Consider the following 57,671-nt stretch of genomic DNA (forward strand, 5'->3'; position numbering starts at 1 on the left):
GCAGAATCAATGCCGTGCACCTCTTCAAGCACAATCCGTGCCGGACAGCCGTGGCCGAAGCCCGGCCATGACGCGCGGCTGGCGTCCATGGCGCGGCCACAGCCCGTAAGGCGGAATAGCGAAGTGCATTCTGCCGGCCGGCGCCGACGACCTCGATCCTGAGGGCAAGGCGCGGCCACCCGGGTCCGCTTCGCGGCCCGAGTGCACACTCCGGCCGCAGGCCGCCTCTCGAACCATGCGACCCATAAAGTCGAGGGCCCGGGGCCGCATCCTTCGAGGCCCGGCTTCGCCGGGCGCCGCAGGCCGAGGCGAGAGGTTCGGTGCAGCCTGCCGGCGCCCTGCACCACCCCACCGCTCGCTTGACTTCCGCCGAGACCGGGGGCTTTTGTCGCCCGCTCGCCGTCGCCGCGAGCCAATTCCATTCCCGGATTCCACCCCCGGACACCACCCCCCGGTCAGTCCCCTGATGCGCAGTTATCTCGATTTCGAAAAGCCCGTCGCCGAGCTCGAGGCCAAGATCGAGGAGCTGCGCGCGCTGGAGCAGCCGGCCGGCGCGGTGGAGATCGGGGAGGAGATCGCGCGGCTGGAGGGCAAGGCCGCCGAGGCGCTCAAGGCGCTCTATGCGAACCTCACCCCGTGGAACAAGACCCAGGTGGCGCGCCATCCGCAGCGGCCGCACTGCCTCGACTACATCGGCGGGCTGATCGCCGACTTCACGCCGCTCGCGGGCGACCGCACCTTCGGCGAGGACGAGGCGATCGTCGGCGGCTTCGGCCGCTTCCGCGGCGAGAGCGTCTGCGTCATCGGCCAGGAGAAGGGCTCCTCCACCGAGAGCCGGCTCAAGCGCAATTTCGGCATGGCGATGCCGGAGGGCTACCGCAAGGCGGTGCGCCTGATGGAGATGGCCGACCACTTCGACATCCCGGTGATCACCCTGGTCGACACCGCCGGCGCCTATCCGGGCATCGGCGCCGAGGAGCGCGGCCAGGCCGAGGCGATCGCCCGCTCCACGGCCGCCTGCCTGGCCCTGAAGGTGCCGAACGTCGCCGTGATCCTCGGCGAGGGCGGCTCGGGCGGCGCCATCGCGATCGCCACGGCCAACAAGGTTCTGATGCTGGAGCACGCCATCTACAGCGTGATCTCGCCGGAGGGCGCCGCCTCGATCCTGTGGCGCGACGCCGGCAAGGCGCAGGAGGCGGCGACCGGCATGAAGATCACGGCCGACGACCTCCTCAAGTTCGGGGTGATCGACGCCGTCATCCGCGAGCCGATGGGCGGGGCGCACCGCGACTGGGCGGCCGCCATCAACGCCACCGGCGACGCCATCGCGACCGCCTTCGACGGCCTGCGCGAGCTCGGCCCCGAGGCGATCCGCCAGCACCGCCGCGACAAGTTCCTGGCGATCGGTCGCACGCTGGCCTGACGGGCCGCATTTTCGCGCGCGAGATCAGGGTGATCTGCCCCACGTTAACGGTCCGGCAACCATCCGGGCGGACAGTCGTCGCGAGACCTCCGTACACCCCCGATTCACCATGCCGTCGCGGCGGGGGGAGGGGCCGGTTCCACTGCCTTGCTAAAACCACATCTCGACGCTAACCGGTCGTTAGGGAATGGGACGAGGGGGAGTGCCGTTTGAACCGTCATTCGGCGTGGGTCCGGACGCTCCTGGCGTCGGCGGCGGTCGCGGCTGCGATCGCGCTGGCCGGGTGCCAGACCGACGGGATCTCGCAGATCCCGAGCAAGGCGATGCAGCCGCTGTCGCGCGAGATGGTGGCGACGCTCGAAAAGAAGAACATGCCGGTCGATTCCCCGATCCTGATCCGGATCTTCAAGGAGGAATCGGAGCTCGAGGTCTGGAAGCAGGACTCGTCCGGCCAGTACGCCCACCTGAAGACCTACCCGATCTGCCGCTGGTCGGGTGAGCTCGGCCCCAAGGTCAAGCAGGGCGACCGCCAGGCCCCCGAGGGCTTCTACGCGATCACGCCCGGCCAGATGAACCCGAACTCGAGCTTCCACCTCGCGTTCAATCTCGGCTTCCCCAACGCCTACGACCGCGCCCACGAGCGCACCGGCGCCTTCCTGATGGTGCACGGCGACTGCTCGTCCTCGGGCTGCTACGCGATGACCGACGAGCAGATCACCGAGATCTACGGGCTCGGCCGCGAGGCCTTCCTGGGCGGCCAGAAGTCCTTCCAGGTCCAGGCCTATCCGTTCCGGATGACGGCCCTCAACATGGCCCGCCACCGCACCAGCCCGCACATGGCGTTCTGGCGGATGCTCAAGGAGGGCAACGACCACTTCGAGGCGACCCGCCAGGAGCCGAAGATCGACGTCTGCGAGAAGCGCTATGTCTTCAACGCGACGCCGACGGCGGGCGGCTTCAGCCCGGCGGCGCGCTGCCCGGCCTACCAGGTGCCCGAGGACGTCGTCGCGGCGGTCCGGCAGAAGCAGGACGCCGACGAGCGCCAGTTCGCCCACTACGTCGCCCAGGGGGTGCAGACCGCGGCGGTGCGCACCGGCAGCGACGGCGGCATGCATCCGACCTTCCTGGCGAAGATCAACCCCAACGAGACCTTCGTGTCGAACGGCCGCAAGGTCGCCAGCCTGCCGCCGCAGAGCCCGGGCGGCAAGGCCACGCTGGTCTATCTGCCGAACACGCCGACCGCGGCGACCGCGGTGGCGTCGGCCGACACCGAGACGACCTCGGGCGTCGGCGCCCGGGTCGCCTCGGCCGACGGTGACGGCGCCATCGGGGCGCTCGGCAAGTGGTTCGGCATGGGCAAGAGCGAGAGCGCCCCGCCGCCGAGCCCCGCCGCCGCGCCGGCACCGGCCGCCAAGCCGGCCGCCGTGAACGCCGCGCCGGCCGCCAAGCCGGCGCCCGCCCAGACCCAGCTCGCCTCGTCGTCGTCGCGTCCGGCGGCGCTCGGGGCCATTCGCCCGACCACCCAGCCGGCGTCGACCGGTCGGGTCGAGGCGAGTGCCGCACCGGCCCCCGCCGCCTACGCGGGCGGTAGCTTGATGCCCGGCGCCAAGCCGGTGCTGTCGTCGTCGAGCTTCGGCAACTAGCGCCGGATTTCGGTCGACGCCACGTCGACGGCCTCACATCAGCCGGTCGAGCTCGGTGCGGCTCGCCGACTTGCGCAGCTTGATGAAGCGGACGACGCGCTGGGCCGCCTCGGCGGTCAGCTCGATGTAGTGCTGGAACGCGGCGCGGGGGTCGTCGGGCTCGCCGAGCGTCACGGCCAGCACGGCCTTGGCGTCGGACCAGCCCAGGCCGGCCGCCTTGCACAGGATCAAGAGGGCCTCGTCGGACCGCTGGCGGATCAGGTTGCGCACCGCGATCGCCGGCACGTCGGCGACGGCCGCGAGGGTCTCGACGACGGGGCCGCGCTCGCCGTTGCGGGCCTGCTCGCACAACCGCCGCTTGATGGCGTCGGAATCGAGCCGGACCGCCGGGCCGTGATGGGCGTGCAGGCGGGCGTGCACCAGCTGATCGCCGATCGCCGCGATGGCGTGATCGAGCCGGGTGCGCACGGCCGGGTGCGCCGAGGCCGCCAGCCGGCGGCGCACGATCTCGCCGGCGTCGCGCACCATCTCGCAGAACAGGTCGGCCGGCACGTCGCTGCGTCCGGCGAACAGCTCGGCGAGCTCCTCGTCGCCGCGCGCCCGCACCGCGATGGTCTGCAGCCCCGCGTCGGAGAAGCGGGCGCCCGGATTGGCCGTGATCTTGCGGGTGACCGCGATGTCGCCGCGCTCGACCACGATGTCGGTGACCACCTCGGAGAGATGCTCGCGGGCCGCGATGGCGGCGAGGTGACCCTGACCCTTGCTCCGCGCCACCTCGACCAGCAGCGCGTCGGTGACGCGCGGGGATTTCTCCAACACCGGCCGTGCGATGTCGATGTCGTCGTGGCGGGCGAGGCGGCCGATGGTGTCGCGCGGCGCGTTGGCGATCGGTGCGAGCTGCAGGCCGAGCCGAACCAGGGCATAACGTTCGACCGTGTCGACGAGGCGCTCCATCACGTCGTCGAACAGGCCGACCTGCGCGTCGCCGAGCTGCGTCGACGTCGCCAGGAACAGGTCGGTCACCCGGCGCAGCACCGCGCTGCGTCGGTCGGCGCTGCCGCTCGCGAGAACGCTGGACAGCTCTTCGATCAGGGGCACCGAGGCCGGCATGACGGTGGGCTCCGGGTCAGCGAACGGCGGTCGGCACCAAGGCGAGCCAGGCCTCGGGCGGGGGCGGCGACGCGCCCGGATCGACCGGGACGAAGGCGACGCCGAGGTGATGGCGATCGCGCCAGACGGCGACGCAGCGCACCCGGATGCGCCCGGGATCGACGACCAGCTCGAACACGCCCGGCACCGCGGCGGCATCCGCCACCAGAAGACAGGCGCCGCCGACCGAGACGTTGACGACGGCGCAGTCGATCGCGTCGTCCCGGTCCACGATCCGACCAGTGGCGAGGGTGAGAAAGCGCGGGTGGCGGCGCTGCCGGCGAACGGTTCCGGACGAGGAAGAGGACGCGAAAAAGGACATGCCGTCGACCCCAGTTCTCGAATGCGCAAGTGCCGGGATGGTGGACAACCGCGGTCGTCACGGTCCGTTTGTGATCGGCCCGCGAAGGTCTCGCCTGGACCGGCGGTTTCGACCCTCGGGACGATACGACACAACCCTGAATACATGATTACAAATCATCGGTATGGAATTTCGGACACCACCCGCAAACAGTGTAGTTCTTCGGGTCGGCTATTAGTGCCGCCCGGCGCCGAACACGACGGAGGCGCGGCTGCAGACCTCCGATTGCCGCCGAAGACGCTCGTCCCGGCGATCCACGCTCTCGGTCTCGGAGGCATCCAGGTCGTCGATGGCGCGACGTGCGCGGGGATGACGCGCCGAGCGGCACGGCGGCGCGGCCGCGCTCACATCATCTTCCGGATCTCGGCCGGGGTCGCCACCTTGCGCAGCCGGATGAACCGGACGACACGCTGGGCCGTCTCGGGGGTCAGGCCCGAGAAGGTGCCGAAGGCGGTGCGCGGGTCGCCGGCGGCGCCGGTGGCGGCGAGCAGCACGGCCTTGGTATCGGGCCAGGCGAGGCCCGCGACCTTGCACAGGATCAGCATGCCCTCCTCGGAGCCCTGCTTGATCAGGCTCTTGATCGCGGCCTCGGGAACCTCGGTGATGTCCGCGATCGCGTCGATCACGTCGCTGCGCTTGCCGGCGCGGGCTTTGTCGCACAGCGCCTTGAGCTTGTCGGGCGCCGGGCTCGCGACCGTGGTGCCGGGCGCCTCGGCCTTGCGGCGGGCATGCAGGAGATGATTGCCGCACGCCGCCATCGCCTGGTCGAGGCGCTGGCGCACGCCCGGCTCGTCGCAGCGCGCGAGCCTGCGACGCACCTCGTCGGTGGCGTTCTTCACCAGGTCGCGGAACACCTCGGCCGGCACGTCGCCGCGATTGGCGACCAGCACGGCGAGCGACTCGTCGAGATGGGCCCGGCCCGCGATGGTGCGGAAGCCGGTCTCGGAGAAATGCGCGCCGCGATTGGCCGTGACCTTCCGCGTGACGTCGAGATCGGCGCGATCGATCAGGGCATCGGTGACGACGACCGACAGGGCGCGGCGCACCGCGATGGCGGCGAGATGCGTCTGCGGCTTGGTCGTGGCGATATCGGCCAGCACGGGATCGGGCAGCCGGGTCGAGCGTTCCAGCACCGGTCCGGCGACCGCGATGTCGTCGGACCGGCAGAGCCAGGCAATGGTGTCGAGCGGGGCGTTGGGCAGCGGCGCGAGCTGCAGTCCGAGCCGGATCAGCGCGTGCCGCTCCACCGAGCCGACGATCAGCTTGAGCACGGCGTCGAAGAGAGCGACGTGCTCGTCCCGGAAGCCGCCGGCCTGGGTGAGAAACAGATCGGTGAGCCGGCGCAGGATCTCGCCGCGGGTCTCGGGCGTGCCCTGGTCCAGGAGGGCAGGAAGATCGGCCAGCAGGGTGTTCGGGACGGCCGTCATGACGTGCCGCCCGAGGCTGCCGGGCGTGGCATCCGACAGGTCATGGCACCGGGCGTGGCACGATCCGGCATGGGGAGACACCCGGGACGACGGCGAAGCGCCGGGCTACGGACGGAGACGGCCCCGGACGGGACCAGCGAGCGTCGCCCCCCCGGGGCGTTCCCGGGATGACGATCGCCAGACTCTAATGCGGAATGGTGAACGGGGTTTTAATTTACCACTAGAACGGGCGGGTTAGACCCCCGGCCGTGCGGCGAGGCTCCGACCTCGCCCCCCCGGGGCGAGGTGAAGCGCCGCCGCAGCGTCGCCTCAGGCGTAGCGGCCGTGGCAGTGCTTGTACTTCTTGCCCGAGCCGCACGGGCAGACCTCGTTGCGGCCGACCTTGCCCCAGGTGGCGGGGTTCTTGGGGTCGCGCGCCGCGGCCTCGATCGTGTCGCCGTCCTGGCGTCTGCCGAGCAGCAGGCCGACATCGGCCGGCGCGAACTCGTTCTCGCCGGTGGACGGATCGATCTTGGTCGCCTCCATGTAAGGGAGTTGCGACTCCTCGGGCTGCTGCTGGACGATCTCGACCCGCATCAGCTGCGACGTCACGGCCTCGCGGAGATTTTGGCTCATCGCCTCGAACAGGGCGAAGGCCTCGGCCTTGTACTCGTTGAGCGGGTCGCGCTGGGCGTAGCCGCGCAGCCCGATGACGTTGCGCAGGTGGTCGAGCATCACCAGGTGCTCGCGCCACAGATGGTCGAGCGACTGCAGCAGGATCGACTTCTCGACGTAGCGCAGCACGTCGGGGCCCCACTGGGCCGCCTTGGCGGCCATGTGCTCGTCCGCCTTGCGCTCGATGCGGGCGATCAGCTCCTCGTCGGCGATGCCCTCTTCCTTGGCCCAGTCGTGCACCGGCAGATCGAGGCCGAGCACGCGCTTGAGCTCCTCCTCCAGGCCGGGCGTGTCCCACTGCTCCGGATAGGCGTTCTCGGGGACGTGCTTGCCGACCAGGTCGTCGATGACGCTGTGGCGCATGTCGGTGACGACCTCGTTGGTCACCTCGTCGCGCATCCAGTCGATGCGCTGCTCGAAGATGACCTTGCGCTGGTCGTTCATCACGTTGTCGAACTTGAGGAGGTTCTTGCGCAGGTCGAAGTTGCGCGCCTCGACCTTCTGCTGCGCCTTCTCGAGCGCCTTGTTGATCCACGGATGGACGATCGCCTCGTCCTCGCGCAGGCCGAGCTTCTGCAGCATGCCGTCGAGCTTGTCCGACCCGAAGATACGCATCAGGTCGTCCTCGAGCGACAGGAAGAACTTGGAGTGGCCGGGGTCGCCCTGCCGACCGGAGCGGCCGCGCAGCTGGTTGTCGATGCGGCGCGACTCGTGGCGCTCGGTGCCGAGCACGTAGAGGCCGCCGGCGGCGAGCGCCTTCTCCTTCAGGCGCGCCACCTGGGCCTTGATCTCCTCGATGCGGGCGTGCCGCTCGGCCTCGTCGGTGACGTCGGCGAGCTCCTGGCGGATCCGCATGTCGGCATTGCCGCCGAGCTGGATGTCGGTGCCGCGGCCGGCCATGTTGGTGGCGATCGTCACGGCGCCGGGCACGCCGGCCTGCGACACGATATAGGCTTCCTGCTCGTGGTAGCGCGCGTTCAGGATGGCGAAGACCTTGGCCTTGGTGGCGCCCTCGTCGCCCGAATACAACGCCGCGAAGGCGTTCGGATCGGTGAAGTCGTGCGCCTCCCAGCCCTTGGCGCGCAGCATGTCGGCGAGCTGCTCGGACTTCTCGATCGAGGTGGTGCCGACCAGCACGGGCTGGCCGCGCGACTTGCAGTCCTCGATCAGGGTCAGGATCGCCCGGCTCTTCTCGGCGGCGGTCCGGTAGACCTCGTCGTCGTCGTCGATGCGCTGCATCGGCAGGTTGGTCGGCACCTCGACGACCTCGAGATTGTAGATGTCGAGGAACTCGTCCGCCTCGGTCTGCGCCGTGCCGGTCATGCCGGCCAGCTTCTCGTACATGCGGAAGTAGTTCTGGAACGTGATCGAGGCGAGCGTCTGGTTCTCGGGCTGGACCGGCTGGCGCTCCTTGGCCTCGAGCGCCTGGTGGAGGCCGTCCGAGAAGCGCCGGCCCGGCATCATGCGGCCCGTGAACTCGTCGATGATGACCACCTCGCCGTTGCGGACGATGTAGTCCTTGTCGCGCTGGAACAGCTTGTGGGCGCGCAGCGCCTGATTGACGTGATGGACGACCGAGACGTTCTCGACGTCGTAGAGCGAGTCGCTCTTGAGCTGGTCGGCCTCGCGCAGCATGCGCTCCATCTTCTCCATGCCGGCTTCGGTCATGACGACGGTACGCTGCTTCTCGTCGACCTCGACGTCCTCCTTGCCGAGCCGCGGGATGAAGGTGTCGATCGTGTTGTAGAACTCGGAGCGGTCGTCGAGCGGGCCGGAGATGATCAGCGGCGTGCGTGCCTCGTCGATCAGGATCGAGTCGACCTCGTCGACGATCGCGTAGACGTGACCGCGCTGGACCATGTCCTCCAGCCGGTACTTCATGTTGTCGCGCAGGTAGTCGAAGCCAAGCTCGTTGTTGGTCCCGTAGGTGACGTCGCAGGCGTACTGCGCCTTGCGCTGCTCGTCGTCGAGCCCGTGCACGATGACGCCGACGGTGAGCCCGAGGAACTTGTAGATCTGGCCCATCCACTCCGAGTCGCGCTTGGCCAGGTAGTCGTTGACCGTGACGACATGGACGCCGCGGCCGGAGAGCGCGTTGAGATAGACCGGGAGCGTGGCGACGAGCGTCTTGCCTTCGCCGGTCTTCATCTCGGAGATGGCGCCCTCGTGCAGCACCATGCCGCCGATGAGCTGGACGTCGAAGTGGCGCTGCCCGAGCGTGCGCTTGGCCGCCTCGCGCACCGTGGCGAAGGCCGGCACCAGGATGTCGTCGAGCGTCTTGCCGGCGGCGAGCTCCGCCCGGAAGGCCTCGGTGCGGGCGCGCAGCGCCTCGTCGGAGAGCGCGGCGAGCTCGGGCTCGAGCGCGTTGATCTGGTCGACCCGGGGGCGGTAGGCGCGGATGCGCCGGTCGTTCGCGTTACCGAACAGCTTGCGGACGACAGCGCCGAACATCCCGGAGTCCTTTCTTTAGGTCTCGGGTGGTTCCGGCCCCGAGGAGAATGCGGGCCCGTCCGGATGCACCGGGCGACCCGCTGTGGCCCGGAGCAGCCCGCGTTCACGGCGCCATCGGGGGAAAAGACGCGGACGCGCGACGTCGCACATCCCACGGGTCACACCGGCGAGCGGTGCACAGATAGGAGGGGGTCCAGGCCTTGTCAATCCGGCCGCCCCTCGCGAAAAGCCTCTCCGGCGTGGCTCGTCAAGGCCTTGTCATGACGAAGGTGTCATCTGCGGTGCCGCAATCATGCCGTCGTTTGCCGATAGCAGACCTGGCGGTTGCCAACCGCTGCGCGTTCGGCGAGGGTGCGGAGCCGTCACGGCGGGCGCGAACGCCCGTCTTTCCCAAGGATTCTCGATGATTACGCAACGCTTGTCCTCGCGTCCGGGCTGCCCGGCGCGCCGCCGTGCCCGTATCGGGACGGCTCTCCTCGTGACCGCGGCGCTCACCGCCGGCCCGGCCCTGGCCCAGGCGCCGGCTCCCGCCCCCGCCCCGGCCGGTCAGACCCAGGGTCAGCCGGCGCAGGATCCGGTGGTGGCGAAGATCGACGGGACCGAAATCCGGCAGAGCGACCTCGCCCTGGCCGAGGAGGACGTCGGCTCCAACATCCCGGCCGGCACCGCCGAGGCGAAGCGCGACTGGCTGATCAACTACCTGACCGACATGACGCTGCTCGCCAAGGCGGCCGAGGCCAAGAAGGTCCAGGACACGGCCGACTTCAAGAAGCGCCTCGCCTATGGTCACAGCAAGCTGCTGATGGAATCGATGCTGCGCGACGCCGGCCAGGCCGGCGCCACGCCGGACGCGATGCAGCACGTCTATCAGGAGGCCGTGAAGCAGATGGGCGAGGAGCAGGAGGCGAATGCGCGCCACATCCTGTTCCGGGTCGCCGACGCGAACGACCCGAAGGCCGCCGCGGCGGCCGAGGCGAAGGCCAAGGAGACGCTCGCCCGGATCAAGAAGGGCGAGGACTTCGCGACGCTCGCCAAGGAGCTCACCGAGGATCCGCCCGGCAAGGTCGACGGCGGCGATCTCGGCTGGTTCACCAAGGACCAGATGGTGCCGGAGTTTTCCGAGGCGGCCTTCAAGCTCGACAAGGGCCAGGTCTCCGAGCCGGTGAAGACGGCGTTCGGCTGGCACCTGATCAAGCTCGAGGACAAGCGCAAGCGCGCCGCCCCGCCGTTCGACCAGGTGAAGGACCAGATCGAGACCTTCGTCACCCGCAAGGCGCAGATCGAGCTCCTCAACAAGCTGCGCCAGGAGGCCAAGATCGAGCGCCTCGACAAGCCCGAGACGGCGCCCGCCCCGGCTCCGACCGCGGCCCCGGCGGCTGTGCCGGCGCCTGCTCCGGCCCCCGCCGCCGCGCCCGCCAAGAAATAAGTCCTCGACCGCGTATGCGGTCCGGGACGGGATGACCGACCGGCCACGGCCGGTCGGTCGGATCGGCCGCCGACGGAACGGGGGGCGTTTCGCGTGCAGATCGTCATCGACAGCCTGATCGAGGGCGCCCGCCGCGCGACCGGGACGGTCGTCGTCATCGACGTGTTCCGGGCCTTCACCACGGCGGCCGTGCTGTTCTCCCGCGGCGCCGAGAGGATCGTGATGACCGAGACGGTCGAGACCGCCTTCGCGCTGCGCGACGCCGGCGTCGGCAGCCTGGTCATCGGCGAGATCGACGGCGTCAAGGTGCCGGGCTTCGACCTCGGCAACTCGCCCTTCGAGGCGTCGCAGCGCGAGGTCGCCGGCCGCACCATCGTCCAACGCACCAGCGCCGGCACACAAGGCATCGTCGCCGCGCTCGGCGGCGCCGACCGGCTCTACGCCGGGGCGCTGGTGACGGCGCCGGCGACGGCCCGGGCCGTGCTCGCCACCGCGCCGGCGCGGGTGTCGCTCGTCGCCATGGGGCAGGCCGGGCGCACCCGCACCGACGAGGACGAGATCTGCGCCATCCATCTGCGCAACCTTCTGGAGGGGCGCCCGGGCGCGCCCGCCGCGGTGCGCGACCTGATCCTCGCCGGCGGCCAGATCGCCGCGTTCCGCGATCCCGAGGTCGCCCACATGCATCCCGGCGATCTCGACATCTGCCTCGACATCGGCCGCTTCGACTTCGCCATCCGCGTCACGGCCGAGGACGGCCGTCCGGTCGCGCGGCCGGAGCGGATCTGAGGGCGCGGCGCGCGGCGCCACTCTCGGACGCTTCCGCTGACGACGTCTCCCCGCGTTGGGGCGCCCCTCTCCCGGCTGGCGGGGCGAGGAGAAAACGCCGCCCACCTCCTGCTCCCGTCATCCGTTCGTCCCACTGGACTTTCCCGCGCCGGCCTGTGAGGCTTCGGATCGAAGCGGGCCGCAGAGCTCGTCGTCACGGCCGTCCGTCCGGTCGGCCCAGGGCAGGACATGCGCATGGTGGACCAGCGGACCGGCGCGCCGGGCGCGCCGCAGCCTCGTCGCGACCGAGAGCCGGACGGGGCGCCCGCCACGTCGGCCGCGGCCGCCGCGACGCCGCCGGAGACGGCCCCCTCTGCACCACCGCCTTCGACATCTCCTGCGTCGGACCTGCCCGCTTCGACAGTGCCCGCTTCGACCGCGCCGGCATCGACCCCGGCCGCGACGTCGGCCTCGACGCCCGCCGCCGCGGCGAGCCACGCCTACGGCGCCGACCATCCGTTCCGGCCGCTGGAGCCGCCGCCCGGCTACGTGCCGGGCTCCTCGGGGCGTCCGGCACCGGTCGACTCGGCCCTGCCCGATGTCCGCCTCACGACCCAGGGCGCCATCTCGGACGAGGCGCTGCGCAAGGCCGAGGCCTATATCGAGCAGGAGGAGGGCGCGGCGAACCGGCTGTCCGGCCGCGCCGGCCTGATCGTCACGACGATCGCGGTCGCCTCGACGCTGTTCCACCTCTACGCGGCTTACGCGATCGTGCCGACGCAGGAGCTGCGCTACGTCCATGTCGGCTTCGTGCTGGTGCTGGGCTTCCTCTTGTTCCCGCTCGCGGCACGCTTCCGCAACGCCATCCGCTGGTGGGACGTGGTCGCCGCCGCGGCCTGCGTCGGCATCCTCGGCTACGCCTTCCTCTGCGGCGAGGACTTCACCGACCGGGCCGCCGTGCCGGACCGGCTCGACGTGATCCTCGGCGTGATCTTCATCGTGCTGCTCTTGGAGGCGACGCGTCGCACCACCGGCTGGATCATGCCCGTGGTGGCGATCCTGTTCATCGTCTACGCCCTGGTCGGGCCGGAGCTGCCGCCGCCCTGGACGCATCGCGGCTACACGTTCACCCGGCTGGTCGGCCACCTGTTCATCACGCTGGAAGGCATCTTCGGCGTCGCCGTCGACGTCTCCTCCAGCCTGATCATCATGTTCACCATCTACGGCGCCTTCCTGCAGCATTCCGGCGCCGGCAAGTTCTTCATCGACTTCTCGCTCGCCGTGATGGGCGGCAAGCCGAACAGCGCCGGCCGCACCGTGGTGCTGTCCTCCTTCCTGCTCGGCGGGCCGTCGGGCTCCGGCGTCGCCACCACGGTGACGATCGGCGCCGTCGCCTATCCGATGATGGCGCGCGCCGGCTTCGAGCGGAACGCCGCCGGCGGGCTTCTCGCGGCGGGCGGTCTCGGCGCGATCCTGTCGCCGCCCGTGCTCGGCGCCGCCGCCTTCCTGATCGCCGAGTTCCTGAAGATCAGCTATCTCGACGTGATCTGGATGGCGATCATTCCGACCATTCTCTACTACCTGTCGCTCCTGTTCATGGTGGAGCTCGACGCGAAGAAGTTCGGCGCTCGCACGGTGCCCTACGACACCTCGCTCACCATTCCGCAGATGCTGCGGCGCTACGGCTTCCACTTCGTCTCGCTGGTCGCCGTGATCGGCTTCATGGTGGCCGGCTTCTCGCCGATGCTGTCGGTGTTCTGGTCGACGCTGCTCGCCTTCGGCTTCTCCTTCCTGCGGCCCGAGACGGCGCTGTGGCCGAGGAAGCTCGTCCAGGCGCTCGCCGACGGCACCATCGGCGTGCTCAACGCGGCGACCACCTGCGCGTCGGCGGGCATCATCGTCGGCGTCGTCACGCTGACCGGGCTGGGGCTGAAGTTCTCGTCGATCGTGCTCGCCTACGCCGGCAACAGCCTCCTGTTGACCGCCCTCTACACGGCCCTGATCGTGTGGATCGTCGGCCTCGCCGTGCCGGTGACGGCCTCCTACATCATCTGCGCCGTGATCGCGGCGCCGGCGCTGATCAAGCTCGGCGTGCCGGACTTCGCCGCGCACATGTTCATCTTCTACTACGCGGTGCTGTCCGAGGTGTCGCCGCCGACCGCGCTGTCGCCGTTCGCGGCGGCCGCCATCACGGGCGGCGATCCCTACCGCACCACGCTGCAGGCGTGGAAGTACACGCTGCCGGCCTTCCTGGTGCCGTTCGTCTTCATTCTCGATCCGTTCGGCGTCGGGCTCCTGATGACCGTCCCCAAGGGCGGCGGCTGGATCGACGTCGTGCTGATCGCGGTGAAGACCGCGGCGGGGCTCGGCGCGCTCGCGGTCGCGGCGCAGGGGTTCGCCATGCGTCGCGTCGCCGGCATGGAGCGGGCCGCGTGGACGCTCGCCGGGCTGCTCCTCGTCTTCCCGAGCCTGCTCGAGGCGGCGACCGAGTGGGCGCTCGGTATCGACGTGCCGCAACCCGCCTGGCTTGGTCTCGCGCTCGTGGCTCTGCTACTCTTCGTGCAGATCAGGACGCGGGCGCAGGCATGTGCATGAAACCGCTCGCGTGACACCGGCATGCCGTCGCGGCAGACGACGGAAGAAGCCTGACCATCAAGGGAGAACGCCATGACATTCGGAATCCCCCGCCTGACACTCGGCTCCGTCGTCGCCGGCGCGGCGGCGCTCGCGCTCGTCGCGGCCGGCGTCGCGGTCGCCCAGCAGAAGACCATCGCGATCGGCACCGGCGGCACCGGCGGCGTCTACTATCCGATGGGCGGCGGGCTCGCCGCCGTGCTGTCGAAGACGCTGCCCGGCGTCCAGGCGACCGCCGAGGTGACGGGCGGCTCGGTCGACAATCTCAAGCTGATCGGCTCCGGCCAGAGCGAGGTCGGCTTCTCGATGGCCGACGCGGCGCTCGACGCCCTGCAGGGTCAGGACAAGTTCAAGGGCAACAAGATCGACGTCCGCACCCTCCTGGTGCTCTACCCCAACCGCATGCATGTCGTGACCATCGAGGGCACCGGCATCGCGACGATGGCCGACCTCAAGGGCAAGCGCGTCTCCACCGGCTCGCCCGGCAGCGCCACCGAGGTGATGGCGTTCCGGGTCATCGAGGCGGCCGGCCTCGACAAGGACAAGGACATGAAGCGCGAGCGGCTCGGCGTCGCCGAGTCGGTCAACGCCATCAAGGACCGCAAGATCGACGCCTTCTTCTGGGTCGGTGGCCTGCCGACCGCGGCCGTGACGGATCTCGGCGCGACGCCGGGCGTCAAGATCAAGCTGATCGACCACGCCGAGGTGGTCGACAAGATGAACGCCAAGCACGGCAAGCTCTACGCCGTCGACACCATCAAGGCCGGCACCTATCCGGGCCAGGACAAGGACAACACGATCTCTGTGGTGTGGAACGTGCTGGTGACCAGCGACAAGATGACGGACCAGATGGCCTACGACATCGTCAAGGCGATCTTCGACAAGAAGTCCGACCTGGTCGCCGTCCACAAGGAGGCCGCGAGCATCGACTACAAGAACCAGCTCAAGGCCAACTCCTCGATTCCCTGGCACCCCGGCGCACTCAAGTACTTCGCCGACAAGGGTGTGCAGATGTGACGCGGCCCGGCACGAACCGAGGGTCGTCAAGCCCGGGCTCGACCCGCGCATCTGTCAGCTTCGCCGAGGACGGGCTTTGTCGCGGAGAGACGGATCGCCGGGTCGAAGCCCGGCGATGACGTCGAAGGGGCCGCCCGGGCTGCATGGTTCGAGACGGGCTCCTTCGGAGCGCTCCTCGCCATGAGGGCGGCGTTTGCACCGGCACGGCCGAGTCCGGTCCCTGCGCCTCCGGATCGCCGTCCAGTGAAAATCCGTCACGCGCCGGCCGCACCGGCCGCGACCGAAAGTCCGCCCGGCCAGGTCGCGATGCCGTCGCGAGGCGGGCGGTTCTGGGGTATGCTTCCGGCCGGAGGCGGCCGATACGAGCCGCCCACCCGTGGGAGGCGCGCATGAGCCCGACGACCACTGCAGCCCGGCTGCCGAGCGACGAGCCGACCTGCCCGCCGCCCGATCCGCATCCGAGAAAGCCCACCTACGTCCCGCCGCCCGGCGCCTGCGACGCGCATTTCCACGTCTTCGGGCCGGGGAACGTGTTCCCCTATGCGCCGAAGCGGCCGTTCACGCCGCACGACCAGCCGAAGGAGACGCTGCTGGCGCTGCATCGGTTTCTAGGCTTCGAGCGCGGCGTCTTCGTGCAGTCGACCTGTCACGGCACCGACCACCGGGCGCTCGTCGACCTGCTGGCGACGACGGAGGGGCGCTATCGCGGCGTCGCGCTGCTCGATCCGGACACGCCGGCCGACGAGATCGCCCGCCTGGACGCGGCCGGCGTCTGTGGCGTGCGCTTCAACTTCCTGCCGCATCTCGGCGGCCGGCCGTCGATCGACGGCATGAAGGCCGTGATGGAGAAGGTCGCGCCGTTCGGCTGGCACGTCGAGGTCCACGTCACCGGCAAGGAGCTGCTCGACAGCCTCGACCTGATCACGTCGATCAAGGCCAAGGTGGTGATCGACCATATCGGTCGCGTGGACGTCGCCGAGGGCACGTCGGGCTTCGCGTTCGGGGCGCTCAAGCGGCTGCTCGATCGCGGCACCATCTGGGTCAAGCTGTCGGGCGTCGACCGCATCTCACGCGCCGGCCCGCCCTTCTCGGACGCCGTGGCGCTGGCCCGCGCGCTCGCCCGCCACGCCCCGCAGCGCGTCCTGTGGGGGACCGACTGGCCGCACCCCAACATCTCGCGCTTCATGCCCAACGACGGCGAGCTGGTCGACCTGATCCCGCAGATCGCCGAGGACGAGCACGCCCGCCGGCTGATGCTGGTCGACAACCCGACCGAGTTCTTCGGGTTTCCGAAGGCGTGAAGCTGCCGCCTTAGAGTCATCAGGCGACGCCGATTAAACCCTCTCCCTGAGGGAGAGGGTCGGGGCGCGCCATAGGCGCGCACCGGGGTGAGGGTTTACGGAGCTGGTTGGCTTGCCTCGGCACCCCCTCACCCGGACTTCGCGCCTGCGGCGCGAACCCCGACCTCTCCCCGCTGGGGAGAGGTGACCCGAGCATGCCGCAAATTCGAACCCGCCTCTCACCCCGTGGTCTTCTGGCCCATGGCGATGGCGTTGACGGTGAGGAGGAGCGCGTCGAGCGTCGCCTCGTCGCGGTTCGCCTCGTCGGAAGCGGCGCGGTAGCGGCGCAGGAGCCGCACCTGCTCGTGATGCAGCCAGGTGAGGCCGCGCGCCCGCAACTCGATGGTGCGCAGGAAGCGCGGCCGGCGCTCCTCGGGCGGCGCCGGGAACAGCGCCGCGACGGCGGCGCGGGTGCGCTCGTGTTCCTCCAGAATCCGCGCCATCATGGTGTCGCGCAGCTGCGCGTCCTCGACCAGCGAGGCGTAGAGCGTCATCACGGCCGGGTTCGCCATCAAGAGGCTCGCCTCGACATTGTGGAGCACGTAGACGAGGAAGCGCCAGCGCGGCAGCACGGCCCGGATCCGCTCGAAGCCCTCCGGCCGCTCGCGCTGCAGCCACGCGATCGCGCTGCCGACCCCGTACCAGCCGGGCAGATGGAAGCGCGCCTGGCTCCACGAGAACACCCACGGGATGGCGCGCAGATCCGCGAGCGTCGCGCGGCCGGTGCGCCGGCTCGGGCGCGAGCCGATGCGGGCCTGCTCGATCGCGTCGATGGGGGTCGCGGCGCGGAAGAAGTCGATGAAGCCGTCGGTCTCGACGAGGCGCCGATACGCCGTGTAGCTCTCGTCCACCACCTCCTGCCACAGGCCGCGCAGGGGATGCGGCGGCACCGGGCCGGCCGCGTGCAGCATCGTCGTGCGCACCACGCCGGCGAGCAGCCGTTCGAGATGGAACGTCGCGGTGACGCGGTTGGCGTATTGCTGCGAGATCACCTCGCCCTGCTCGGTGACCCGCATCCGCCCGGTCAGGCTGCCGGGCGGCAGCGCGTCGAGAAAGGCGTGGGTCGGGCCGGCGCCGCGTCCGATGGTGCCGCCGCGGCCGTGGAAGAACTCGACCCGCACGCCGTGGGCGCGCCCGACCGCGGCGAGTCGCTCCTCGGCGAGATGCAGGCCCCAGTGGCTCGCCAGGATGCCGCCGTCCTTGTTGGAGTCGCTGTAGCCGAGCATCACGGTGCATTCCGGCACCGCCTTGCCGTCGCGCAGGCGCAGATGGGTGAGCGTCGCGCGGGTGATCGGATGCGCCAGGAAGGCGTCGAAGATGGTGTCGCAGCGGGCCAGATCCGCGATGGTCTCGAACAGCGGCACCACCGGGATCATCGCGGCCGGCCCCTGCGGCGTCTCGATCAGGAGGCCCGCCTCGCGCGCCAGCAGATAGGGCGTGAGCAGATCCGAGACGCTGCGCGTCATGCTGATCACCAGCGGCCCGAGCCCGTCCGGCCCGTGCGCGAGGAGATGCCGGCGCAGCCCGCGCAGCAGCGACACGGTCGCCTCCGCCTCGCCGGCGAGCGTCGTGTGGTCGCCCGTGAACGGGCGCGGGCTGGTCAGCTCGCGCTCCAGGAAGGCGAGCTTCTCGGCCTCGCTCCAATCCGGATAGTCGGTGCGGCGATGGCCGGCGGCGGCGAGCAGGCCGGCGACCGCACGGTCGTGGAAGGCGGAGTTCTGGCGCACGTCGAGACGCGCGAAATGGAAGCCGAAGACGCGCGCCTGCGCCGTCACGGGCCGCACGTCCGTGGTGGCGATGTCGGGCGCGCCGGCCTCGCTCACGGCCGCCTCCAGGATCTCGAGGTCGGCGACCAGCTCGGCCGCGGCACCGTAGCCGCCCGCGGCACGGTCGCGGGTGCGCGCGATCCGGATCAGAATCAGGTTCACCATCTGGCGCCACGGCTCGCCGCGGTTGCGCCCGAGCGCGGCGGCGCTCTCCGGGCCGATCAGCGCGGCGGTCTCGTCGATCCGGCGGCGCAGCGCCGCCGGCACGTCGTCGCCGTTGCCGGCGAGGCTGATACGCACCGCGAGCGCGGAGAGTCGGGCGTGCAGGAGCGCGAGCGCCCCGGCGCGCAGCCGCGCCAGCATGCCCATCGTCACCTCGGTGGTGACGAACGGATGGCCGTCGCGGTCGCCGCCCACCCAGGTGGCGAAGCCGAGCCGCGGCAGCGTCGGCGGGGGGCTGCCGAACGTGTCGGTCCAGGCCTCCTGGAAGCGGAGATCCAAAAGCTCGACGACGTCCGGGAACACCGTCTCCATGTAGTGCAGGACGGTGCGGATCTCGCTCTCGACGTCGGGCCGTTCCAAGAGGATCTCGCCGGTGCGCCACAGCCGCTGCAGGGCGGCACGCAGGCGCCGACGATAGATGCCGAGCTCGATCTCGGTGAACGAGCGGGTCTCGCGCTCGAGCAGCATCAGGTAGAGGGCACGGTGATGCTCCAGCACGGTGGCGCGCTTCGCCTCGGTCGGATGCGCGGTCAGCACCGGCTCCAGCGAGGCGTCGGCGATGGTGCGGCGGATGCTCGCCTCGCCGTAGCCGCGGGCCTCCAGGTCACCGAGGTCGTGGCGCCACAGGCCGGGCTCGCGCTCGTGGCGACGGCCCTCGGCGCGGCGGCGCATCTGGTTCGCCGTGTTCTCCTCGACGATATTGAGGAGCTGGAAGGCGATCGACAGCGCCTGGCAGCGGGCGAGTGCGCCGTCCTCCTCGCCATCGGGCGGCGGCGCGTCGGCCGCCTCGAAGCAGCCGCGCACGAAGCCGGCGACGCCGGCCGCCGGGCGGTGCTCCTCGACGACCTCGCAGAACAGGTCCAGCAGGGCGTCGAAGTCGGCCGCCCATTTAGCGAACTCGTCGCGGAGCGGAGCGGGAGCGTTCATCGGGACTGCCTTTGGCCGGAGGGCTTGCGCAGCGATGCGGCGTCTGCGCGACGGTCGCGCCCGGTGCGGACGCGGGCCGTGGCCCGGGGGTGATGCGGTGTCCTATGCCGCGCAATTTCCATGCAGGCAATGTGCCAGCGGTTGACCCGCCTCGTGTCTCACCCCGTCGTCTTCTGCCCCATCGCGATGGCGTTGACGGTGAGCAGCAGCGCGTCGAGCGTCGCCGCATCGGGTGCCGCCGGGTCCGGCGCGGCGCGATAGCGGCGCAGCAGCCGCACCTGCTCGCGATGCAGCCAGTCGAGCCCGCGCGCCCGCATCCGGGTGATCCGCAGGATGCGCGGGCGGCGCTCCTCCACGGGTGCCCCGAACAGCGCCGCGACGGCGTCGCGGGTCCGGGCGTGCTCGGCCACGATCGTCGCCATGATGCGCTCGCGCAACGCCTCGTCCTCGACCAGCGAGGCATAGAGCGCCATGATCTCGGGGCTCGCCATCATCAGGCTCGCCTCGACGTTGTGAAGGACGTAGCCGAGGAAGCGCCAGCGCGGCAGCACGGCGCGCAGCGCCGCGACGTCGTCGGGCCGCTCGCGGCGCAACCGATCGAGGGCACTGCCGACGCCGTACCAGCCGGGCAGGTGGAAGCGCGCCTGGCTCCACGAGAACACCCACGGGATGGCGCGCAGATCGGCGATCGCGGTGCGACCGGTGCGGCGGCTCGGACGCGAGCCGATGCGGGCCTGCTCGATCGCGTCGATCGGGGTGGCGGCCCGGAAGAAGTCGACGAAGCCGTCGGCGCCGACCAGGGCCCGATAGGCCTCGTAGCTGTGCGCCACCACCTCCTGCCAGACGTCGCGCAGCGGATGTGGCGGCACCGGCCCGCCGCGATGCAGGAGCGAGGTGCGGGTGACGCCCGCGAGAAAGCGCTCGAGGTGGAACGTCGCGGTGACGCGGTTGGCGTATTGCTGGGCGATCATCTCGCCCTGCTCGGTGACCCGCAAACGACCTTGGAGGGTGCCGACCGGCAGCGCGTCGAGGAAGGCATGGGTCGGGCCGGCGCCGCGCCCGATGGTGCCGCCGCGGCCGTGGAAGAACGCGATCCGCACCCCGTGGGCGCGGGCGACGGCGGCGAGCCGCTCCTCGGCGCGGTGCAGGCCCCAGTGGCTGGCGAGGATGCCGCCGTCCTTGTTCGAGTCGCTGTAGCCGAGCGTGACGCCGCATTCCGGCGTCGCCCGGCCGTCGCGCACGCGGATATGCTCCAGCGTCGCCCGCGTCACCGGATGCGCCAGGAAGCCGTCCAGGATGCTGTCGCAGGCGGAAAGGTCGTCGATGGTCTCGAACAGCGGCACCACCGGCAGCATGCAGGCGGGGCCGAGCGCCGTGTCGACCAGCAGCCCGCCCTCGCGGGCGAGCAGATACATGGCGAGCAGGTCGGCGACGCCGCGCGTCATGCTGACCACCATCGGGCCGATGCCGTCGGCGCCGTGGCGCAGGATGTGGCCGCGCAGCCCGTGCAGCATCCGCACCGTCATGTCGGCCTCGCCGTCGAGGCGCGTGTGGACGCCGGTGAACGGGCGCGGGCTCTTCAGCTCGGCGTTCAGGAAGGCGAGCTTCTCGGCCTCGCTCCACTCCGGATAATCGGTGCGCGGCAGGCCGGCGGCGGCGAGCAGGCCGGCGATGGCGCGGTCGTGATAGGAGCTGTTCTGGCGCAGGTCGAGGCGGGCGAAATGGAAGCCGAACACCCGCACCTGCGCCGTGACGGGCCGCACGTCGGCGGAGGCGACATAAGGTGCGTCGGCCTCGGTCAGCGCCGCCTCCAGGGCGACGAGGTCGTCGATCAGCCCGTCCGGCGCCGCGTAGGCGCCCGGCGCGTCGCGGCCGAGCTTGGTCTGCTCCAGCCGCGCGATCATCAGGTTCACCATCTGGCGCCACGGCTCGCGCGGATTGCGGGCGATGGCGGCCCGGCTCGGCGCACCGAGCAGGGCGGCGGTCGCGGCGAGCCGATCGCGCAGGCCGGCCGGGATCGCCTCGCCGTCGGCCGCGAGGCTGATCTTCTGGGCGAGCTGGCCGAGTCGCGCCTGCAGGAGGCGCAGCGCCCCGGCGCGCAGCCGCTCCAGCATCGCGACCGTCACCTCGGGCGTCACGCCGGGATGGCCGTCACGGTCACCCCCGACCCAGGTGCCGAAGCCGAGCCGCGGCAGCGCCGGCGGCAGCGCCGTCGCGCCGAAGACGTCGCGCCAAGCCTGCTGGAAGCGCAGGTCGAGCAGCTCGACGACGTCGGGAAACACCTGCTCCAGATAATGGAAGACGGTCCGGATCTCGTTGTCGAGGGCGGGCCGCTCGAGCTGGATCTCGCCGGTGCGCCACAGCCGCTGCAGCGCCGCCTTCAAGCGCTGCGCGTGGATGCCGCGCTCGATGTCGGTGAACGAGCGGGTCTCGCGCTCGAGCAGCAGCAGATAGACGGCACGGTGATGCTCCAGCACGGTCGAGCGCTTGGCCTCGGTCGGATGCGCGGTCAGCACCGGCTCGAACACCGTGTCGGCGATCGTCGCGCGGATCGTCGCCTCGTCGTGGCCGCGGGCGACGAGATCGCCGAGATCGTGGCGCCACAGGCCGCGCTCGCGCTCGTGGCGCTGCGCCTCGGCGCGGCGGCGGATCTGGTTGGCCGTATTCTCCTCGACGATGTTGAGGAGCTGGAAGGCGATCGACAGCGCCTCGCAACGCTCGACCGCGCCCGAGCGGACGGGCCCGAGCGGCAACGGTTCGTCGTGGTCGGCGAAGCAGCGGCGGACGAACTCGGCGACCCCGGTCGCCGGCCGCGACTCCTCGACCACGGCGCAGAACGCGTCGAGCAGCCAGGCCGAGTCGGCCGCCCATTTGGCGAAGCCTTCGCGGACGGGATCGAAATCGGGATCGGGACGGTCCATGGCGATGTTCCGATGCGACACGCAGCCGGCCGCGGTCGCGGGGCAAATCGGTTGGAAAATATCGACGCGGCGTCGCGCGACTGCACGACGAGTCTGCTGACAGTCTGGTGTTCGAACTGTTGTCGATGGCACGGCCTCTCCGTCCCCCCCCCGCGTGCGAAGCGCGTGGCGGGCGCGCAATTGCGCGCCAAAGGGGTCAGGGGTGAGGGCCTGCCCCGGACGCGAGCGCCTCCGCGATGACGGTCAGAACCCCGTCGATGTTGCCGAGCACCTCGTTGTTCCAGAAGCGCAGCACGCGATAGCCCTGCGCTTCGAGGTAGGCGGTGCGTTTCGACTCCGCGCCGGCTTGATCCTCGAGGCCATGCAGCCCGCCGTCGATCTCGATCACCAGCCGCGCATCGTGGCAGGCGAAGTCGGCGAAGTACGGCCCGATCGTCGCTTGGCGGCGCCAATGCGAGGATGCAGGCAGCGCTCTCGGGTGTCGCCGGAGCTTTCGCTCGGCATCGATCGTCTCACGACGGAGGTTTCGGGCGCGGTCGACGCGGGGATCCTTGCGCCGCGATTTTACCTCGACGTTCATGTGTGCCGCACCGCCGCTGCCCCCCACCCCCGACCCCTCCTCCTATTCGCTTGCGCGAATGGGAGGAGGGGAGCGCGAGCGCCTTGCCCGATCGAGTGCAGATCGCGGCCTCGTCGGCCCGATCGCGCGGCCTGATCGAGAGCGAGTCTACTGCCCCACCGCCTCCAGCACGTCCTCGAAGGTCTTGAGACCCTTCTGCGGGGCGTTGACCATCACGGCCATGTTGCCGGGCTTGTGCTGGTTCTGCCACATCATGTGATGGGCGAGCGGGATCTCGTTCCAGGAGAAGACCTCGCTCATGCACGGGTCGATGCGGTGGTCGAGCACGAATTGGTTCGCCGCCGAGGCCTGCTTGAGGTGGGCGAAGTGCGAGCCCTGGATGCGCTTCTGCCGCATCCAAACATAGCGGGCGTCGAACGTGATGTTGAAGCCCGACGTGCCGGCGCAGAACACCACCATGCCGCCGCGCTTCACCACCAAGCAGGAGACCGGGAAGGTCGCCTCGCCGGGGTGCTCGAACACGATGTCGACGTCCTTCTTGCCGGTGATGTCCCAGATCGCCTTGCCGAACTTCCGCGCCTCCTTCACCCAGACGGCGTATTCGGGCGTGTTGACCTGGGGCATCTGGCCCCAGCACTTGAAGTCCTTGCGATTGATCACGCCCTTGGCGCCGAGCTGCAGCACGTAGTCACGCTTGGTCTCGTCCGAGATGATGCCGATAGCGTTGGCGCCGGCGGCCGCGCAGATCTGCACGCCGAAGACGCCGAGCCCGCCCGAGGCGCCCCACACCAGCACGTTGTCGCCCGGCTTGAGGATGTGGGGCGGATGACCGAACAGCATGCGATAGGCGGTGGCGAGCGTCAGCGTGTAGCAGGCCGCCTCCTCCCAGGTGAGATGCGCGGGCTTCTTGAGGAGCTGGCGCGACTGCACCCGGCAGAACTGGGCGAACGAGCCGTCCGGCGTCTCGTAGCCCCAGATGCGCTGCGACGGCGAGAACATCGGGTCGCCGCCGTTGCACTCCTCGTCCTCGCCGTCGTCCTGATTACAGTGGACGATGACTTCGTCGCCGACCTTCCAGCGATGCACCTTGCTGCCCACCGCCCAGACGATGCCGGAGGCGTCGGACCCGGCGATGTGATAGGGCTCGCCGTGGCCGTCGAGCGGCGAGATCGGCTGGCCGAGCGCCGCCCAGACGCCGTTGTAGTTGACGCCGCCGGCCATGACGTGGACCAGCACGTCCTCGTCGCCGAGCTGCCAGGTCGGCACCACCTCGATCTGCATGGCGTCCTGGGGCGGACCGTGGCGCTCCTTGCGGATCGCCCAGGCATACATCTTGGCCGGCACATGCCCGAGCGGCGGGATTTCACCGATCTCGTAGAGATCCTTGGGTTCGTTGGTCGATCGAAGCTGGGTCACGGCCGCCATGGCACTTCCTCCGCCGGTCGAGAAGTCGGTCCGCCCGTAAGCCGGGCGAGTGTGCATCACCGGATATCGCGTCGCAATAAGTACCACGGTCGCAAGCGCCGGCGCAGGACTTAAGCCTTCGTCAATTCGGAGGGGGGATCCTCCGCCGGGCCGCGCCGCGGCTCGGCGCGCCGTTGGATCGCCCGCGTCATCTGGACAGGACCGCGCCGGCGATGCCCGTCACCGCTCCGATCGACGCCGCCGCCGCACCGTCCGCGTCGTCTGGCCGCAGCCGGCGCCCGCGCGTCGGTGCACCGCCGGTGGCCGGCGTCGAGCCGGTGCGGCTCGTCTGCTTCGCGCTCGCGATCGTCACCCTCACCTATATGGTGCTGGTGCTCGCGCGCGGCGACTGGATCGTGACGCCATCGGGCGCGCCGGTCCATACCGATTTCGTGATGGTCTACGCGGCCGGCCAGCTGGCGCTCGCCGGCGATCCCGCCGCCGCCTGGGACTGGACGCTCCACCGCGCCGCCGAGGACGCCGTGGCGGGCCGCCCGGTGCCCGCCTATTACGGCTGGCACTATCCGCCGCCGTTCCTGATGGTCGCGGCGGCGCTCGCCGCCCTGCCCTACTGGGCCGCCTTCGCGACCTGGATGGCGGTGACGCTGCCGCTCTATGCGGTGACGATCCGCGCGATCGTCGCCGACCGGCTCGGCTGGCTCGTGGCCTTCGCGTCGCCGGTGATCGTGCCGAACCTGGTGCCGGGCCAGAACGGCTTCCTCACCGCGGCGCTGGTCGGCGGCACGCTCGCGCTCTTGCAGCGACATCCGGTCGCGGCCGGCGTCTGCCTCGGGCTTCTGACCTACAAGCCGCAATACGGCGTGCTGTTTCCGCTGGTGCTGTCGATCACCGGCCGGTGGACCGTCGTCGCGGCGGCGAGCGCCACGACGCTGCTGCTCGGCGCCGCCACGCTCCTCGTCTTCGGCCCGGCCGGCGGCGCCGCCTCCTGGGCCGCCTTCCTGCACTGGCTGCCGCTGACCGCGGACGCGCTGCTGAACCTGCCGGACGGCGAGTTCTCCAAGTTCCAGAGCGTCTTCGCCCTCGTCCGCCTGGCCGGCGGAGGCGCGTCGCTCGGCTGGACCGTGCAGATCGGCGTGGCGATCGTCACCGCCGCAGCCATATGCCTGATTTGGCGGAACAAGATGATTCCGTTCGACCTGAAGGCCGCGGCGCTGGCCACCGGCGTGCTGCTCGCGACGCCCTATGTCTATCTCTACGACCAGACGGTCCTCGTCGTCGCCGTCGCCTTCCTGCTGCGCCAGGCGCTGTCGACCGGGTTCCTCTCCGGCGAGCGTCCGGCCCTGGCCCTGGTCGCGGCCGCCGTCCTGGTGCTGCCTGTGCTGGGCGTCCCGGTCGGTCTCGCCGGCGTCGCCGCGACGCTCGCGCTGGTCGGCCGCCGCATCGCGCTGGCGCTGGCGGCGCCGGCGGCCAGCGGGTCTGTCGCCTCGAGCGGGTCTGTCGCCTAAAGTCGCAGGGCGGTGGCGCGGTCGCGGGCTGACAGCCCGCACGCGCCGCGTTATCCTCCTCGTCGCAGTGCAACAAGGATCGCGCGTCCGCGTCTGTTCGGACCCCGCGCGCCTTCGGACCGGGACGGACCATGGGCTTGTCCTTGCTGGTATGGCTGATCGTGGGCGCGCTGGCCGGCTGGATCGCCGGCAAGCTGGTGCACGGCTCCGGCTTCGGTCTCGTCGGCAACATGGCGGTCGGCATCGTGGGCGCCGCCATCGCCGGCTTTCTGCTGCCGCGGCTCGGGATTTTCTGGGGCGGCGGGTTCCTGAGCGCGGTCTTCCACGCCGTCATCGGCGCCGTCATTCTGCTGGTCCTGGTCGGCCTGATCCGCCGCTAGAGCGGAACGGCCGGTCGCTGGCGCGAGGCCCGCCGCGGGCCGGTGCCGCGACGTGAATTTCGAACGTCATAACTCGTTTTCAGGGAGCGTCCTCGATGCGCGACACGCCGATGCGCGACACACCGAAGCGCGACACACCGAAGCGCGACAAGCCGTGGATCATCCGGACCTATGCGGGCCACTCGAGCGCCCGCGAGTCCAACGCCCTCTATCGCAAGAACCTGTCGAAGGGACAGACCGGCCTGTCGGTCGCCTTCGACCTGCCGACCCAGACCGGCTACGACAGCGATCATCCGATCGCCCGCGGCGAGGTCGGCAAGGTGGGCGTCGCGATCTCGCATATCGGCGACATGCGCACCCTGTTCGACGGCATCCCGCTCGGCGAGATGAACACGTCGATGACCATCAACGCGACGGCGGCCTGGCTGCTGGCGCTCTATGTGGCGGTGGCGGACGAGCAAGGGGTGCCGCGTGAGAAACTCACCGGCACGACGCAGAACGACATCATCAAGGAGTATCTGTCGCGCGGCACCTACGTGTTCCCGCCCGGTCCCTCGATGCGGCTGATCAAGGACGTGATCCTGTTCACGACCCGCGAGATGCCGAAGTGGAACCCGATGAACGTCTGCTCCTACCATCTGCAGGAGGCGGGCGCGACGCCGGTGCAGGAGCTCGCCTACGCGCTCGCCACCGCCGTGGCGGTGCTCGACTCGGTGAAGGAGGCGGGCGAGATCGAGAATTTCGGCGAGGTGGTCGGACGCATCTCGTTCTTCGTCAATGCCGGCATGCGGTTCATCACCGAGATCTGCAAGATGCGGGCGTTCTGCGAATTGTGGGACGAGATCACCCGCGAGCGCTACGGCGTCACCGACCCCAAGCAGCGGCTGTTCCGCTACGGCGTGCAGGTGAACTCGCTCGGGCTGACCGAGCAGCAGCCCGAGAACAACGTCTACCGCATCTTCCTGCAGATGCTCGCCGTGACGCTGTCGAAGTCGGCCCGGGCGCGCGCCGTGCAGCTTCCGGCCTGGAACGAGGCGCTGGGCCTGCCGACCCCGTGGGACCAGCAGTGGTCGCTGCGCGCCCAGCAGATCCTCGCCTACGAGAGCGACCTGCTCGACTACGGCGACATCTTCGCCGGCTCGACCGAGATCGCCCGCAAGGTCGAGGAGCTGAAGGCCGAGGCGCGCGACGAGCTGCGCCGAATCCTCGACATGGGCGGCGCCGTCGGGGCGATCGACACCGGCTATCTGAAGGAGCAGCTGGTCGTCTCGAACTCGCGCCGCGTCGAGCTGATCGAGGCGGGCGAGCAAATCGTCGTCGGCGTCAACAAGTTCGTCGAGACCGAGCCGTCGCCGCTGCCGACCGGCGAGGGCGCCATCATCACGATCCCGCCCGAGGTGGAGGCCGAGCAGGTCGCCCGTCTGCAGGCGTGGCGCGCGAGCCGTGACAACGCCGCGGTCGCGCAGGCGCTGGCCGAGCTGCGCCGCGCGGCGGTCGAGGGCCGCAACATCATGCCGTCGTCGATCGCCTGCGCCAAGGCGGGCGTCACCACGGGCGAATGGGCTTTTGCCCTGAGAGAGGGCTTCGGCGAGTATCGCGCCCCGACCGGCATCTCGGCGGCGGCCCGCAACGACGCCCGCAACATCGACGCGCTGAAGGCCGAGGTCGACCGGGTGTCGCGAAAGCTCGGGCGGCGGTTGAAGTTCCTGGTCGGCAAGCCGGGCCTCGACGGCCACTCCAACGGCGCCGAGCAGATCGCGGTCCGGGCCCGCGACGCCGGCATGGACGTCGTCTACGAGGGCATCCGCTTCACGCCGGCCGACATCGCCGCCGCGGCGCGTGACAAGGACGTCCATGTCGTCGGCCTGTCGATCCTGTCGGGCTCGCACATGGAGCTGGTCGCCGACACGCTGGCGAAGCTGCGCGAGGCCGGCGCGTCGCACGTGCCCGTGGTGGTCGGCGGCATCATCCCGCCCGACGACGCCAAGGCCCTGCTCGCCGCCGGCGTCGCCGGCGTCTACACGCCCAAGGACTTCGACCTCAACCGCATCATGACCGACATCTGCCGCATCGTGGAGAACGCCACGTCCGACAAGGCGGCGTGAGACGGACTGCCGCTGGCGGAGCGGAACCGGGCGGCGCTTGCTTTCACCTCTCCCCGGCGGGGAGAGGTGACGGTCGGCGCCCGTCGTCGAACAAGAGGTGCCTCGGCGAGGCAGGGCGCTTCCTTCACCTCTCCCCGGCGGGGAGAGGTCGCCGCGCGCAGCGCGGCGGGTGAGGGGGCGCCGGCGATTCCTTTCTGCCCCCCTCCGTCACATGCACTGCGTCTCCAGCTCCTCCAGCAACTCCAGCGTCTCGGGATCGTCGAGATCCTCCAGGAGCTCCTTCAGGGTCGGCAGGAAGTTGTGCAGCACCCGCAAGTCGTCGAGGCCGCGGGTGTGGGCGAGGGCGCGCTGCGTCTCGAAATAAGGCCAGAACGGGCTGTCGCCCTCGGCGACATGGGCGAGCACGCGGGCCATCACGGCGCGGGTCATGCCGTCGGTGTCGATGTTCCTGAAGGTGACGTAGCGATCCCGACACGTTTCGCCCGTTTCGGCCGTCCCGGGCCGGCGGTCGTCGTCGAGGCCCGTGTTTTCGTCGTCGTCGCGGTGTCGCATCGTGATCCTTGCTCCGATGCGCGCGCGACAAGCACATTGCGTGCCGGATGGCGCCCATTCCTGTCTCCGAAAAGGCGCGCAGCGAGCGACCGTCCGATCAGCCCCGCCGCGGCACGCCGGCGAGCGCCCGGGCCAGGGCGCGCGGGCTGATCGGCTTCTGCAGATAGCCGCTCATGCCGGCGGCGCGCGCCTGCGCCTCGTGGCTGCGGGTCGGCTGGCCGGAGAGGCCGATCACCGGGACGGCACCGGCCTCGCCCGGCAGGGCGCGGATGCGGCGCGTCGTCTCGAAGCCGTCGTCGGGGCCGCTCAGCACCACGTCCATGAGCACCAGATCGTAGGAGGTGCGGCCGAGCGCCGCCACGGCCGCCGCGCCGGTGTCGACGAAATCGGTCGAGTGGCCGAGCTCGCCCAGCACGGTACGCATGACGATGCGCCCGTAAGGGTTGTCCTCGACGCACAGGATGCGCAGCGGCGCGGATGCCACCGCCGGGGCGACGTCGGTCCCCCCGGCGGCCCGCTCCTCGCCGTCCGCCGACGGCGGGGCGGCGGCCACCGCGACGACGAGGCGGAACGTGCTGCCCTCCCCCGGCGTGCTCGCCACCGTCACGTCGCCGCCCATGGCGCGGGCCAGCCGGCGCACATAGGCGAGGCCGAGCCCGGAGCCGCCGAACTTCTCGGCCACCTTGTCGCTCCCTTGCGAGAACGGCCGGAACAGCCGGCGCTGTTCCGCCTCGGTGAGGCCGATGCCGCTGTCGGTCACGTCGACCGTGATGCGCCAGCCGTCGCCGGCCGGCGCGGCGTCGGCGGCGAGCCGCACGCCGCCAGCCTGGGTGAACTTCACGGCGTTGTCGAGCAGGTTCTCGACCGCGGCGCGCAGCCGGACCTGGTCGCCCGACACCGTCGCCGGAACGGCGTCGGCGATCGCCGCCGTGAAGCCGATGCCCTTGGCCTCGGCCCGCGCGGCCGCCGAGGCCGCCGCATCCTGCAGGGTGCGGCGGAGGTCGAACGGCTCGTGACGCAGCACCAGGCCCTTCTCGCCGGCCCGGGCGCCGTCGACGATCAGCGAGGTCAGCGCCGTGAGGTGCTCGGCCGAGCTCTTCAGCGCCTCGACCCAGCCGCGCTCGCGGGCGCCGAGCGGCGACATCGCCAGCAGTTCGCTGATCGCGAGGATGCCGGTCAGCGGCGTGCGGATCTCGTGGGCGAGCGACGCCAGCAGGCGCTCGAACGCCGCCGGCCCGGACGCCCGCGTCCGCGGGGCGCGCGGGCGGGCCGAGCGTTTCGTCGAGCGTTTTCTGGCCACGCGCTTCCTGGCCACGGGAGGATGAACTCCGTTGCGGAGCAGAGCCACCAACACCAGACTCCGCCCCGCGGGACGGCCGGCGCCGGGGCCGAAAGGGAGGGGCCGGGTTCGGCCCGGTCGCCTTTGACCGCCTTCTTATTCGGTCTATGCTCCGGATGGAACCATCTTATTGAGGTTGCGGGACGATCCCGGACGGGACCAGCCGTCGCGGCGACCGTGACGGGGAGCGCGACGAGGACCGGAATGGGCAAGCCGCTCGAGTTCGCCACCCTGCTGGGGATGAACCCGCTGTTCTCCGGCCTCGACCGCGAGGCGATCGCTTCGATCGCGCGGCTGTGCCAGACCCGCAAGCTGCCGGCCGGCCGGACCCTGTTCGTGAAGGGCGAGCCGGGAGACGCGCTCTACGGCGTGCGGCGTGGCCAGATCCGCATCGAGACCGGCACGGCGACCGGCGAGCGGATGACCATCGAGGTGTTCGGTCCGGGCGACCTGTTCGGCGAGATCGCCGTGCTGGACGGCCGGCCGCGCACCGCCGACGCCGTCGCCCAGGAGGACTGCGAGCTGTTCGTGCTGCCGCGCGCCGAGTTCATGGCGATGCTGGAGCGCGAGGGACGGCTGGCGATCCGCATCATCGAGCTTCTCTGCGCCCGGCTCCGATCCACCAACGAGCGCACCGAGGAGATGATGTTCCAGCCGCTGCCGGTGCGGCTCGCGCGACGGCTCGAGGCGCTGGCCGCCGATTTCGGCTCCGACCTGCAGATCACCCAGGACGAGCTCGCCGGTCTCGTCGGCGTCACCCGCGAGAGCGTCAACCGTCAGCTCCAGGAATGGCGCGCCGGCGGCATCGTCCAGCTCGGCCGCGGCCGCATCCAGGTGGATGTCGGTCGCCTTGCCGCAGTCACACGGAAAGCGTAAGTTGAGCAGGATTGTCACGGCATTTCTGTTTCATCTCGCGTGCCCGTTATTGGTTCGGACCGACCCGGTCCGTTCTTCGGTTCGGACCGTCACGGCGGTCCCGAAGCTCCGCCGCGCCGGCTCCCGGCGGCGTCCCACATCGCGATGGAATGGGCTCATCCGCATGGCTCCTCCCGACGACAGACGGCGGATCCGCCCCGCCGCCCGGTCCGGCCGGCGCATCGTCGCGCGCGCGGTCGCACTGGTGAGCGCCCCGCTGCTCGCGGCGACGCCGCTCGCCGCCGCCGACAAGGCGGCCCCGGCCGTCCCGCCGCCCGGCGTCATCGCGATCGTCACCAAGGCCCAGACCGCCTGCTTCTCCAGCGTCATCCGGGCGAACGGCATTCTGGTGGCGCGGTCCGAGGCGATGGTGATCCCGGAGGTCGACACCGGCTTCAAGGTGACCCAAGTGCTGGCCCGCGACGGCGACCGAGTGAGCGCCGGCCAGTCGCTCGCCCGCCTCACCCGCGCCTCCGACGGCGTCGCCGTCACGGTGCGGGCGCCGGTCAGCGGCCTGGTGATCAAGAGCAACGCGACGCTCGGCGCGATCGCCTCGGCGAAGTCGCCCGACCCGCTGTTCCGCATCGCGCTGGACGGCGAGATCGAGCTGATGGCCGAGGTGCCGAGCCTCTATCTGCCCAAGCTCCAGCCCGGCCAGACCGCCCGCGTCGAGCTGGAGGAAGGCCGCGACGTCCCGGGCCGAGTACGGCTCGTGCCGTCCGAGCTGAACCCGGTGAGCCAGATCGGCCAGGTCCGCGTCTCGATCGAGAACGACCCGTCGCTGCGCATCGGCACCTTCGCGCGGGCGACCATCGACGCGGCGCGCAGCTGCGGCGTCTCGGTGCCGCGCACCGCCGTCCAGTTCCGCGCCGAGGGCGCCGTCGTCCAGGTCGTCCGCAACAAGACGGTCGAGACCCGCCGGGTGCAGGTCGGCCTCGTCTCCGGCGACGGCGCCGAGATCCGCGACGGCATCAAGGAAGGCGAGGTGGTGATCGCCAACGCGGGCGGCTCGCTGCGCAACGGCGAGAAGGTCCGCCCGATGGTGCGCGACGACGCCACCGGTCAGCTCGAGGAGATGTGACGTGAACATCTCGGCCTGGTCCATCCGGACGCCGCTTCCGTCGGTCGTCTTCTCCATCATCATCGTGCTGCTCGGCTGGATGAGCTTCGTGAAGCTGCCGATCACGCGGCTGCCGAGCGTCGACGTGCCGATCGTCTCGGTCGCGGTGGCGCAGTTCGGCGCCTCGCCGGCCGAGCTCGAGGCGCAGGTGACCAAGACGATCGAGGATGCGGTCGCCGCGATCGTCGGCGTCAACCACATCGACTCTAGCATCAGCGACGGCCTCTCCGTCACCACCATCACGTTCCTGCTCGACGCCGATCCGGACCGCGCCCTCAACGACGTCAAGGACGCCGTCACGCGGGTGCGCTCCAGCCTGCCGAGCGGCATCAGCGAGCCGCTGGTGCAGCGCCAGGAGGTGATCCCCTTCCCGATCATGACCTATGCGGCGATCGCGCCCGGCCGCACCCCCGAGCAGCTCTCCTGGTTCGTCGACGACGTGATCAAGCGCAACCTGCAGGGCCTGCGCGGGGTCGCCAAGTTCGAGCGCATCGGCGGCGCCGACCGCGAGATCCTGGTGTCGCTCGATCCCGACCGTCTGCAGTCGGTCGGCCTCACGGCGGCCGGCATCTCCGAGCAGCTCCTCAAGAACAACGTCGACGTCGCCGGCGGCCGGGCCGAGATCGGCGGGCGCGACCAGTCGATCCGTACCATCGCCGGGGCGCCGACCATCGAGGCGCTCGCCGGCACCACGTTCAGCCTGCTCGCCGGCGGCGAGGTGCGGCTCGACGACCTCGGCGTCGTCACCGACACGGTGGTCGAGCCGCGCACCTTCGCGCGCCTGGACGGCGACCCGGTCGTCGCCTTCGCGGTGTACCGGGCGAAGGGCGCGAGCGACGTGCGCGTCTCCGGCGCGGTCGAGCGCGAGATCGCCAAGATCAAGGAGGAGCACCCGGACGTCGACATCAAGCTGATCGATAGTTCGGTCGACTTCACCCGCGCCAACTACGACAACGCGATGCAGACGCTGATCGAGGGCGCGCTGCTCACCATCGTGGTCGTGTTCCTGTTCCTGCGCGACTGGCGCGCCACCGCGATCGCCGCCATCGCACTGCCTCTGTCCGTCTTCCCGGCCTTCTGGGTGATGGACATGCTGGGCTTCTCGCTCAATCTCGTGACGCTGCTCGCCATCACGCTGTCGACCGGCATCCTGGTCGACGACGCGATCGTCGAGATCGAGAACATCGAGCGCCACATCCAGATGGGCAAGTCGCCCTACGACGCCTCGATGGAGGCGGCCGACGAGATCGGGCTCGCCGTCATCGCGATCAGCCTCGCCATCGTCGCGATGTTCCTGCCGGCCAGCTTCATGCCGGGCATCGCCGGGCAGTTCTTCAAGCAGTTCGGCGTCACCGTCTCGGTGCAGGTGCTGTTCTCGCTGGTCGTCGCGCGCCTCGTCACGCCGATGCTCGCCGCCTATTTCCTGCGGCCGAAGCAGCACACCGAGAAGCCCCCCGGCCCGATCATGCGGGCCTACACCAGCGTGCTTCAGGCCTCGGTGCGGATGCGCTACCTCACGCTGCTGGTCGGGCTCGCCGTGTTCGCCGCCTCGATCGGCGGGCTGACGCTGCTGCCGTCCGGCTTCCTGCCGCAGCAGGACGTCGCCCGCTCGCTGCTCGCCGTCGAGCTGCCGCCCGGCACGCCGCTCTCCGAGACCGAGGCCGTGACGGGCCGCATGGTCGACGTGATCCGCAAGCGGCCGGAGGTGCGTAGCGTCTTCGTCGACGGCGGCCGCATCCCGCCCAAGGTGACCGAGGTCAATACCGCGGCGCTGATCATCAACTACGTCCCCAAGAAGGAGCGCAAGGTCAAACAGAGCCAGCTCGAGCGCGACATCGCCCGCGACCTCGCCGAGGTGCCGGACGTTCGCTACTGGTTCCTCGACGAGAACGGCCAGCGGGTGATCTCGCGCATCGTCACGGGCCAGGACGGCGCGACCGTCGCCAACGTGGCGGCCGAGCTCGCCAACCAGATGCGGCGCCTGACCTCGATCTCCAACGTCGTCTCGACCGCCGCCCTCGACCGGCCGGAGCTGCGCATCATCCCGCGCAAGGCGCTGGCCACGCGCCTCTACGTCAACACCGAGACGCTCGCCGCCACGGTGCGGGTGGCGACCATCGGCGACGTCGGGCCGCGGCTGGCCAAGTTCAACGTCGGCGACCGGCTGGTGCCCATCCGGGTGATGATCGCCGACACCGGGCGGGCCGACCGCCAGGTGCTGGAGCAGCTGCGTGTGCCGACCCTGCGCGGCACCACCGTGCCGCTCCTGGCCGTCGCCGACATCCAGCTCGCGCAAGGCCCCGCCGTGATCTCGCGCCACGACCGCGAGCGTCAGGTGAAGATCGAGGCGGATCTGGTCGGCTCGACGCCGCAGAGCAAGGCCGAGAAGGAGATCGACGCGCTCCCGGTGATCCAGCATCTGCCGAAGGGCGTGCGCCTGCAGCCCTCCGCCGACTCGGAGGCCAAGAAGGAGCTGCTCGACGGCTTCCCGCCCGTGATGGCGAAGGGCATGGTCACGGTCTACGCCGTGCTGGTGCTGCTGTTCCACTCGTTCCTGCAGCCGATCACCATCCTGTTCTCGCTGCCGCTGTCGATCGGCGGCGCCGTCATCGCGCTCCTCCTCACCGGCAATCAGCTCGATCTGCCGGTGTCGATCGGTCTCCTGATGCTGATGGGCATCGTGACGAAGAACGCCATCATGCTGGTCGACTTCGCGATCGAGTCGATGGCCAAGGGGATGGACCGCACCACCGCCATCATCGACGCCGGACAGAAGCGCGCCCGGCCGATCATCATGACGACCATCGCCATGGTGGCCGGCATGGTGCCGGCCGCGCTGGCGCTCGGCGCCGGCGGCGAGTTCCGCTCGCCGATGGCGACCGCGGTGATCGGCGGCCTGATCGTCTCGACCATGCTGTCGCTGCTGTTCGTGCCGGCCGTGTTCACCGTGATGGACGACATCGGCCGCGGCTTCGGCTTCGTGTTCGGCCGCCTCGTCACCGGCACCAGGCCGCACGGCGGCGGCCACGGCGGTCCGGACGGCCCGCACGGCGGCGGTGGGCACCCACCCGGCGCGGCGCACGAGCACGCGGCCGAAAAGGCGCCCGAGAAGCCGGTCGAGAAGGTGCCCGAGCGCGTCACCGAGCGCGGCCGCGAGCCCGTCCCCGCGGCCCTCTCGGCCGCGGCGACGGAGACCGCCGGGACCGTCCCCGCGGGGCCGGACGCCGCGGCGGCGGACGCGCCGGCGCCGAAGACGAAAGGCGGCCTGTTCGGTTTCGGGCGGTAGGGCTCGTCTGCTCCGACGCGGCGCCGACCACGACGCGGCCGTGTCCCGGACAAGGCGGACCAGGCCGCAGGCCCGAGGCGCCGCAGAGCCGGAGCCGGAGCTGGAGCCGAGGGGGCCACATGACGGGGGCTTTGCCGAATCGCCCTGGGTTCCGGTTCGCGGCGCGTCGCGCCGCGCCCCGGGACACGCGCCCCCCCTCCTCGGCCGCGCAGTGAAATCGCGTCTCCTGATCAGGACCGCACTGCGCCTGGTGTCGGCCGTCTGCGTTTATGTTCCTGTTGTGCTATGTCCGCATTGTCGCCACACCGACCGGCTCCCGGCCCGGGCGGCGGCGGGCTGCACAATGCGGGTGGACGCATGCGGGTGTTGATCGTCGAGGACAACGAGGAGCTGGCCCGGCTGGTGGTCGGCGGTCTCGCCAAGGCGGGGCATCCGGCCGAGCACGCCGCGAGCGCCGCCGAGGCGCGGCACATGCTCTCGGTCGACACCTACGACGCCGTCGTCCTCGACCTCGGCCTGCCCGACGCCGACGGGCTCGCGGTGCTGCGCGAGATGCGCTCGCGCCAGGATCCGACCGCCGTCCTGGTGCTGACCGCGCGGGCCGGCGTCGACGACCGGGTCGAGGGGCTGCGCAGCGGCGCCGACGACTATCTGGTCAAGCCGTTCGCCTTCGAGGAGCTGGTGGCGCGGCTCGAGGCCCTGTCGCGGCGGCCGCGCGCCATGCAGGGCCTCGTGCTGACGGTCGCCAATCTCAACCTCGACACGGCCGGCAAGCAGGCCTTCGTCGACGACGTGCCGCACGTGCTCTCGGCCCGCGAGCTCGCCGTCCTGGAGATGCTGATGCGCCGCAAGGGCCGGGTGGTGCCGAAGAAGCTGGTCGAGGACCAGCTGTTCGGCGCCGGCGGCGACCTCTCCTCCAACGCCGTCGAGGTCTATGTCCATCGCCTGCGCAAGCAGCTCGCCGAGCGCGGCGCCGCCGTGACGATCCACACGGTGCGCGGCGTCGGCTACATGATCACCGAGGCGAAGGCGTGAAGCCGCCGGTCGTCGGCTCGCGCTCGATCGTCCGGCGCATCCTCTGGGTGCACGTGGTGGCGTTCGGCCTGGTCGCGATCCTGGTGCCGCTGTCCCTCTATCTCCTGCTCGTCGCCGAGACGACGAAGCTGCATCGCGACGCGATGCGCCAGCAGGCCGACGCCATCGCCGAGCATCTGGCGCGCGGGCCGGACGGCCGCTGGCGGCTCGATCTGCCCGAGGCCCTGCAGGACGTCTATTCCCGTGCGGTCGACCGCTACGTCTACGCGATCGTCGATACCGAAGGGCGCGTCCTGTTCTCGTCCGGCAACAGCGACCAGCCGCTGTTTCCCGACGTGCCGCCGATCCCGACGCCGACGCTCCTGCAGGTGCAGCACGCCTTCGGCACGCTGTCAGGGACGCGCGTTCCCAAGACGGACGGCGACGAAACCGTCTACATCGAAGTCGCCGAGAACCTCGCCCACCGCGACGTGCTGATCGACGACATCGTCTCCAACTTCATCCCGCGCGTCGCCTGGATCACCATCCCGATCCTGCTTCTGCTGCTCGGTATCGAGGCTCAGGTGGTGCGCCGGGTGTTCCGGCCGGTCGAGGCGGCGTCGCGCCGTGCCCGCGAGATCTCGCCCCGGCGCACCGACATCCGGCTGTCGCTCGACCAGATTCCGAGCGAGGTCGCCCCGCTCGTCGTCGCCGTCAACGAGGCGCTCGACCGGCTCGAACAGGGGTTCCGGGTGCAGCGCGAGTTCACGGCCGACGCCGCACACGAGCTGCGCACGCCGATCACCATCCTGCGCACCCGCATCGACACGCTCGCCGACGCCGGCGTCGCCGAGCCGCTGCGCCGCGACCTCGCGATGATGACGCGCGTCGTCACCCAGCTTCTCGAGATGGCCGAGGTCGAGAACATGGCGCCCGGCGACGACGCCCGCGCCGACCTGCGCGCCGTCGCGGCCGACGTGATCGCCTTCCTGGTGCCGCTCGCCATCGCGGAAGGACGCAGCATCGCGCTCGCCGGCGAGGAGGCGCCCGTGTGGGTCGCGGGCCGCGCCGAGGTGCTGTCGCGCGCGTTGCGCAACCTGATCGAGAACGCGATCCGCCACACGCCGCCCGGCACCGTGGTCGAGGTCGTGGTCGAGCCCGAGGGCGTCGCCCATGTCTGCGACGAAGGGCCCGGCATCGACGAGGCGGAGCGCGAGCTCCTGTTCCGCCGCTTCTGGCGCGGCGACCGCAAGCACTCCGGCGGCGCCGGCCTCGGCCTGTCGATCGTCCAGCGGATCATGGAGCTCTACGGCGGTGCCGTCACGGTCGCCAACCGCCCGACCGGGGGCGCCTGCTTCACGCTCCGGTTCCGGCCGGTCGCCGCCCGTCCGACCGACGAGGACGGTACCGACGGCGGCAGGCACGAGAGTTCGGCGTTCGGCGGTACGATTCGGCCGCGGGGATCAGGCCGCGCGGTGAATCCGGGGGCATCTGATCATTTCGCAGGCACGCATGCGGCCGGCGCAATGCCGACGCCCACCGAGGGACCGTCGCCGTAAGGTCGCTGTAAGTCGCCCGGCCTACGATCGCGGCGTCTCCGCCTACCCCCGCCGAGCGGAGACGGCGCCCTCCGACACCCCCGGATCCTCCGGCGGTTTCGGGGCGGTGTCGGCCCGTCCCACCTGCCGACCCGAAAGCCCCTCATGAAAGCTCTCATTCTCTACAGCGTCTTCGTCGTGATCGGCGCCGTCGCGGCCGCGTTGATCGGCTGGGTCGTCGAGCGCGAGGTGTCCGAGACGGCGAGCCTGATCGTCTTCCTCGGCCTGTTCTTCCTCAACTTCGTGGTGTCGTGGATCGCCGTGATCCTGGTGATCGACCGGTCGCTCTCGAACGCGCTGGGGCAGGTCGAGCAGCTCGCGATCGAGAAGGCCGGCCGCGCCGCCCACGCCGCCGCGTCCGGCCGCGCCGGCTGACACGCCGTCTCGTGAGACCTGTGCACGGGGGCGATGGAGCCCGGGCGCGCGGCCCTTCGATCCGCGCCCCGGAACGACGCCGAAGACCGTTCACCCCGGAAGCCCGGCGGCCGCCGCGGCGGCATCGGCTTGAGCTTCGGCGCCCGGACCGGCGGCGATGAACTGATCACGGGCGAGCTCGGCGAAGCGGCCGCCCTTGGCCATCAGCTCGTCGAACGTGCCCTGCTCGATCACCCGACCGTGCTCGAACATGAGGATCCGGTCGGCACGCCGCACGGTGGCGAGCCGGTGCGCGATCACGAAAGTCGTGCGGCCCTTCATCACCTCGTCGAGCGCCGCCATCAGTCGCGTCTCGGTGCGCGCATCGAGCGCCGAGGTCGGCTCGTCGAGGATCAGGATCGGCGGCTCCTTCAGGAGCGCCCGGGCGATCGAGAGGCGCTGGCGCTCGCCGCCCGACAAGCTGCGCCCGCGCTCGCCGACGCGGGCGTCGAAGCCCTCCGGCGTGCGGGCGATGAACTCCATCGCCTGCGCCCGCTCGGCGGCGAGCTTCAACTCGGCCTCGGTCGCGTCCGGCTTGCCGATGCGCAGGTTCTCGGCGATCGAGCGGTTGAACATCAGGCCCTCCTGGAAGACGACCCCGATGTTCCGCCGCAGCCCGGCGAGCTTCATGGTCTTGATGTCGATGCCGTCGATGCGGATCGTGCCCGACTGTGGATCGAAGGCGCGATGCAGCAGCGCGAGCGCCGTCGTCTTGCCGGCGCCCGTGGTGCCGACGAACGCGATGGTCTCGCCCGGCTTCGCCGTGACGGTGAGATCGGCGACGGCGGGGCGCTTGCCGTCGTAGGAGAACGACACGCCGTCGAACTCGACCAGCCCCGACAGACGGCCCGGATCGATCGCGCCCGCACGGTCGCGGATCGAAGGCTCGGCGTCGAACACCTCGAAGAACTCGGCCAGCCGCGGCGCCTCGGCGAACACCCGGTTGACGAACCACACGGCGTCCTGCAGCCGCGCGATCAACATGGTGGCGAAGCCCATGAAGGTGACGATCTCGCCGACCGAGGCGAGGCCGTGGATGTTCAGCCAGGTGCCGAGCAGCACGATCGCCAGCATGGTGAGCGTCGTCGACGCGCGCGTCAGCACCGCCACAACGGCCCACCAGGACAGCACCGGGATCTGCGCCGCCAGCAGCCGATCGATGACGGTCTTCAGCCCCGTCACCTCGGCGTCGACGCGGGCGAAGGAATGCACCAGCGCGACGTTGCCCAGCGTGTCGGAGGCGCGCTCGGCGAGCTCCGAGTAGTTGCTCTCGACGAGGCGCTGCAGCGTCTCGGTCTTGCGCATCACGAAGGCGGTGAGCACGGCGAAGACGACGCACAGCACGACGAGCAGCAGCGCGAGCCGCCAGTTGAGGATGAGAGCGAGCGGCAGCAGCACGAAGAACGACACGAAGGCCGCGAGATTGTCGCGGAAGAAGGCGAGCCACAGGCCCCACAGCGCGTCGGTGCCCTGCAGCATCACCTTCATCAGCCGGCCCGAATGGGTCGAGCCGTGGAAGGCGAGCGGCTGCTCCAGCACGCGCTCGAAATAGTCGGCCAGCACGGCCTGGCGCTGCTGATGGGCGAGCCGATCGGCGTAGAGGGCGGTCAACGTGCCGCAGACGATGCTGAACAGGCCGAAGGCGGCCCACGCCGCCAAGAGGCCGGTCAGCGTCGACCACGAGAAGCCGGCGCCGGGCGCGGCGGCCTTCGACAGCGTGTCGACGACGCGGCCGAACAGCACCGGCTCGGCGAACTGGGCGGCGGCGAGCGCCAGATTGGCGAGCGCCAACGCCCAGGCGAGGCGCTTCACCGGCGCGAGCAACGCCAGCGCACGCAGATAAAGGCGGAACACGCTCATGCGGACCTGCGGTGAATCGAGCGGCGGTGGCCCGTTATAGCAGGTTCTTTCGGGCCGAGGCATGGAGGGTGCCGCCGCGTTCTCCGCGCGTCCCCGCGCCGGCGCCGGCACGATCTCGGCGGTTTCGTTCTGTGCGGCGGCCCGTGCGGCGGCGCGGAGACGATGGTCCTTCGCAGCGAGGACACCGGCGAACCGATTGCGGCACGGGGGCGCCGATGGCCCGGCGAACGGCGGGACGACGCGGTCGAGGTGGCGCGACTGGTCGCAGTCGTCCGGCGTGAACCGTTCCGCCGTCGGCTCGGGGCTCGCACGGTCCCCCGGCCCGATCGGTCCCGCCCCGCATCGGGGACACGACCGGCGTCGCGCCTTGCGGCCAGCCGCTCCGGAAATGGTTCGCGCCGATGTCCGCGCGCGCCGTCCCGATCCGTTCGCGTGTCGACCCTGATCGGTCCTCCGCAAGCCGACCTCCCCGCAAGTCGACCTCCCATGAATCCCCGACGACGCGATCCGGGCCTCCGGGACCGGGCCGAGATCTCGAGAACCCGCCGACGGACCGCAAGCACCCGCGCGGGGGCCCTGGGGCCGCACGACACATGAGTCCGGGTTCCTGCTGTCGCGGGAATGAGCGGCGTCAGGTTCGGCGTCGGTGCGACACGATCCGCTCACCGCTCCGCCAGCGCCAGCTTGGCGCCGAGCGCGACGAACGCGGCCGCGAAGGCACGACGCATCCAGGCGAGCACGGCCGGCCGCGTGATCACGTGGGTGCGCACCGCCGCCGCCGCGACGCCGTAGACGACGAACACGGCGAACGTCATCAGCATGAAGACGGCGGACAGCTCCAGCATGCGCAGGAGCGGCGCCGTCTCGCCGGTCGCCACGAATTGCGGCAGGAAGGCGACGAAGAACAGCGACAGCTTCGGATTGAGGATGTTGACCAGCACGGCCGTGATCACGATGTCGCGGCTCGACCGGTTCTTCGGCGCACCGTCCGTCTCGACGCGCAGCGCGCCGTGCGCGCGCAGCGTCTGCCACGCCATCGCCAGGAGGTACGCGACCCCGAGCCACTTCACGATCTGGAACAGCAGCGCGCTGGTGTGCAGCACGGCGGCGAGCCCGAGCACGGCGGCGAGCATGTGCGGCACGATGCCGAGCGTGCAGCCGAACGCCGCCGCGACGCTGGCGCCCCGCCCGCGCGAAAGCCCCGCGGCGAGCGTGTAGAGCACCCCGGTGCCGGGCGAGGCGACGACGATCAGCGACGTGATCATGAACTCGGCGGAGAGCTGCATCTCGGTCCTCGTGAACAGGCGTCGGTCGTGGATGTCCGCTCTACGGCGCGACGGCCGATGGCGCCACCCGATTTCCGCGTGTTCGGAGCGGGGTGCAGCTTACCGAAGTTTCACGCAACAGTGCAGCGCCGAGGTCGTTGTCCCGTCGATGGTTTCGACATCGAACGGGAGGTTTTCATGATCTCGACCAAGATGAAGCTCGCGTCCGGCGTGTTCGCGCTCTGCTCGGCGCTGGTGCTCGCCGCGCCGCAGGCCGAGGCGCAGCGTTGGGGCGGCCGAGGCTGGCACGGCGGCGGTTGGCACGGCGGTCCCGGCCACCACCACCGGCACGGCGGTTGGGGCCGCGGCGCGGCGGCCGGCATCGCCGGCTTCGCCACCGGTGCGATCATCGGCGGTGCGCTCGCCTCGCAGCCGAACTATTACGGCGGCTATGCGGCGGCGCCGGGCTACGGCGGCGGCGATGCCGACGCGGTGGCTTATTGCCGGCAGCGATTCAAGTCCTACGACCCGACCTCGGGCACCTATCTGGGCTACGACGGCAATCGTCACGCCTGCCCGTGACGACGTCCGTGAACGGGGCTCGCGGCCCGGAACGCGCCGGCCCCGCCCCGTCGGGGTGCCGGCCCCCGTCGGGGTGCCGGCCCGACGCGATCGGCTTGCGAGCGGCGGGGCGCGGGGGCTATGAACGCCGCTCCGGCGTGCCCCGCGCCTCCGCTTCCGGACTCTCCCGATGCTCGATCGCCGCCTGTTTCTCGGCGCCGCCGGCGCCGCGCTCGTTCCCGCCCTTGCTCGTCCCGCCGTCGCGCAGACCGACTGGCCGACCCGCCCCGTCACCGTGGTGGTCCCCTATCCACCGGCCGGCTCCGTCGATCTCGTCGCCCGTGCCATCGGCGAGCCGATGGCACGGGCGCTCGGCCAGCCCGTGGTGGTGGAAAACCGCGGCGGCAGCGGCGGCTCGGTGGCGGCCCAGGCGGTCGCGCTCGCCGATCCGGACGCCTATCGGCTGGTGCTCGGCACCCAGCAGACGCACGGCACCAACGAAGCGATCTATCCGTCGCTCGGCTATCGCGCGATCGACAGCTTCGTGCCGATCTGCCAGGTCTGCACGGTGCCGCACGCGCTGGTGGTCAAGAAGACCCTGCCGGTGGCGACCGCGACCGAGCTGGTGGCGCTCTTGAAGCGCGAGCCCGGCAAGCTGAACTACGGCTCGACCGGCATCGGCTCGTCGTCGCATCTCGCCTGCGAGCTGTTCAAGATCAAGGCCGGCGTGGAAGCCCAGCACGTGCCCTATCGGGGCGGCGGCCCGCTCGCCCAGGATCTGATGGCAGGCGTCGTCGACTTCGGTTTCATCGCGGTCGCCAACATCCGCGGACAGCTCGAGGGCGGCATGGTGCGGGCGCTCGCCATCGCCTCGTCGCGCCGCGTGCCGCTGATGGCCGACATCCCGACGCTCGCCGAGGCGGGCGTTCCGGACGTCGACGCCGACGCCTGGTTCGCCTATTTCGCCCCGGCCAAGACGCCGGCCGACCGCGTCGCCAAGCTCGCCGCGGCGATCGAGGGCGCGCTCTCGGCCGACGCGGTGCGCGAGACCTTCGACCGCAACGCCGTCGTCGCCCGCTTCCGTCCGACCGCCGAGATGCCCGACTTCGTCGCCGCCGAGGTGAAGAAGTGGGCCGAGGTGGTGCGGCTCGCCAATCTTGTCGAGGCGAAGTGATCAGGAACCAACGATCGAGTCTCGTTGTCTCGACGCTTCGGTGGAAGCAAGATCTTCACCTCTCCCCAGCGGGGAGAGGTCGGGGCTCGCGCGACAGCGCGAGCTCCGGGTGAGAGGTGCCGCGCTCACCAACTGGTGCCCTAACCCCTCACCCCGTGCGCGCCTGTCGGCGCGCCCGACCCTCTCCCTTCGGGAGAGGGTGAGCACTACTCCTCGCTCGTCGGATAGACGCCGCGCAGAACGGCGTCGAAATGGGCCTTCACCGATTCGTTGCACAGGCAGGCGCGTGCCTTCAGGGCCTCGCGGTCGCGCACCACCACGGCGCCGCGCCGCGTCTCGAGAATCCGGTCGGCCCGGAACCCCTGCATGACGCGGCTGGTGTAGCTGCGGCCCACCCCCAGCATGGTGGCGAGCTGTTCGTGGGTGAGCGGCACGACATGATCGCCGGTGCGGTCCATCGCCGAGACGATCCACTTGGCGGCGCGCTGCTCGATCGAGTGCACGGCGTTGCAGGCGGTCGACTGGAACACCTGGGCGAGCAGGCAATCGGCGTAGCGGGCGAACAGGTAACGGAGGCTCGGCGACCGCGCCTTGGCGGCCTCGAGCTGGGTCACCCGTACACGCACGAACGGGCCGCCGTACTTCACGACGATGCGGCAATAGGCCGGCAGATGGCCGAACGAGACGATGCCGCCGACCGCCCCCTCGCGGCCGACCAGGATGGTCTCGACGTCGCGGCCGTCCTCGCTGCCGACCAGATAGGAGACGAGGCTCGGCCCGCAGGGAAAGTGGACCGTCTCGACGTTGTCGCCGGGATTGTAGAGGAGCTGGTTGGCCTCCTGCGCGGTCGCCTCGAGCCACGGCGCGAGCAGCGCGTAATCGGCCTCGCGTAGCGTCTGCAGCAGGTTGTTGTCGGGCCGAGCGGCCGCTGCACCGGTGATCTTGCTCATGGGTCGGGTGGACGACGCTGCTGGAGGACGGACCGAGTTCGACGCGACGTTCCTCTAGCGCATCGCACGGTCCCGATATGTTCACAAGTGCACCGACCCGGCGACGGCGACGGTGGTAACGTGGTTTCACGGATCCGGTGATCACGCTCCCGGGAGGGATCGCCGGACGCCGCCGACACGACGGCACCACGGGTCGGCGCAGCGCCGGCATGAGCGTCGTGACGTGCAATTCCGACCGCCGCGGACCGGCGGCTCCGTCCCGACAAATCGGACCGACGATGCAAGCCGACGCCGGCGCGAGCGTGGACCTGACCAATTGCGACCGCGAGCCGATCCATCTGCTCGGCGCCGTGCAGCCGTTCGGCTTTCTGATCGCGGTCGCGGCCGACGACTGGACCATCACGCACGCCTCGGCGAACGCCGCCGCGGCGCTCGTCTGCGACGCCGGCGACCTGATCGGCCGCCCGCTCGACGGTCTCGTCACGCCGGCGGCGCTGCACACGCTGCGCGGCCTCCTGCAGGGCATCTCCGGCGACCTGGTGGCGCGCGACTTCGCGCTGCAGCTCCGTCCCGGGCTCGTCTGCGACGTCGCCGCCCACATCGTCGCGGCGGACGCGGAGGCGGGCGACGCACGCGACACCATGGTTCGCGACACCGCGGATCGCGACACGGTGGGGCGCGACACGGTGGTGATCGAGTGCGAGCCGACCACGGGCGAGAGCGACACGGCGGCGCCGGCACTGGTGCGCGACATGATCACGCGGCTGCGGCGCGCGGACGACCGCAAGAGCTTCTTCCGCACGGCGGCGCGCGAGCTGCGGGCGCTGACCGGCTTCGACCGCGTGATGGTCTACCGGTTCGACGACGACGGCTCCGGCGAGGTGGTCGGCGAGGCGGTCGATCCCGGCCGCGGCACGTTTCTCGGCCTGCACTATCCGGCCTCCGACATCCCGCGCCAGGCGCGCCGACTCTACAGTCGCAACGTGCTGCGGCTGATCGCCGACGTCGACGCCGTGCCGGTGCCGGTCGTCTCGGCGGCCCCGGACGGGCCGCCGCTCGACCTGTCGATGAGCATGCTGCGCAGCGTCTCGTCGATCCATGTCGAGTATCTGCGCAACATCGGCGTGCGCGCCTCGATGTCGGTGTCGATCCTGCGCGACGGAAAGCTGTGGGGCCTGTTCGCCTGCCATCACGACGCGCCGCACCGGGTCGCCTTCGGCCGGCGCAGCGCCGCCGAATTGTTCGCCCAGGTGTTCGCGCTGGTGCTGGAAAACCGCGAGCGCGCCGTCGAGGCGGCCTACGAGGCGCGCGCCCAGGCCCTGCATCAGCGCCTGGTCGGCACTATGGCGCGCGAGGCGACACGGTTCGAGAGCGTCGTCGCCCATCTCGACGAGATGGCCGATCTGCTCGCCTGCGACGGCGTCGGCGTGTGGACGAACGGCCGTGCCACCCTGAAGGGGCTGACCCCGACCGCCGAGGAGTTTTTCGACCTGGTGGCGCATATCGACGCGCAATCGATCGAGCGGGTGCACGCCGTGCACGCCATCGGCGACGAGCATCCGCCCGGCCGTGCCTTCGCCGCGCGCGCCGCCGGCATGCTGGTGGTGCCGCTGTCGCGCCCGGCTCGCGATTATCTGGTGTTCTTCCGCCGCGAGGTCGCCCGCACCGTCACCTGGGCCGGTGATCCCCGCGCCCCGAAGGCGTTCGGCCCGAACGGCGATCGTCTGACGCCGCGCAAGAGCTTCGACCTGTGGAAGGAGACCGTCACGGGCCAGTCGCTGCCCTGGCTGCCGGTCGAATGCCGCATCGCCGAGCAGCTCCGCGTCAGCCTGCTGGAGGTGATCCTGCAGCTCTCCGACCTCACCGAGGAGGAGCGCCGCCGCGCCGTCGAGCGGCAGGATCTGCTGATCGCCGAGCTGAATCATCGCATTCGCAACATTCTCGGTCTGATCCGCGGCGTGATCACCCAGAGCCGCGATTCGGCGACCACCATCGAGACCTTCACCGAGGTGGTGGGCGGTCGCATCCAGGCACTCGCCCGCGCCCACGACCAGATCACGGCGGACCAGTGGGGACCGGCGTCGCTGCGCAACCTGGTCGCCGCCGAAGCGGCGGCGTATCTCGGCGGCAAGGGCGAGCGGGTCCGCATCGTCGGCCCCGACGTGCTGATCGAGCCGGAGGCGTTCACCACGATCGCGCTCGTCGTCCACGAGATGATCACGAACTCGGCGAAATACGGCGCGTTGAGCGACCAGCGCGGCCGCGTCGACATCGCGGTCGGCTTCCGCCCCGACGGCGCCCTGGCGCTGCGCTGGCGCGAGACCGGCGGTCCCCGGGTCGCCCCGCCGACACGCCGCGGCTTCGGCTCGACCGTGATCGAGCGCTCGATCCGCCACGACCTCAAGGGCGAGGCGACGGTCGACTACGCCCCGACCGGGCTCGTCGCCCGCTTCGTCGTTCCCGGCGGCTTTGCCCGCCCGGCGCCGGGCGGCCGCCAGACCGACGCGACGCCGATCGAGGCGGCGCCGCCGCCCGGCCGGGTGCCGCAGGACGTGCTCCTGGTCGAGGACACCATGATCATCGCGCTCGACGCCGAGGACATGCTGCGCCGGCTCGGCGTCGATGCGGTGCGCACGGCCGCCTCGTCCGCCGACGCGCTCGCCACGATCGAGACGCGGCCGCCCGACTTCGCCCTGCTCGACGTCAATCTCGGGGCCGAGACGAGCTTCTCGATCGCGACGCGGTTGCGCACGCTCGGCGTGCCGTTCGCCTTCGCCACCGGCTATGGCGAGCTGGCGGCGTTCCCGCCCGAATTCGCCGAGACGCCGCGGCTGCGAAAGCCCTACACGGCCGAGACCCTGCGCATGCTGCTCGAGCCCTTCGCGCCCGACGTCGACCATGACGGCCGCCGCCCCGTCCGCCCGGACGCCGTCGCGCCCGACACGGCGGATGCCGGATCGCGTGCCTTGGACTAAGATACCGCGACGACTTCACAGCGGCGGGTGCGCTATGCAAATCTCGAAGGTGATGGCGGCGGGGCTCCTGCTCGCCGCGGCGACGACCGGAGCGACGACCGGGGCGACGACCGGGGCCGTCGCCGACGTGCGGCATTCCGAGGTGCCGGAGAGCCTGCGCGGCACCTGGATCGCGGCGACCGGGAGCTGCCCGGCGCCGGCCGGCAGCGGCTTCGTGCTGACCGCCCGCAGCTATGCGAAGGGCGGCGAGACCTGCCCGGTCGAGTGGGTCGAGGAGCGGGCCGCGACGCCCGGCACCATCTACTCGGTGCACATGCGCTGCGGCAGCACGGCGGCGTCCGAAACCAACGTGATGGTCTGGGTGAAGGGCCCGGACAGTGCCGCCACGGGCACGGATTTCCGCAGCCTCGCCGACGCGCGGATCTGCCGCTGAGGCCGATCCGGGATGCCGGAGGCGGAGGCGTCGGAGGACGCCGTCGTCAGGCGAAGGCGAGCACCAGGCCGACGCCGGCCACGCAGGCCCCGGCGAGGCGGGCCATGCCGAGACCGGCCCGGACCTCGGCAATGCGGCCGAGTGCGACGCCGAGCCCGATGCCGGCCGCATGCAGCAGCGCGGTGGCGACGACGAAGCCGAGCCCGTAGGCGAGGGGGCTCGCCGCCGCCGGCATCTCGGCGCCATGGGCGTAGCCGTGGACGAGGCCGAAGGCGCCGACCAGCAGGGCCGCCGGCAACACCGGCAGCCGCACGGCGAGCGCGACCAGGAGCCCGAGCACGATCACCGAGGCCGTGATGGCCGGCTCGACGGCGGGCAACGGCACGCCGGTGGCGCCCAGCACGGCACCGACGACCAGCAGCGCGACGAAGGCCGCCGGCACGGCGAGGAGCGCCACGCCGCCCAGCGTCGCCGACCACAGGCCGACCGCCAGCATGGCGGCGAGGTGGTCGATCCCGAACAGCGGATGCATGAACCCGTCGGCGAAGCCGTGGACATGCGGCGCCTGACCGACATGGGCCGCGGCGGCGGTGGCGCCGAGAATCAGGAGTGCCCCGGCGAGCGCGCTGGCCCGACCGACGGCGCGAGGGCGAGCGACAGCGCGAGGGCGGACGGCGCGGACGGGCGTCACGGCGCGGGCATGCGGCAGCATCGATGATCTCCTGGGGTCGGGGCCGGACGCGGCCGCCCCGGCGTCACCGTGCCGCGTCCGATCGCGCGAGATTACCGAACCGAAGGACCGGCGCCAACCATCGATCCGCGGCGAGACGACGAGGCTGCGAGCGCGGCTCAGCGGCCGGCGAGCAGCACGCGGCGCATCTCGCCGGGTGTCCGCCCGTAGCGCCGCTTGAACTGCGCCGCGAACACCGACGGCGTGGCGAAGCCGCTGGTGAAGGCGATCTCCTTCAGCCGCAACGTCGCGGTGGCGGGGTCGCCGAGCACCTGCAGGCTGCGGGCGAGCCGCGCCTCCAGCACATCGTCGCAGACCGTGGTGCCGGCCGCCCGGAACAGGCCGTGCAGGCAGCGCACCGACACGCCCATGCGTTGCGCCAGGAGAGCCGGCCCGAGCTCCGGCTCGGCGAGCGAGGCGGCGATGATCTCGCGACACCGCCGCATCATCGCAGCCTGCCGGTCGCCGAGGCCGGACGGCGCGGCCTGCCCTTCCGCGAGCAGCACCGCGATGCTCGCCAGCGCGAGCCGAAGCGGGCCGGACGTGGACGCCGCGTCGGCGGCACCGGGCCGCACAGGAGCACGCGCCGTTTCCGCGAGCCCGACCATCAGGTCGCGCGAGACCTTGCCGACCAGGCCGCGGGTCGACACGGCGCGGCAGACATGGTCGTGCGGCCGTCGCACGAAGGACTGCAGCAGCGACGCCGGCGCCGTGAGATTGATCACGTCGGCCGGATCGTCGTGGCGGATGACGTAGGGCTCGGAGGCGGCGAACAGCGTCGCCATGCCGTCGGTCAGCACGCAGCTGCGGCCGCGCTGCTCGAACGACACCCGGCCGCGGTTCACCAGGGCGACCACGAACACCTCGTCGCGCGCCTGCGCGGCATGGCGGCGGGTGCGCACCCCGATCTCGTTGTCGCTCGCCACCTCGACCAGGCGGATCGGCCCTTCGCCGAGCGTGACGATGCGGCCGGCGAAGCGGTCGGGACGACGAATGGAGAGATCGGCGTCGCCGAAATGCCCGGCGATGGCGTCCTGCCAGAGCCGCTGCTTCTCGGCGGGGGCGAGCCCCGGATCGACCCTGACCATGCGCGCCTCCCGGACGTGTCGATCTTGTCGCTTTTGCGCGATCCTATGGGCAGTCCCGGCCGGCCGCAACACGCGGGCGGCGGGCTGCGGGCGCCCTGTCGGCCGGGCGCACGAACTCTGTCGCGTGAGCGCAAGACTGCCGCTGCCGCTTTGACCCCGCCGACTCGGCATGCAGAGTTGGGCATGCAGAGCGTCGTCTCGCGCCGGCGCGGCGCGCCGTTGCGCCGGCGCGAGACGGGACTCGCCCGACCCGACAGGAGCCGCCATGACCGTCATGCCCGCCCCCGCGTCGCTGCACCGCAGCACCGGCCGTCTCGACGGGCTGGTCGCCGTCGTCACCGGCGCGGCGTTCGGACCGAAGGCGGCGCTCGGCGCCGTGTTCGCGGCCGCGCTCGCGGCCGAGGGGGCGAGCGTGGTGGTCGCCGACGTCGTCGACGCGGAGCCGGTGGCGGAGGCGTTGCGCCAGAACGGCGGCCGCGCTGTCGCCGTCACGGTCGATGTGACAGACGAGGCGGCCGTGGAGGCGATGGCGGCGGCCGCCGAAGCCGAGTTCGGCCGGCTCGACATCCTGGTCAACAACGCCGTCGTCGGCTCCAACATCCCGCCGGTGCCGCTCGCCGCGCTCGACGTCGCGGCGTGGGACCAGGTGATGGCGGTCGGGCTGCGCGGCAGCTTCCTGTGCGCCAAGGCGGCGGCCCCCCGCATGGCCCGCAACGGCTGGGGCAAGATCGTCAACATCGGCTCGACGACGATGCAGGAGGGCCTGCCCAACCGGCTCCATTACGTGAGCATGAAGGGCGGCGTGCTGGCGCTCACCCGGGCGCTCGCCCGCGAGCTCGGGCCGCAGGGCATCCGGGTCAACACACTGGCGACCGGGCTGGTCGCCAATCCGGCGGCCGGCGCCGCCTTCACGGCGAAGCCGGAGCTGATCACGACGATCCGCGCCGCCCGCGCGATCCCCGAGGACGTGACGCCGGACGACCTCGCCGGCCCGCTGGTCTTCCTGTGCTCGCACGCGAGCGACGCGATCACGGGCCAGTTCATCGTCGCCGACAAGGGCGCGTATTTCACCTGATCACGTCCAAAGAACGAGTCACCCGAGAAGGACGCGGCCATGACCGAGAAGACTCCGCCGACCGCCGGAAAGCCCCAGGTCACCAAGGCGGGCGAGAAGGAATACGTGTTCGATCTCACCTCGATCGCCTCGCTCGACGTCGGTCGCGGCTACACCTCGGCGACCGGCAAGGTGGTCGAGGGCGAACGGATGATGTGCGGCCTCGTGCGGCTGAAGGCCGGCGAGGTGACGGAGCGGCACAGCCATCCCAACGAGCAGTGGACCTACATCATCGAGGGCGTGATGCACGCCGAGGTCGACGGCCAGTTCTTCGTGGCCGGCCCCGGCACCGTGATCTACCAGCCGGGCGGCGTCGTCCACGGCGGCCATGCCGGCCCCGACGCCGACGTCGTCTTCTTCACCGTGAAGGACACGTCGCACGGCCTCTACGGCACCCGCGCCGCGAAGGACACCGAGTGATCGGCGCCGCGGCCGCCCGGCGACGACGAACACGACAACGACAACGATAACGACGACGTCAAGAGGAAGCGAACATGAGACACCCGATCCGCCTCGCCGTCGCCTGCCTCGCTGCAGGTCTTCTGGGTGCCGGCACGCTCGGCGCCGGGGCGCAGGGCTGGCCGCAGAAGCCGATCCGCATGATCGTGCCGATCGCCGCCGGCAGCGTCACCGACGTGATCTTGCGCGCGGCGGCGAACGAGCTGCAGCCGCGCCTCGGCCAGCCGATCATCATCGAGAACAAGGGCGGTGCCGCCGGCATTCTCGGCGCGACGGCGTGTGCCCAGTCGGCGCCGGACGCGCACACGTTCTGCGCCGTCTATCACAACACGATGTCGTACAACCCGCTGCTGTTCGCCAAGCTGCCCTACAATCCGGACGACATCGCGCCGGTCGGTCGGCTGTTCTTCCTGATCGAGGGCGTGTTCGTGTCGTCGGAGCTCGGCGTCGCGTCGGTCGCCGAGCTGAAGGCGAAGATCCAAGCGCAGCCGGCCGCGCTCAACTACGCGACCCTCGGCGAAGGCTCGCTGCCGGACCTGTTCCTGCGCTGGATGAACAACCAGTGGGACGCCAAGGTGCAGGGCATCCCCTACAAGGGCGGCGGCCCGGCCGCCCAGGCCCTGATGGCGAACGAGGCGCAGGTGACGCGGTTCGGCGTCGGCAACTTCCTCGCCGCCCTGCAGAGCGGCAAGGTGAAGGCGCTCGCCGTGTCGTCGACGACGCGCTCGCCGCTACTGCCCGACGTACCGACCGCGGTCGAGGCCGGGCTCGCCGGCTATCCGGGCATCGGCTGGTGGGGCCTCGGCGCCCCGAAGGGGACGCCGCCGGAGGCGATCGACCGGCTCGCCGCGGCGTTCAAGACGCTGTTCGAGGAGCCGAAGTTCAAGGCCTTCCTCGACCAGCAGGCGGTGATGTCGGCGCCGACCGGGCCGAAGGACTTCGTCGCGTTCCTGGCCGAGGATCGCAAGGCGGCCGAGACGCTGATCCGGATCGCCGACACCAAGCCGACCGAGTACAAGGGCCAGTGAGAGACGCGGCCGCCGCGGAGGGTATCTCGTGTCCCGGGCGCGGCGCTCGCCCCGACGCCGGGCAGCCACCGTCCCTCCTGGCAGCCTTCAGATCCTCGGCTTCGTCATGCCCGCGCTCGTCAAGGGCATCCACGATTTTTCAGTTTCGCAAGACCAAGATCGTGGATGGCCGGGACGAGCCCGGCCATGACGACGGCCGGTGCCGAGGCTGACGACGGTCGGCCTCACACCACCTTGCCGGGATTGAGAATCCCGGCCGGGTCGAGCACCTGTTTGAAGCTCCGCATCAGGTCGAGCGCGACCGGATCCTTGATGCGCGGGAGATAGTCGCGCTTCATCACGCCGATGCCGTGCTCGGCCGAGATCGACCCGCCGCGGGACAGCACCTCGGCGAACACCGCGTCCGAGATCGCGTCCCAGCGCGCCAGGAACGCCGCCTTGTCGGCGCCGACCGGCTGGCTGACGTTGAAGTGGATGTTGCCGTCGCCGAGATGGCCGAACGGCACCGGCCGGCAGCCGGGGATCAGTTTCGCCACCGCGGCGCTCGCCGCGCGGATGAAGTCCGGCACGGCGGCGACCGGCACCGAGACGTCCTGCTTGATCGAGCCGCCCTCGTAGCGTTGCGCGTCGGAGACGAACTCGCGCAGCCGCCAGAAGGCGGCGCGGTGCTCCAGGCTCTCCGCCATCACGGCGTCGGTGACGAGATCCTGCTCCAGCGCGAGCTCCAGCGTCTGCTCCAGGAGATCGCGAAGACCGTCGCGGGCGCCCGAGGAGAGCTCGATCAGCACGTACCAGGGCGACGGGGTCGTCAGCGGATCGCGCAGGCCCGTGCCGTGGCGGAGCGCCATGTCGAGGCAGATGCGCGCCATCAGCTCGAAGCTCGTGAGGCTCGCGCCGGCGCGCCCCTGCGCGAGCCCGAACAGCGCCAGCGCGGCCTCGGGCGAACCGACCGCGACGAACGCGGTCTCGACCGCCTTCGGCGCCGGGAACAGCTTCAGCACGGCCGCCGTGATGACGCCGAGCGTGCCCTCGGCGCCCATGAACAGGTGCTTCAGGTCGTAGCCGGTGTTGTCCTTCTTGAGCTTGTTGAGGCCGTGCCAGACGCGCCCGTCCGGCAGCACCACCTCGAGCCCGAGCACGAGGTCGCGCGCCACCCCGTAAGCGAGCGCCGCCGTGCCGCCCGCATTGGTCGAGAGGTTGCCGCCGATCGTGCAGCTCCCCTCGGCGCCGAGCGACAGCGGGAACAGCCGATCGACGGCGGCGGCCGCGTTCTGCGCGGCCTGCAGCACGACGCCGGCCTCGGCCGTCATGGTGCTGGAGGCGGGATCGATCTCGCGGATGCGGTCGAGCCGCTTGAGCGAGAGCAGGATCTCGCCGTCGTGCGGGATCTGCCCGCCGACCAGCCCGGTGTTTCCGCCCTGCGGCACGACCGGCACGCCGAGCGCGGTGGCGAGCCGCAGGATCTCCGCGACCTCCTCGGTCGAGCCGGGGCGCAGCACCACGGGCGTCGCCCCGTGATAGAGCCCGCGCGGCTCCTCCAGATACGCGGCCTGCTCGGCCGGATCGATCACGGCGTGGCGCTCGCCGACGATCGCGACGAAACGTGCGAGGGTGTCGGGAGAGAGCGGGGCGGCGCGCGGGGGCATGCGGGGAACGTCCATGGGACGCGCACTCTAGCGCGTTCCGGAGACGGTGGGGATGGGTGCATGTCCGGGACGGCGAGCCTTCTTCCCTCTTCCCGCGCACGGGAAGAGGTTAAGGCAGGACAAGCGGACGCTCATCCCCGCGGGGCGGCGGCGCGGGCGAGGCGATCGGCGATGGCGGCGCCCAGCCCGTGGCGGGGGATCGGCGCGACGGCGATGACCGGGGCGCCGGAGGCGTCCAGCGCGCGCAGATGGGCGAACAGCGCCGCCGCCGCCTCGGCGAGGTCGCCGCTCGCCGAGAGATTCAGCACCGCGCTGGCGTGCTCGGCGCCGGCCGGCAAGGTCGGACCGAAGGCGAGCAGCGCCTCGCCGGGCGCCACCGTCTTGGCCCGCAGCCGCAGGAGGGCGCGCGGCGCATAGTGCGAGCTCAGCATGCCGGGGGCGATCGGCCCTGCCTCCGGCACGACGCCCGGCGACGGCGCGGCAACGGCCGCCGGCGGGTCGGCGACCGGGCCGCCCAGCGCCGCCTCCAAGGCCTCGCGGGGCACGCCGCCGGGACGCAGCAGCCGCGGCGTGCCGCCCAGGCACGCGACGATCGTCGATTCGACCCCGACCGGCGTCGCCCCGCCGTCGACCACCAGGTCGATGCGGCCGGCGAGGTCGCCGACCACGTGCGCGGCCGTGGTGGGGGAGACATGGCCGGAGCGATTCGCCGAGGGCGCCACCACGGGCCGGCCGCAGGCCGCGAGAATCGCCTGAGCGACCGGGTGGTCGGGCACGCGCAGCGCCAGCGTGTCGAGCCCGGCCGTGGCGAGGTCGCAGACCGGGCAGCCGCCGGCCTTCGCGACGACCAGCGTCAGCGGTCCCGGCCAGAAGGCGGCGGCGAGCTTTTCGGCGGCCGAATCGGCCCGGCCGAGCGCCCATGCGGCTGCCGCATCCGGGACATGCGCGATCAGCGGATTGAAGCGCGGCCGCCCCTTGGCGGCGTAGAGGCGCGCCACCGCGGCCGCATTCGTCGCGTCGGCGCCGAGCCCGTAGACGGTTTCCGTCGGAAAAGCCACCAGTCCGCCGTCCCGCAGAACGCGCGCGGCGGTCGTGGCCGCCGCGTCGCCTGCCGCCAGGACGCGCGTGAAAATCGTCGCAGTCACATCGACTCCCGTGCTTGCCGGCGCGGATTCGCTTGGCTATAAGACCGTCCTCACCGGCGGGACGGAGTGTAGCGCAGTCTGGTAGCGCACCTCGTTCGGGACGAGGGGGTCGCAGGTTCAAATCCTGCCACTCCGACCATTCCGCCGACCGACGATGCGGCACGGCCGTGGGTTAGGCCCGCCGGCGCCCGCAAGTCAACGCACTCCTGACAGGCATCCCGTCTGACGGGCATCCCGTCTGACAGGGATCGCGTCCGACATGCATCCCGTCGGGTCACCGGCGTCGGGTATGCGGCCGCGGCGGGCCGGGCGGGACGAGCCGCCGGGTGCCGCGAGGCCGTCACGCGGCGGTAACGTCTTGCGGATCGGCGTTCGGGTTCCTTTATGGGGGCGGGGACATTCCTTCACCCTCGACCCGAGCCATAAGCGAGACCCTCGTGACCCTTCGCCTCCACACCATCGTCGCCAGCACCCGCCCCGGCCGCGTCGGCCCCGCCGTCGCCCGTTGGTTCCACGACCGCGCCAAGGCGCACGGCGCCTTCGACGCCCATCTGGTCGACCTCGCCGACTTCGCCCTGCCGGTCTACGACGAGCCGCATCACCCGAAGATGCAGAAATACGAGAAGGCCCACACCAAGGCGTGGAGCGAAAGCGTCAAGGCGGCGGACGCCTATGTGTTCGTCACCCCGGAGTACAATTTCGGCCCCACGCCGGCGCTCCTCAACGCGCTCAACTACGTCTACTCGGAGTGGACCTACAAGCCGGCCGCCTTCGTCAGCTACGGCGGCGTCTCGGGCGGCATCCGCGCCGTGCAGATGACCAAGCAGATCCTCACCACCCTGAAGGTGATGCCGATTCTCGAGGCGGTGGTGATCCCGTTCGTCTTTCCGCAGATCAAGGACGGCGTCTTCACGCCGAACGACATCCAGACCACCGCCAGCACCGAGGTCTTGGACGAACTGCACAAGTGGGCCGCCGCCCTGAAGCCGCTGCACGCGAAGTGACCGCGACGGACCGTGTGGAGTGCTGAGGCCGCGGCACCCTCGTTTCGCCTCTCCCCGGCGGGGAGAGGTCGGGGCTCGCGCGACAGCGCGAGCTCCGGGTGAGGGGGTACCGCCCTCTCGATGAACCCATCGGCGTCGGCGCCCCCTCGCCCCACCCCTCTCCCCGCCGATGAGAGGGAGCCGCGCTGGACGCGGGGCACGGGCAGAGGACACCCGCTGGAGTCATCCCTTCACGTCGACCACGGCCTTGCAGGCCGGGGAGAGGTCGGGACGGGCCTTCTTCAGGCAGGCGATGATCTGATCGACGCGCGGCGCCTCGCTGCCGCACAGGCGGAACACGTCACCCGTGCAGGCGGCCTGCGGCGCGATCGTCCGCGAAGCCGCCGCCGCCGGCCGGCCGGCCGTGGCGAGCGTCACCGCGAAAGCGAGCACGACCGCCAAGGCGGCACCGACGAAACGGCTCCGACCCGCATGCGCTGTCATCGTCTCCTCCCGGCCGGGGTCATCGGCGCAGCTGCGCGAAAGCCCTGTTCGTTCCCATCCCATCCCGACCGGCGCGGCGGGTCCGTGCAGCGGATCACACAAGCGCCCCGCCCGACCCGGTAGAGGGCAACGCAGGGCGCGCCTGTCGCGGCGGCGCCGGGCCGCTATACTCGCGGCGTTCCCGGCTGGCGCCGGGGGACGGCGCGTCGCCCGGCGTCCGGCAGGGGCATGCGCCCGACAGGGATTCGAGCATGAGGACACGCCTGCGCGGCGGCCTGTTCGGCAAGTATGTCGGCACGTTCGTCGGCTTCGCCGTGTTCGTCCTCCTGGTCAACGGCGTCCTCGAGGTCGGCTTCACCTATCGCGAGACCGCCGCCACCGTGGTGAAGCTCGAGACCGAGAAGGCCGAGACGGCGGCGACCCGGGTCGCCCAGCAGATCGCCGAGATCGAGCGCCAGATCGCCTGGACGACGCGGGCCAGCGCCGGCGTCGCGCAGCGCCGCAACGACTACGTGTCGCTCCTCCGGCAGGTGCCGGCGATCGACGAGCTGATGCAGATCGACGGCACCGGCCGCGAGCTCCTGCGCGTCTCGCGGTTCTCGGTCGAGGCGATCGCCGGGACCGATTTTTCGCGCGATCCCCGTTTCGTGCAGGCTTCGGCCCGGCAGGTGTGGATCGGGCCGGTGACGTTCCGCAACGAGGTCGACCCCTATGTGGCGATCGCCGTCGCGCATTCCGGCCAGGATGCCGGCGTCACCGTGGCCGAGGTCGATCTCCGCTTCCTGCGCGACCTGATCGCCCCCTTCGCGGTCGGCGACCAGGGCTACGCCTATGTGCTCGGCACCCGCGGCCGGCTGGTCGCCGCCACGGACGGGCTCAAGGCGCCGCGCGGCAGCGATCTCGGCGGCCTGCCGCAGGTGGCCGAAGCGGTCGCCGAGGTCGCGGCGCGGCCGGGTGGCGGCGCCACCGGGATCGCCGCCTTCGGGCGCGATCTCGCCGACCGCTCGGTGCTGGCCGCCGCCGTCGCCATCCCGCGCACCGACTGGCTGATGGTGGTCGAGCAGCCCCTCGCCGAGGCGTTCAAGCCGTTCTACGTGCTGCTCCTGCGGATCGCCGGCCTGATCCTCGTCTGCATCCTGCTCGCCGTGCTGACCGGCGTGCTGCTGGCGCGCCGCATGGTGGTGCCGATCCGGGCGCTCTCGGCCGGCGCCGCGCATTTCGCCGAAGGCGACTTCTCGCACCGCATCGCGGTGCGCACCGGCGACGAGATCGAGGCCTTGGCCGACGAGTTCAACCACATGGCCGCGCAGCTCGACCAGTCCTACGCCCGGCTGGAGCAGACCGTGGCGGCGCGCACCCGCGAGCTCGCCGAGCGCAGCCGCCAGCTCGAGCTCGCC

43 protein-coding genes and 1 tRNA gene (1 of these 44 running past the window's edge) are annotated in these 57,671 nt (G+C 71.1%); 26 read left to right on the forward strand and 18 right to left on the reverse strand.

The genetic code is table 11. The features are described from left to right. Positions 1–466 precede the first annotated feature (466 nt). Complete coding sequence (locus ACFSOX_RS16925; RefSeq protein WP_378478992.1) at positions 467–1,423, forward strand: acetyl-CoA carboxylase carboxyltransferase subunit alpha; 957 nt, start codon at positions 467–469, stop codon at positions 1,421–1,423. 209 nt (positions 1,424–1,632) lie between these two features. Next, a complete protein-coding gene (locus ACFSOX_RS16930) occupies positions 1,633–3,066 on the forward strand; it encodes a hypothetical protein (RefSeq protein WP_378478993.1) in 1,434 nt (477 codons plus the stop codon). Between the two features lie 33 nt (positions 3,067–3,099). Here ACFSOX_RS16930 and ACFSOX_RS16935 read toward each other — a convergent pair whose 3' ends face one another. From ACFSOX_RS16935 to secA, 4 genes are all read right to left on the reverse strand, one after another. Further along, positions 3,100–4,176, reverse strand: a complete 1,077-nt coding sequence (locus ACFSOX_RS16935) for a DUF2336 domain-containing protein (protein WP_378478994.1) — start codon at positions 4,174–4,176, stop codon at positions 3,100–3,102. Positions 4,177–4,192: 16 nt separating this feature from the next. After that, positions 4,193–4,537, reverse strand: coding sequence for a PilZ domain-containing protein (locus tag ACFSOX_RS16940; protein WP_378478995.1), 345 nt, complete (start codon positions 4,535–4,537; stop codon positions 4,193–4,195). A gap of 383 nt (positions 4,538–4,920) precedes the next feature. Then, positions 4,921–6,003, reverse strand: a complete 1,083-nt coding sequence (locus tag ACFSOX_RS16945; protein ID WP_378478996.1) for a DUF2336 domain-containing protein — start codon at positions 6,001–6,003, stop codon at positions 4,921–4,923. A gap of 309 nt (positions 6,004–6,312) precedes the next feature. Continuing rightward, positions 6,313–9,108 carry a preprotein translocase subunit SecA gene (gene secA / locus ACFSOX_RS16950; RefSeq protein ID WP_378478997.1) on the reverse strand — a complete coding sequence of 932 codons (2,796 nt, stop codon included), beginning with the start codon at positions 9,106–9,108 and terminating at the stop codon, positions 6,313–6,315. A 403-nt stretch (positions 9,109–9,511) separates the two neighbouring features. Between secA and ACFSOX_RS16955 the strand changes: the two genes are divergently transcribed. From ACFSOX_RS16955 to ACFSOX_RS16975, 5 genes are all read left to right on the forward strand, one after another. Further along, on the forward strand, positions 9,512–10,534 hold the full coding sequence (locus tag ACFSOX_RS16955; protein WP_378478998.1) for a peptidylprolyl isomerase: 1,023 nt from the start codon (positions 9,512–9,514) through the stop codon (positions 10,532–10,534). A 93-nt stretch (positions 10,535–10,627) separates the two neighbouring features. Next, positions 10,628–11,320: a 2-phosphosulfolactate phosphatase gene (locus ACFSOX_RS16960; RefSeq protein WP_378478999.1), complete on the forward strand. Its 693-nt coding sequence runs from the start codon at positions 10,628–10,630 to the stop codon at positions 11,318–11,320. 402 nt (positions 11,321–11,722) lie between these two features. Beyond that, the gene (locus tag ACFSOX_RS16965; RefSeq protein WP_378479000.1) at positions 11,723–13,894 is read left to right on the forward strand and encodes a TRAP transporter permease; all 2,172 of its coding nucleotides are present in this window, start codon (positions 11,723–11,725) and stop codon (positions 13,892–13,894) included. A gap of 72 nt (positions 13,895–13,966) precedes the next feature. Then, positions 13,967–14,950, forward strand: coding sequence for a TAXI family TRAP transporter solute-binding subunit (locus ACFSOX_RS16970; protein ID WP_378479001.1), 984 nt, complete (start codon positions 13,967–13,969; stop codon positions 14,948–14,950). Between the two features lie 389 nt (positions 14,951–15,339). Next, positions 15,340–16,251 (forward strand): amidohydrolase family protein, encoded by a 912-nt coding sequence (locus ACFSOX_RS16975; RefSeq protein ID WP_378479002.1) that lies wholly within the window; start codon positions 15,340–15,342, stop codon positions 16,249–16,251. 218 nt (positions 16,252–16,469) lie between these two features. Here the strand turns inward: ACFSOX_RS16975 and ACFSOX_RS16980 are convergent, their stop codons facing one another. From ACFSOX_RS16980 to ccrA, 4 genes are all read right to left on the reverse strand, one after another. Next, positions 16,470–19,205: a phosphoenolpyruvate carboxylase gene (locus ACFSOX_RS16980; RefSeq protein ID WP_378479003.1), complete on the reverse strand. Its 2,736-nt coding sequence runs from the start codon at positions 19,203–19,205 to the stop codon at positions 16,470–16,472. 158 nt (positions 19,206–19,363) lie between these two features. Further along, on the reverse strand, positions 19,364–22,126 hold the full coding sequence (locus tag ACFSOX_RS16985) for a phosphoenolpyruvate carboxylase (protein ID WP_378479004.1): 2,763 nt from the start codon (positions 22,124–22,126) through the stop codon (positions 19,364–19,366). Between the two features lie 196 nt (positions 22,127–22,322). After that, entirely contained in the window at positions 22,323–22,706 is a 384-nt protein-coding gene (locus ACFSOX_RS16990; protein WP_378479005.1) for an endonuclease domain-containing protein, read from the reverse strand. Between the two features lie 147 nt (positions 22,707–22,853). Continuing rightward, positions 22,854–24,131 (reverse strand): crotonyl-CoA carboxylase/reductase, encoded by a 1,278-nt coding sequence (ccrA, locus tag ACFSOX_RS16995; RefSeq protein WP_378479006.1) that lies wholly within the window; start codon positions 24,129–24,131, stop codon positions 22,854–22,856. A gap of 212 nt (positions 24,132–24,343) precedes the next feature. Between ccrA and ACFSOX_RS17000 the strand changes: the two genes are divergently transcribed. The 3 genes from ACFSOX_RS17000 to ACFSOX_RS17010 all read left to right on the forward strand — a co-directional run bounded on the left by ACFSOX_RS17000 (position 24,344) and on the right by ACFSOX_RS17010 (position 28,121). Continuing rightward, the gene (locus ACFSOX_RS17000; RefSeq protein WP_378479007.1) at positions 24,344–25,636 is read left to right on the forward strand and encodes a glycosyltransferase family 87 protein; all 1,293 of its coding nucleotides are present in this window, start codon (positions 24,344–24,346) and stop codon (positions 25,634–25,636) included. 131 nt (positions 25,637–25,767) lie between these two features. Continuing rightward, the gene (locus ACFSOX_RS17005) at positions 25,768–26,016 is read left to right on the forward strand and encodes a GlsB/YeaQ/YmgE family stress response membrane protein (RefSeq protein ID WP_378479008.1); all 249 of its coding nucleotides are present in this window, start codon (positions 25,768–25,770) and stop codon (positions 26,014–26,016) included. A 95-nt stretch (positions 26,017–26,111) separates the two neighbouring features. Next, positions 26,112–28,121 (forward strand): methylmalonyl-CoA mutase family protein, encoded by a 2,010-nt coding sequence (locus tag ACFSOX_RS17010; protein WP_378479009.1) that lies wholly within the window; start codon positions 26,112–26,114, stop codon positions 28,119–28,121. A gap of 207 nt (positions 28,122–28,328) precedes the next feature. Here ACFSOX_RS17010 and cowN read toward each other — a convergent pair whose 3' ends face one another. Both cowN and ACFSOX_RS17020 read right to left on the reverse strand, forming a co-directional pair. Next, a complete protein-coding gene (cowN, locus tag ACFSOX_RS17015) occupies positions 28,329–28,673 on the reverse strand; it encodes a N(2)-fixation sustaining protein CowN (RefSeq protein WP_378479010.1) in 345 nt (114 codons plus the stop codon). A gap of 97 nt (positions 28,674–28,770) precedes the next feature. Beyond that, on the reverse strand, positions 28,771–29,973 hold the full coding sequence (locus tag ACFSOX_RS17020; RefSeq protein ID WP_378479011.1) for an ATP-binding protein: 1,203 nt from the start codon (positions 29,971–29,973) through the stop codon (positions 28,771–28,773). Between the two features lie 243 nt (positions 29,974–30,216). Here ACFSOX_RS17020 and ACFSOX_RS17025 point away from each other — a divergent pair, with 243 nt between their 5' ends. From ACFSOX_RS17025 to ACFSOX_RS17050, 6 genes are all read left to right on the forward strand, one after another. After that, complete coding sequence (locus tag ACFSOX_RS17025; RefSeq protein WP_378479012.1) at positions 30,217–30,888, forward strand: Crp/Fnr family transcriptional regulator; 672 nt, start codon at positions 30,217–30,219, stop codon at positions 30,886–30,888. A 163-nt stretch (positions 30,889–31,051) separates the two neighbouring features. Next, a complete protein-coding gene (locus tag ACFSOX_RS17030; protein WP_378479013.1) occupies positions 31,052–32,008 on the forward strand; it encodes an efflux RND transporter periplasmic adaptor subunit in 957 nt (318 codons plus the stop codon). A gap of 1 nt (position 32,009) precedes the next feature. Then, positions 32,010–35,333 (forward strand): efflux RND transporter permease subunit, encoded by a 3,324-nt coding sequence (locus ACFSOX_RS17035; RefSeq protein ID WP_378479014.1) that lies wholly within the window; start codon positions 32,010–32,012, stop codon positions 35,331–35,333. Between the two features lie 357 nt (positions 35,334–35,690). After that, positions 35,691–36,368: a response regulator gene (locus ACFSOX_RS17040; RefSeq protein ID WP_378479015.1), complete on the forward strand. Its 678-nt coding sequence runs from the start codon at positions 35,691–35,693 to the stop codon at positions 36,366–36,368. After that, a complete protein-coding gene (locus tag ACFSOX_RS17045) occupies positions 36,365–37,906 on the forward strand; it encodes an ATP-binding protein (RefSeq protein WP_378479016.1) in 1,542 nt (513 codons plus the stop codon). Before ACFSOX_RS17040 ends, ACFSOX_RS17045 begins: the two co-directional genes overlap by 4 nt. A gap of 144 nt (positions 37,907–38,050) precedes the next feature. Then, positions 38,051–38,320, forward strand: coding sequence for a hypothetical protein (locus tag ACFSOX_RS17050; protein ID WP_378479017.1), 270 nt, complete (start codon positions 38,051–38,053; stop codon positions 38,318–38,320). 90 nt (positions 38,321–38,410) lie between these two features. On the opposite strand, the gene ACFSOX_RS17055 is transcribed toward ACFSOX_RS17050, so the two are convergent. Together ACFSOX_RS17055 and ACFSOX_RS17060 are read right to left on the reverse strand one after the other, a co-directional pair. Then, positions 38,411–40,219: a glucan ABC transporter ATP-binding protein/ permease gene (locus tag ACFSOX_RS17055; RefSeq protein WP_378479018.1), complete on the reverse strand. Its 1,809-nt coding sequence runs from the start codon at positions 40,217–40,219 to the stop codon at positions 38,411–38,413. Between the two features lie 662 nt (positions 40,220–40,881). After that, positions 40,882–41,505 carry a LysE family translocator gene (locus tag ACFSOX_RS17060; RefSeq protein ID WP_378479019.1) on the reverse strand — a complete coding sequence of 208 codons (624 nt, stop codon included), beginning with the start codon at positions 41,503–41,505 and terminating at the stop codon, positions 40,882–40,884. Positions 41,506–41,682: 177 nt separating this feature from the next. On the opposite strand from ACFSOX_RS17060, the gene ACFSOX_RS17065 reads away from it, so the two are divergent. Both ACFSOX_RS17065 and ACFSOX_RS17070 read left to right on the forward strand, forming a co-directional pair. Next, a complete protein-coding gene (locus ACFSOX_RS17065; RefSeq protein ID WP_378479020.1) occupies positions 41,683–42,066 on the forward strand; it encodes a BA14K family protein in 384 nt (127 codons plus the stop codon). A gap of 169 nt (positions 42,067–42,235) precedes the next feature. Further along, entirely contained in the window at positions 42,236–43,219 is a 984-nt protein-coding gene (locus ACFSOX_RS17070) for a Bug family tripartite tricarboxylate transporter substrate binding protein (protein ID WP_378479021.1), read from the forward strand. A 206-nt stretch (positions 43,220–43,425) separates the two neighbouring features. On the opposite strand, the gene ACFSOX_RS17075 is transcribed toward ACFSOX_RS17070, so the two are convergent. Continuing rightward, complete coding sequence (locus tag ACFSOX_RS17075) at positions 43,426–44,169, reverse strand: Crp/Fnr family transcriptional regulator (RefSeq protein ID WP_378479022.1); 744 nt, start codon at positions 44,167–44,169, stop codon at positions 43,426–43,428. Between the two features lie 278 nt (positions 44,170–44,447). Here ACFSOX_RS17075 and ACFSOX_RS17080 point away from each other — a divergent pair, with 278 nt between their 5' ends. Both ACFSOX_RS17080 and ACFSOX_RS17085 read left to right on the forward strand, forming a co-directional pair. Next, positions 44,448–47,144, forward strand: a complete 2,697-nt coding sequence (locus tag ACFSOX_RS17080; RefSeq protein ID WP_378479023.1) for an HWE histidine kinase domain-containing protein — start codon at positions 44,448–44,450, stop codon at positions 47,142–47,144. 34 nt (positions 47,145–47,178) lie between these two features. Continuing rightward, positions 47,179–47,577: a hypothetical protein gene (locus tag ACFSOX_RS17085; protein WP_378479024.1), complete on the forward strand. Its 399-nt coding sequence runs from the start codon at positions 47,179–47,181 to the stop codon at positions 47,575–47,577. Positions 47,578–47,623: 46 nt separating this feature from the next. Here ACFSOX_RS17085 and ACFSOX_RS17090 read toward each other — a convergent pair whose 3' ends face one another. Together ACFSOX_RS17090 and ACFSOX_RS17095 are read right to left on the reverse strand one after the other, a co-directional pair. After that, entirely contained in the window at positions 47,624–48,289 is a 666-nt protein-coding gene (locus ACFSOX_RS17090) for a HupE/UreJ family protein (RefSeq protein ID WP_378479025.1), read from the reverse strand. Between the two features lie 137 nt (positions 48,290–48,426). Next, positions 48,427–49,395 carry an AraC-like ligand-binding domain-containing protein gene (locus ACFSOX_RS17095; RefSeq protein ID WP_378479026.1) on the reverse strand — a complete coding sequence of 323 codons (969 nt, stop codon included), beginning with the start codon at positions 49,393–49,395 and terminating at the stop codon, positions 48,427–48,429. A gap of 265 nt (positions 49,396–49,660) precedes the next feature. Between ACFSOX_RS17095 and ACFSOX_RS17100 the strand changes: the two genes are divergently transcribed. From ACFSOX_RS17100 to ACFSOX_RS17110, 3 genes are all read left to right on the forward strand, one after another. Beyond that, a complete protein-coding gene (locus ACFSOX_RS17100) occupies positions 49,661–50,470 on the forward strand; it encodes an SDR family NAD(P)-dependent oxidoreductase (RefSeq protein WP_378479027.1) in 810 nt (269 codons plus the stop codon). 39 nt (positions 50,471–50,509) lie between these two features. Then, complete coding sequence (locus ACFSOX_RS17105; RefSeq protein WP_378479028.1) at positions 50,510–50,929, forward strand: cupin domain-containing protein; 420 nt, start codon at positions 50,510–50,512, stop codon at positions 50,927–50,929. 74 nt (positions 50,930–51,003) lie between these two features. Then, positions 51,004–51,996: a Bug family tripartite tricarboxylate transporter substrate binding protein gene (locus ACFSOX_RS17110; protein WP_378479029.1), complete on the forward strand. Its 993-nt coding sequence runs from the start codon at positions 51,004–51,006 to the stop codon at positions 51,994–51,996. Positions 51,997–52,220: 224 nt separating this feature from the next. Here the strand turns inward: ACFSOX_RS17110 and ACFSOX_RS17115 are convergent, their stop codons facing one another. Together ACFSOX_RS17115 and ACFSOX_RS17120 are read right to left on the reverse strand one after the other, a co-directional pair. Then, positions 52,221–53,642, reverse strand: coding sequence for an FAD-binding oxidoreductase (locus ACFSOX_RS17115; protein WP_378479030.1), 1,422 nt, complete (start codon positions 53,640–53,642; stop codon positions 52,221–52,223). Positions 53,643–53,773: 131 nt separating this feature from the next. Then, positions 53,774–54,787: an L-threonylcarbamoyladenylate synthase gene (locus ACFSOX_RS17120; protein ID WP_378479031.1), complete on the reverse strand. Its 1,014-nt coding sequence runs from the start codon at positions 54,785–54,787 to the stop codon at positions 53,774–53,776. Between the two features lie 62 nt (positions 54,788–54,849). Between ACFSOX_RS17120 and ACFSOX_RS17125 the strand changes: the two genes are divergently transcribed. Continuing rightward, a tRNA-Pro gene (locus ACFSOX_RS17125) sits at positions 54,850–54,926 on the forward strand. Between the two features lie 298 nt (positions 54,927–55,224). Then, complete coding sequence (locus ACFSOX_RS17130) at positions 55,225–55,791, forward strand: NADPH-dependent FMN reductase (RefSeq protein WP_378479032.1); 567 nt, start codon at positions 55,225–55,227, stop codon at positions 55,789–55,791. 222 nt (positions 55,792–56,013) lie between these two features. Here the strand turns inward: ACFSOX_RS17130 and ACFSOX_RS17135 are convergent, their stop codons facing one another. Next, positions 56,014–56,274 (reverse strand): hypothetical protein, encoded by a 261-nt coding sequence (locus ACFSOX_RS17135; RefSeq protein WP_378479033.1) that lies wholly within the window; start codon positions 56,272–56,274, stop codon positions 56,014–56,016. A gap of 251 nt (positions 56,275–56,525) precedes the next feature. Here ACFSOX_RS17135 and ACFSOX_RS17140 point away from each other — a divergent pair, with 251 nt between their 5' ends. Continuing rightward, positions 56,526–57,671: the 5' portion of a sensor histidine kinase gene (locus ACFSOX_RS17140; RefSeq protein WP_378479034.1), read on the forward strand. It continues 792 nt past the right edge of the window; only the first 1,146 of its 1,938 coding nucleotides appear in the window; its start codon is at positions 56,526–56,528; its stop codon lies off the right edge, out of view.

It is taken from the genome of Rhodoplanes azumiensis (assembly GCF_042682915.1).
Lineage (GTDB): Bacteria > Pseudomonadota > Alphaproteobacteria > Rhizobiales > Xanthobacteraceae > Rhodoplanes > Rhodoplanes azumiensis.

Coding starts and splice junctions, on each gene's coding strand:
- ccrA (WP_378479006.1), bottom strand. CDS start 24,131: ATGGCGGCCGTGACCCAGCTTCGATCGACCAACGAACCCAAGGATCTC.
- ACFSOX_RS16970 (WP_378479001.1), top strand. CDS start 13,967: ATGACATTCGGAATCCCCCGCCTGACACTCGGCTCCGTCGTCGCCGGC.
- ACFSOX_RS17115 (WP_378479030.1), bottom strand. CDS start 53,642: ATGCCCCCGCGCGCCGCCCCGCTCTCTCCCGACACCCTCGCACGTTTC.
- ACFSOX_RS17005 (WP_378479008.1), top strand. CDS start 25,768: ATGGGCTTGTCCTTGCTGGTATGGCTGATCGTGGGCGCGCTGGCCGGC.
- ACFSOX_RS17025 (WP_378479012.1), top strand. CDS start 30,217: ATGGGCAAGCCGCTCGAGTTCGCCACCCTGCTGGGGATGAACCCGCTG.
- ACFSOX_RS17000 (WP_378479007.1), top strand. CDS start 24,344: ATGCCCGTCACCGCTCCGATCGACGCCGCCGCCGCACCGTCCGCGTCG.
- secA (WP_378478997.1), bottom strand. CDS start 9,108: ATGTTCGGCGCTGTCGTCCGCAAGCTGTTCGGTAACGCGAACGACCGG.
- ACFSOX_RS17060 (WP_378479019.1), bottom strand. CDS start 41,505: ATGCAGCTCTCCGCCGAGTTCATGATCACGTCGCTGATCGTCGTCGCC.
- ACFSOX_RS17010 (WP_378479009.1), top strand. CDS start 26,112: ATGCGCGACACGCCGATGCGCGACACACCGAAGCGCGACACACCGAAG.
- ACFSOX_RS16925 (WP_378478992.1), top strand. CDS start 467: ATGCGCAGTTATCTCGATTTCGAAAAGCCCGTCGCCGAGCTCGAGGCC.
- ACFSOX_RS16980 (WP_378479003.1), bottom strand. CDS start 19,205: ATGAACGCTCCCGCTCCGCTCCGCGACGAGTTCGCTAAATGGGCGGCC.
- ACFSOX_RS17055 (WP_378479018.1), bottom strand. CDS start 40,219: ATGAGCGTGTTCCGCCTTTATCTGCGTGCGCTGGCGTTGCTCGCGCCG.
- ACFSOX_RS17040 (WP_378479015.1), top strand. CDS start 35,691: ATGCGGGTGTTGATCGTCGAGGACAACGAGGAGCTGGCCCGGCTGGTG.
- ACFSOX_RS17105 (WP_378479028.1), top strand. CDS start 50,510: ATGACCGAGAAGACTCCGCCGACCGCCGGAAAGCCCCAGGTCACCAAG.
- ACFSOX_RS17090 (WP_378479025.1), bottom strand. CDS start 48,289: ATGCTGCCGCATGCCCGCGCCGTGACGCCCGTCCGCGCCGTCCGCCCT.
- ACFSOX_RS16985 (WP_378479004.1), bottom strand. CDS start 22,126: ATGGACCGTCCCGATCCCGATTTCGATCCCGTCCGCGAAGGCTTCGCC.
- ACFSOX_RS17135 (WP_378479033.1), bottom strand. CDS start 56,274: ATGACAGCGCATGCGGGTCGGAGCCGTTTCGTCGGTGCCGCCTTGGCG.
- ACFSOX_RS16990 (WP_378479005.1), bottom strand. CDS start 22,706: ATGAACGTCGAGGTAAAATCGCGGCGCAAGGATCCCCGCGTCGACCGC.
- ACFSOX_RS17050 (WP_378479017.1), top strand. CDS start 38,051: ATGAAAGCTCTCATTCTCTACAGCGTCTTCGTCGTGATCGGCGCCGTC.
- ACFSOX_RS16955 (WP_378478998.1), top strand. CDS start 9,512: ATGATTACGCAACGCTTGTCCTCGCGTCCGGGCTGCCCGGCGCGCCGC.
- ACFSOX_RS17085 (WP_378479024.1), top strand. CDS start 47,179: ATGCAAATCTCGAAGGTGATGGCGGCGGGGCTCCTGCTCGCCGCGGCG.
- ACFSOX_RS16945 (WP_378478996.1), bottom strand. CDS start 6,003: ATGACGGCCGTCCCGAACACCCTGCTGGCCGATCTTCCTGCCCTCCTG.
- ACFSOX_RS16975 (WP_378479002.1), top strand. CDS start 15,340: ATGAGCCCGACGACCACTGCAGCCCGGCTGCCGAGCGACGAGCCGACC.
- ACFSOX_RS17065 (WP_378479020.1), top strand. CDS start 41,683: ATGATCTCGACCAAGATGAAGCTCGCGTCCGGCGTGTTCGCGCTCTGC.
- ACFSOX_RS17030 (WP_378479013.1), top strand. CDS start 31,052: ATGGCTCCTCCCGACGACAGACGGCGGATCCGCCCCGCCGCCCGGTCC.
- cowN (WP_378479010.1), bottom strand. CDS start 28,673: ATGCGACACCGCGACGACGACGAAAACACGGGCCTCGACGACGACCGC.
- ACFSOX_RS17070 (WP_378479021.1), top strand. CDS start 42,236: ATGCTCGATCGCCGCCTGTTTCTCGGCGCCGCCGGCGCCGCGCTCGTT.
- ACFSOX_RS17080 (WP_378479023.1), top strand. CDS start 44,448: ATGCAAGCCGACGCCGGCGCGAGCGTGGACCTGACCAATTGCGACCGC.
- ACFSOX_RS17100 (WP_378479027.1), top strand. CDS start 49,661: ATGACCGTCATGCCCGCCCCCGCGTCGCTGCACCGCAGCACCGGCCGT.
- ACFSOX_RS16940 (WP_378478995.1), bottom strand. CDS start 4,537: ATGTCCTTTTTCGCGTCCTCTTCCTCGTCCGGAACCGTTCGCCGGCAG.
- ACFSOX_RS17075 (WP_378479022.1), bottom strand. CDS start 44,169: ATGAGCAAGATCACCGGTGCAGCGGCCGCTCGGCCCGACAACAACCTG.
- ACFSOX_RS16935 (WP_378478994.1), bottom strand. CDS start 4,176: ATGCCGGCCTCGGTGCCCCTGATCGAAGAGCTGTCCAGCGTTCTCGCG.
- ACFSOX_RS17110 (WP_378479029.1), top strand. CDS start 51,004: ATGAGACACCCGATCCGCCTCGCCGTCGCCTGCCTCGCTGCAGGTCTT.
- ACFSOX_RS17095 (WP_378479026.1), bottom strand. CDS start 49,395: ATGGTCAGGGTCGATCCGGGGCTCGCCCCCGCCGAGAAGCAGCGGCTC.